The 55,819-nt window shown below is 69.5% G+C and carries 54 protein-coding genes, 1 other RNA gene and 2 riboswitches (1 of these 57 cut by a window edge); of the genes, 25 read left to right on the top strand and 30 right to left on the bottom strand.

Annotated elements, in window-relative coordinates:
- The 3 genes in view from DKG74_RS19815 to DKG74_RS19805 are tightly spaced (each overlapping or abutting the next) and all read right to left on the bottom strand, a layout consistent with a single transcriptional unit that may run on beyond the window.
- Positions 1–264 carry the 5' portion of a PP2C family protein-serine/threonine phosphatase gene (locus DKG74_RS19815; RefSeq protein ID WP_109907916.1) on the bottom strand. The gene continues 1,641 nt to the left of window position 1, outside the view, so only the first 264 of its 1,905 coding nucleotides appear in the window; it begins with the start codon at positions 262–264; its stop codon lies off the left edge, out of view.
- Complete coding sequence (locus DKG74_RS19810) at positions 261–1,415, bottom strand: ATP-binding protein (RefSeq protein WP_109907915.1); 1,155 nt, start codon at positions 1,413–1,415, stop codon at positions 261–263. The genes DKG74_RS19815 and DKG74_RS19810 overlap by 4 nt, the downstream gene beginning before the upstream one ends.
- A complete protein-coding gene (locus DKG74_RS19805) occupies positions 1,412–2,962 on the bottom strand; it encodes a transporter substrate-binding domain-containing protein (protein ID WP_165837772.1) in 1,551 nt (516 codons plus the stop codon). Before DKG74_RS19805 ends, DKG74_RS19810 begins: the two co-directional genes overlap by 4 nt.
- 111 nt (positions 2,963–3,073) lie before the next feature.
- Here DKG74_RS19805 and DKG74_RS21525 point away from each other — a divergent pair, with 111 nt between their 5' ends.
- Positions 3,074–3,940 (top strand): transporter substrate-binding domain-containing protein, encoded by an 867-nt coding sequence (locus DKG74_RS21525; RefSeq protein ID WP_165837771.1) that lies wholly within the window; start codon positions 3,074–3,076, stop codon positions 3,938–3,940.
- Here DKG74_RS21525 and DKG74_RS19800 read toward each other — a convergent pair.
- From DKG74_RS19800 to rsmI, 10 genes are all read right to left on the bottom strand, one after another.
- A complete protein-coding gene (locus DKG74_RS19800; protein ID WP_109907913.1) occupies positions 3,916–5,055 on the bottom strand; it encodes an MFS transporter in 1,140 nt (379 codons plus the stop codon). The genes DKG74_RS21525 and DKG74_RS19800 overlap by 25 nt on opposite strands.
- Positions 5,052–6,374, bottom strand: coding sequence for a protease (locus DKG74_RS19795; protein ID WP_109907912.1), 1,323 nt, complete (start codon positions 6,372–6,374; stop codon positions 5,052–5,054). Before DKG74_RS19795 ends, DKG74_RS19800 begins: the two co-directional genes overlap by 4 nt.
- A gap of 82 nt (positions 6,375–6,456) precedes the next feature.
- Positions 6,457–7,551 carry a branched-chain amino acid aminotransferase gene (locus DKG74_RS19790; RefSeq protein ID WP_109907911.1) on the bottom strand — a complete coding sequence of 365 codons (1,095 nt, stop codon included), beginning with the start codon at positions 7,549–7,551 and terminating at the stop codon, positions 6,457–6,459.
- Between the two features lie 122 nt (positions 7,552–7,673).
- Complete coding sequence (locus DKG74_RS19785) at positions 7,674–8,927, bottom strand: methyl-accepting chemotaxis protein (protein ID WP_109907910.1); 1,254 nt, start codon at positions 8,925–8,927, stop codon at positions 7,674–7,676.
- Complete coding sequence (locus DKG74_RS19780) at positions 8,902–9,426, bottom strand: PAS domain-containing protein (protein ID WP_109907909.1); 525 nt, start codon at positions 9,424–9,426, stop codon at positions 8,902–8,904. The genes DKG74_RS19785 and DKG74_RS19780 overlap by 26 nt, the downstream gene beginning before the upstream one ends.
- 61 nt (positions 9,427–9,487) lie before the next feature.
- The gene (gene gshB / locus DKG74_RS19775) at positions 9,488–10,432 is read right to left on the bottom strand and encodes a glutathione synthase (RefSeq protein WP_109907908.1); all 945 of its coding nucleotides are present in this window, start codon (positions 10,430–10,432) and stop codon (positions 9,488–9,490) included.
- 13 nt (positions 10,433–10,445) lie between these two features.
- Positions 10,446–11,291: a SirB1 family protein gene (locus DKG74_RS19770; protein ID WP_165837770.1), complete on the bottom strand. Its 846-nt coding sequence runs from the start codon at positions 11,289–11,291 to the stop codon at positions 10,446–10,448.
- Positions 11,292–11,343: 52 nt separating this feature from the next.
- Positions 11,344–11,928, bottom strand: a complete 585-nt coding sequence (locus DKG74_RS19765) for a BON domain-containing protein (protein ID WP_165837769.1) — start codon at positions 11,926–11,928, stop codon at positions 11,344–11,346.
- 16 nt (positions 11,929–11,944) lie between these two features.
- Positions 11,945–12,307, bottom strand: a complete 363-nt coding sequence (locus DKG74_RS19760) for a YraN family protein (protein ID WP_109907905.1) — start codon at positions 12,305–12,307, stop codon at positions 11,945–11,947.
- A complete protein-coding gene (gene rsmI / locus DKG74_RS19755) occupies positions 12,304–13,080 on the bottom strand; it encodes a 16S rRNA (cytidine(1402)-2'-O)-methyltransferase (protein WP_243404187.1) in 777 nt (258 codons plus the stop codon). Before rsmI ends, DKG74_RS19760 begins: the two co-directional genes overlap by 4 nt.
- 122 nt (positions 13,081–13,202) lie before the next feature.
- Between rsmI and DKG74_RS19750 the strand changes: the two genes are divergently transcribed.
- Positions 13,203–14,417, top strand: coding sequence for a penicillin-binding protein activator (locus tag DKG74_RS19750; RefSeq protein WP_109907904.1), 1,215 nt, complete (start codon positions 13,203–13,205; stop codon positions 14,415–14,417).
- Positions 14,418–14,507: 90 nt separating this feature from the next.
- Positions 14,508–16,052, top strand: a complete 1,545-nt coding sequence (locus DKG74_RS22455) for a calcium-binding protein (RefSeq protein ID WP_109907903.1) — start codon at positions 14,508–14,510, stop codon at positions 16,050–16,052.
- A 26-nt stretch (positions 16,053–16,078) separates the two neighbouring features.
- Here the strand turns inward: DKG74_RS22455 and nudC are convergent, their stop codons facing one another.
- Both nudC and DKG74_RS19735 read right to left on the bottom strand, forming a co-directional pair.
- Positions 16,079–17,017 (bottom strand): NAD(+) diphosphatase, encoded by a 939-nt coding sequence (gene nudC, locus DKG74_RS19740; protein WP_109907902.1) that lies wholly within the window; start codon positions 17,015–17,017, stop codon positions 16,079–16,081.
- Positions 17,018–17,054: 37 nt separating this feature from the next.
- A complete protein-coding gene (locus DKG74_RS19735; RefSeq protein ID WP_133251637.1) occupies positions 17,055–17,645 on the bottom strand; it encodes a hypothetical protein in 591 nt (196 codons plus the stop codon).
- A 142-nt stretch (positions 17,646–17,787) separates the two neighbouring features.
- On the opposite strand from DKG74_RS19735, the gene ffs reads away from it, so the two are divergent.
- The 5 genes from ffs to recR all read left to right on the top strand — a co-directional run bounded on the left by ffs (position 17,788) and on the right by recR (position 22,289).
- An RNA gene (gene ffs / locus DKG74_RS19730) (signal recognition particle sRNA small type) lies at positions 17,788–17,885 on the top strand.
- A gap of 329 nt (positions 17,886–18,214) precedes the next feature.
- Positions 18,215–19,360: a GSCFA domain-containing protein gene (locus tag DKG74_RS19725; protein ID WP_109907900.1), complete on the top strand. Its 1,146-nt coding sequence runs from the start codon at positions 18,215–18,217 to the stop codon at positions 19,358–19,360.
- Positions 19,361–19,480: 120 nt separating this feature from the next.
- Entirely contained in the window at positions 19,481–21,313 is a 1,833-nt protein-coding gene (locus tag DKG74_RS19720; protein WP_109907899.1) for a DNA polymerase III subunit gamma/tau, read from the top strand.
- Between the two features lie 21 nt (positions 21,314–21,334).
- Complete coding sequence (locus tag DKG74_RS19715; protein ID WP_109907898.1) at positions 21,335–21,655, top strand: YbaB/EbfC family nucleoid-associated protein; 321 nt, start codon at positions 21,335–21,337, stop codon at positions 21,653–21,655.
- A 22-nt stretch (positions 21,656–21,677) separates the two neighbouring features.
- On the top strand, positions 21,678–22,289 hold the full coding sequence (gene recR / locus DKG74_RS19710) for a recombination mediator RecR (protein ID WP_423841705.1): 612 nt from the start codon (positions 21,678–21,680) through the stop codon (positions 22,287–22,289).
- Here recR and DKG74_RS19705 read toward each other — a convergent pair.
- From DKG74_RS19705 to DKG74_RS19655, 11 genes are all read right to left on the bottom strand, one after another.
- Positions 22,286–23,842 carry an HD domain-containing phosphohydrolase gene (locus tag DKG74_RS19705; RefSeq protein WP_109907896.1) on the bottom strand — a complete coding sequence of 519 codons (1,557 nt, stop codon included), beginning with the start codon at positions 23,840–23,842 and terminating at the stop codon, positions 22,286–22,288. The two genes, recR and DKG74_RS19705, sit on opposite strands and share 4 nt — an antisense overlap.
- Positions 23,839–24,951, bottom strand: coding sequence for an HD domain-containing phosphohydrolase (locus DKG74_RS19700; RefSeq protein WP_207779434.1), 1,113 nt, complete (start codon positions 24,949–24,951; stop codon positions 23,839–23,841). Before DKG74_RS19700 ends, DKG74_RS19705 begins: the two co-directional genes overlap by 4 nt.
- A gap of 131 nt (positions 24,952–25,082) precedes the next feature.
- Entirely contained in the window at positions 25,083–25,436 is a 354-nt protein-coding gene (locus DKG74_RS19695; RefSeq protein WP_133251636.1) for a LytS/YhcK type 5TM receptor domain-containing protein, read from the bottom strand.
- Positions 25,437–25,550: 114 nt separating this feature from the next.
- Entirely contained in the window at positions 25,551–27,461 is a 1,911-nt protein-coding gene (locus tag DKG74_RS19690) for an asparaginase (RefSeq protein ID WP_109907894.1), read from the bottom strand.
- 83 nt (positions 27,462–27,544) lie between these two features.
- Positions 27,545–27,814, bottom strand: coding sequence for a hypothetical protein (locus tag DKG74_RS19685; protein ID WP_133251635.1), 270 nt, complete (start codon positions 27,812–27,814; stop codon positions 27,545–27,547).
- Between the two features lie 107 nt (positions 27,815–27,921).
- Positions 27,922–30,624, bottom strand: coding sequence for a winged helix-turn-helix domain-containing protein (locus DKG74_RS19680; RefSeq protein ID WP_109907892.1), 2,703 nt, complete (start codon positions 30,622–30,624; stop codon positions 27,922–27,924).
- Between the two features lie 73 nt (positions 30,625–30,697).
- Positions 30,698–32,257: an acyl-CoA synthetase gene (locus DKG74_RS19675; RefSeq protein WP_109907891.1), complete on the bottom strand. Its 1,560-nt coding sequence runs from the start codon at positions 32,255–32,257 to the stop codon at positions 30,698–30,700.
- 5 nt (positions 32,258–32,262) lie between these two features.
- Positions 32,263–33,096, bottom strand: coding sequence for an SDR family NAD(P)-dependent oxidoreductase (locus tag DKG74_RS19670; protein ID WP_109907890.1), 834 nt, complete (start codon positions 33,094–33,096; stop codon positions 32,263–32,265).
- Positions 33,097–33,119: 23 nt separating this feature from the next.
- Complete coding sequence (locus tag DKG74_RS19665) at positions 33,120–33,527, bottom strand: MaoC family dehydratase (RefSeq protein WP_207779433.1); 408 nt, start codon at positions 33,525–33,527, stop codon at positions 33,120–33,122.
- 14 nt (positions 33,528–33,541) lie between these two features.
- Positions 33,542–33,982, bottom strand: a complete 441-nt coding sequence (locus tag DKG74_RS19660) for a MaoC family dehydratase N-terminal domain-containing protein (RefSeq protein ID WP_109907888.1) — start codon at positions 33,980–33,982, stop codon at positions 33,542–33,544.
- Positions 33,983–33,993: 11 nt separating this feature from the next.
- Positions 33,994–35,175, bottom strand: a complete 1,182-nt coding sequence (locus DKG74_RS19655; protein WP_109907887.1) for a lipid-transfer protein — start codon at positions 35,173–35,175, stop codon at positions 33,994–33,996.
- Positions 35,176–35,349: 174 nt separating this feature from the next.
- Positions 35,350–35,490, top strand: a riboswitch (cobalamin riboswitch).
- Here DKG74_RS19655 and DKG74_RS19650 point away from each other — a divergent pair.
- The 3 genes from DKG74_RS19650 (at position 35,477) to DKG74_RS19640 (ending at position 37,401) form a co-directional block, all read left to right on the top strand.
- Positions 35,477–35,695, top strand: coding sequence for a CbtB domain-containing protein (locus DKG74_RS19650; protein ID WP_109907886.1), 219 nt, complete (start codon positions 35,477–35,479; stop codon positions 35,693–35,695). (Overlaps the previous riboswitch by 14 nt.)
- A gap of 18 nt (positions 35,696–35,713) precedes the next feature.
- Positions 35,714–36,478 carry a CbtA family protein gene (locus DKG74_RS19645; RefSeq protein ID WP_109907885.1) on the top strand — a complete coding sequence of 255 codons (765 nt, stop codon included), beginning with the start codon at positions 35,714–35,716 and terminating at the stop codon, positions 36,476–36,478.
- Positions 36,475–37,401, top strand: a complete 927-nt coding sequence (locus tag DKG74_RS19640; protein ID WP_109907884.1) for a DUF6925 family protein — start codon at positions 36,475–36,477, stop codon at positions 37,399–37,401. The genes DKG74_RS19645 and DKG74_RS19640 overlap by 4 nt, the downstream gene beginning before the upstream one ends.
- 101 nt (positions 37,402–37,502) lie before the next feature.
- On the opposite strand, the gene DKG74_RS19635 is transcribed toward DKG74_RS19640, so the two are convergent.
- From DKG74_RS19635 to DKG74_RS19625, 3 genes are all read right to left on the bottom strand, one after another.
- Positions 37,503–38,948, bottom strand: coding sequence for a cobyric acid synthase (locus tag DKG74_RS19635; protein ID WP_207779432.1), 1,446 nt, complete (start codon positions 38,946–38,948; stop codon positions 37,503–37,505).
- Positions 38,948–39,559, bottom strand: coding sequence for a cob(I)yrinic acid a,c-diamide adenosyltransferase (cobO, locus tag DKG74_RS19630; protein ID WP_109907883.1), 612 nt, complete (start codon positions 39,557–39,559; stop codon positions 38,948–38,950). Before cobO ends, DKG74_RS19635 begins: the two co-directional genes overlap by 1 nt.
- Positions 39,560–39,641: 82 nt before the next feature.
- Positions 39,642–40,727 carry an MBL fold metallo-hydrolase gene (locus tag DKG74_RS19625; RefSeq protein ID WP_109907882.1) on the bottom strand — a complete coding sequence of 362 codons (1,086 nt, stop codon included), beginning with the start codon at positions 40,725–40,727 and terminating at the stop codon, positions 39,642–39,644.
- A gap of 318 nt (positions 40,728–41,045) precedes the next feature.
- Positions 41,046–41,247: riboswitch (cobalamin riboswitch) on the top strand.
- A 92-nt stretch (positions 41,248–41,339) separates the two neighbouring features.
- Here DKG74_RS19625 and DKG74_RS19620 point away from each other — a divergent pair.
- The 7 genes from DKG74_RS19620 to cobJ are packed head-to-tail and all read left to right on the top strand — an operon-like array spanning position 41,340 to position 49,184.
- A complete protein-coding gene (locus DKG74_RS19620) occupies positions 41,340–41,696 on the top strand; it encodes a DUF1636 family protein (RefSeq protein ID WP_109907881.1) in 357 nt (118 codons plus the stop codon).
- A 3-nt stretch (positions 41,697–41,699) separates the two neighbouring features.
- Entirely contained in the window at positions 41,700–42,701 is a 1,002-nt protein-coding gene (gene cobW / locus DKG74_RS19615) for a cobalamin biosynthesis protein CobW (protein ID WP_109907880.1), read from the top strand.
- Positions 42,667–45,927: a cobaltochelatase subunit CobN gene (gene cobN / locus DKG74_RS19610; protein ID WP_243404186.1), complete on the top strand. Its 3,261-nt coding sequence runs from the start codon at positions 42,667–42,669 to the stop codon at positions 45,925–45,927. Before cobW ends, cobN begins: the two co-directional genes overlap by 35 nt.
- Positions 45,924–47,084, top strand: coding sequence for a precorrin-3B synthase (gene cobG / locus DKG74_RS19605; RefSeq protein WP_109907879.1), 1,161 nt, complete (start codon positions 45,924–45,926; stop codon positions 47,082–47,084). Before cobN ends, cobG begins: the two co-directional genes overlap by 4 nt.
- Entirely contained in the window at positions 47,081–47,713 is a 633-nt protein-coding gene (locus DKG74_RS19600; protein WP_207779431.1) for a precorrin-8X methylmutase, read from the top strand. Before cobG ends, DKG74_RS19600 begins: the two co-directional genes overlap by 4 nt.
- Positions 47,714–47,718: 5 nt before the next feature.
- Entirely contained in the window at positions 47,719–48,456 is a 738-nt protein-coding gene (locus tag DKG74_RS19595) for a precorrin-2 C(20)-methyltransferase (protein ID WP_109907878.1), read from the top strand.
- Complete coding sequence (gene cobJ, locus DKG74_RS19590; protein WP_109907877.1) at positions 48,453–49,184, top strand: precorrin-3B C(17)-methyltransferase; 732 nt, start codon at positions 48,453–48,455, stop codon at positions 49,182–49,184. The genes DKG74_RS19595 and cobJ overlap by 4 nt, the downstream gene beginning before the upstream one ends.
- Here the strand turns inward: cobJ and DKG74_RS19585 are convergent.
- Positions 49,160–49,909, bottom strand: a complete 750-nt coding sequence (locus DKG74_RS19585) for a cobalt-precorrin-6A reductase (RefSeq protein ID WP_109907876.1) — start codon at positions 49,907–49,909, stop codon at positions 49,160–49,162. The genes cobJ and DKG74_RS19585 overlap by 25 nt on opposite strands.
- Here DKG74_RS19585 and cbiE point away from each other — a divergent pair.
- From cbiE to DKG74_RS19550, 7 genes are all read left to right on the top strand, one after another.
- Positions 49,908–51,098, top strand: a complete 1,191-nt coding sequence (gene cbiE, locus DKG74_RS19580) for a precorrin-6y C5,15-methyltransferase (decarboxylating) subunit CbiE (RefSeq protein ID WP_109907875.1) — start codon at positions 49,908–49,910, stop codon at positions 51,096–51,098. The genes DKG74_RS19585 and cbiE overlap by 2 nt on opposite strands.
- Positions 51,089–51,457: a cobalamin biosynthesis protein gene (locus tag DKG74_RS19575; RefSeq protein ID WP_109907874.1), complete on the top strand. Its 369-nt coding sequence runs from the start codon at positions 51,089–51,091 to the stop codon at positions 51,455–51,457. The genes cbiE and DKG74_RS19575 overlap by 10 nt, the downstream gene beginning before the upstream one ends.
- On the top strand, positions 51,454–52,236 hold the full coding sequence (gene cobM / locus DKG74_RS19570; protein ID WP_109907873.1) for a precorrin-4 C(11)-methyltransferase: 783 nt from the start codon (positions 51,454–51,456) through the stop codon (positions 52,234–52,236). The genes DKG74_RS19575 and cobM overlap by 4 nt, the downstream gene beginning before the upstream one ends.
- Positions 52,236–53,543 carry a cobyrinic acid a,c-diamide synthase CobB gene (locus DKG74_RS19565; RefSeq protein ID WP_109907872.1) on the top strand — a complete coding sequence of 436 codons (1,308 nt, stop codon included), beginning with the start codon at positions 52,236–52,238 and terminating at the stop codon, positions 53,541–53,543. The genes cobM and DKG74_RS19565 overlap by 1 nt, the downstream gene beginning before the upstream one ends.
- On the top strand, positions 53,540–54,271 hold the full coding sequence (gene cobA / locus DKG74_RS19560; RefSeq protein ID WP_109907871.1) for a uroporphyrinogen-III C-methyltransferase: 732 nt from the start codon (positions 53,540–53,542) through the stop codon (positions 54,269–54,271). Before DKG74_RS19565 ends, cobA begins: the two co-directional genes overlap by 4 nt.
- Positions 54,264–55,031, top strand: coding sequence for a precorrin-6A synthase (deacetylating) (cobF, locus tag DKG74_RS19555; RefSeq protein WP_109907870.1), 768 nt, complete (start codon positions 54,264–54,266; stop codon positions 55,029–55,031). The genes cobA and cobF overlap by 8 nt, the downstream gene beginning before the upstream one ends.
- Before the next feature lie 419 nt (positions 55,032–55,450).
- On the top strand, positions 55,451–55,819 hold a 369-nt coding region (locus tag DKG74_RS19550), incomplete at its 3' end, for a hypothetical protein (protein WP_207779430.1).

Raw genomic sequence — 55,819 nt, 5'->3', positions numbered from 1 at the left:
GTCGCTGCCTTCCGACTCATTCGTGTTGGCGATGGCGAAGGCGAGGGTGGCGAGATCGTCGAGGAGGACATTGCGCATCTCCTCGAGCGAGATTTCGGTGAGCCGCGCGCTTTCGGCGACGATGCGCGCGACGGCCTGGGCCTGCCCTTCCGCCTGGGCGATCAGGGCCTGCCGGCCGAGCACGCCGAAGACGAGGCTGATGGCGAGAATGGCGAGGGCGATGCAGGCCGCCACCATCAGGACAAGGCGCCGGGTCAGGGTCACGGCGCGATCCCGTCGCCGCTGGCGCCCGGCCGCAGCATGACGAGACGGACATGGTTCCGCTCGCCGATGCGGTGGTAATAGGCGCGGTCGACCATGCGCCCGACGAGATGGATGCCGAGGCCGCCGATCTGCCTGTCCTCCAGCGCCGCGTCGAGGTCGGGCGGCGGTGCCTCGCGGAACGGGTCGAAGGCGGTGCCCGCGTCGCTGAGTTCCACGGTCACGCAGCGCGGATCGACCAGGATGCCGACGCCGATGGGCTGGTCGCCGCAGCCGCCGTGGACGACGGCATTGGTCACCAGTTCCTCGACCGCCATGGTCAGCTTGAAGGTAGCGGCGGGGGGCAGGACGTCTTCCGCCGCGGCTTCGATCGCGGTCTGGATGGTCGCGATGGCGGCGAGGTCGGCGGCGACCTCGAAGCGCTTTTCCAGAATGATGTCGGCGGCCATGGGCAATTCCCCGTCCGGCAGGATGATCAGATTGAGTTCGGCGAAACCGTCCCGGTCGGCCAGGGGCGCCCGGCGCCCGGCCTGCGAGCCGGCGCGGCGCCCGAGGCGGGCGCGGATCAGGCTCATCAGCCGGGCCAGCGGCCAGCAGAAGCCGAGGAACCACAGCATGGCATAGAGATAGACCCAGAGCGTCGCCGAAAGCTCACCCACGGCGGCGATCACCGTATTGGCGCGCTGGACGATCTCGGGCACGCCGATCACCGAGGCGGTGGAGGACGCCATGACGATGATCAGGAAATAGGTCGTCCAGGCCGGAATGAAATAGAGCGCCTCCACCCGCTCGCCCCGCTGGTGGTGGCGCAGCGCGGAGAGCGCATTGTCCGAGACGAAACCGGCGACCGCGACCGACAGGGCGAGGGACGCCTTCAGCCAGCCGGGCAGGCCAAGGCTGTAACCGGAAACGACCACCTCGGTCGGCAGGACATAGGCGAGATAGTAGATCAGCACGAAGGTGGGCGGCAGGCGTGCCACCGCGGTCAGCCCGGCCCCGACGCGCGAGCCCGACAGGCGCAGGCGGGCGAGACCGAAGCCCAGCGGCGTACCGATCGCCATGGACACCAGGGAAATCAGGATGTTCCACAGGAAGCCGAGGGCGAGATAGGGCGTCCAGGTCGCGAGGAGGGAGAGGATGTCGCCCGCGCTCATCGCCGCAGCACCTTCCGCTCGAACAGATTGAAGCCCTGCACCACGACGAGCACGAGCACGACATAGCAGCCGAGCAGGATGTTCATCATCACCCCGCCGTTGCCGTAATCGGTGATGATCGCGGTGCTGGCATGGACGAGTTCCGGCACGGCGATCGCGCTCGCCATCGCCGTCGCCTTCACGATGTTGATGCAGCTGCCCATGACGGCGGGATAGGCCAGCGCCGCGATGCGGCGCCGCCGGTCGCCGCCCGGCGCGATGGACGCCGCGGCCTCGCCCAGCGCCACCGCATTGGCCGCCCCGGCATAGAGCGAGAGCACGATCACCGCGGCGGTGAGGGCGCCCAGACTGAACCCTTGCGCCGCCAGCAATCCGCCAAGGCCGAAGAAGACGAGATAGAGCTGCAACAGCGGCGGCGTCATGCGCAGCACCGTCAGCAGTCCGCCGAAGACCGGCCCGATCAGGGGCAGGCGGAGGGCAGCGGCGCCGCAGATGCCGGCGATCAGGCTGCCGGCGACGACGAGCAGGGCAAGGAGGGCGGTGGTCGCCAGCGCGCCGAGGAACAGGTCGCGGCTGTAGGGATCGTAGAAGGGCGTCAGGTCGATGCCGAGATCGTCACGCAAGGACAGGATGGCGGCGCCGATGCCGCGCAGATCCTGCGCCTCGATCAAATTGAGGTCGCGGCATTCGGCCGGCCAGGGCGCCTCGCCCTCGCGCCGGCAGCGCCATTGCCCGTCCTTGTCCTTCGCGGACCACAGGCGGCCGGCATCCCGCAGATAGGCGGAAGGGGGCAGGCGCCACTTCGTCTCCAGCGCCAGCAGATGGCCATCGCGCAGCCAGCCGGCCACGGTCTCGTCGAACAGGCGGGCCAGCGGGCCTTCGCCCGCGACCGCGATCGCCCAGGGCGCGACGAAATCGGCGGGCAGCAGGCGGTAACCCGGCCAGTCGCCGCTGGCCAGCCGGTGCTGCAGGGCGGCCTCGTCGTAGAGCCAGCCGGCGCAGGCGCGGTCGCGGAGGGCAAGTTCGGCGTCGCGCGGGTTGCCGAAGGCACGGATGTCGGCCAGCAGGCGGGCGGCGGCGAGGCGGTTCCACAGCGCCCCCTGCACAGCGCAGAGGGGGACGCCGCGAAGCGAGGCCCAGTCGCGGATCGGACTGTCGCCGGGCAGCAGCACGCTGGCGCCGCCGCCGTAGTAACCGGGCTCGATCATGCGGACGAGGCGGCGGCGGTCGATGGTATCGCCCAGGGTGGCGACCACCACGTCGACTTCGCCCGCCGCCAGTTTCTGCAACCGGTTGGCGCTGGTGACCGCGACCAGCCGCACCGGCACGCCGATGACGGCGGCAAGGTCGGCCGCGACGTCGGCGTCAAAACCGATGATGTCGCCCGTGGGCCCGCGATAGCCAAAAGGCTCGTAATCCGCCTTCACCCCGGCGATCAGCTCGCCCCGGGCGCGGATTTCCGTCAGCGTGTCGGCCCGCGCCGGCGGCGCGGCGAGGCCGAACACGACGGGTAGCCAGAGAAGAAGGGCCGGAAGAAGGCGAGACAAGGCGGGGTTCCGGAAACGGCTTGGGACTGGCGAAAAGGATCGCTGTAATTTATCAACAAATATCCCCCAAATTGGCAGCAATTTCCGTCGGGCGGTAGGGAAGGTTTCAGCGTGATCAGACCCTTGGGCATAGCCCTCCTCGCCATCCTCGGCCTGACCGGTCAGGCCCGGGCCGATGTCCTGGCGCGTATCGGCGAAAGCGGCGTCATCCATGCCGGCACGCGGGCCGATGCCGTCCCCTTCGCCTATGCCGGCGACGATGGCCGTCTGGTGGGCTTTTCCGTCGACCTGATCGAGGAAATCCGCGCGGCGGCCGAAGCGCGGCTGGGCCGGCCGGTGTGGGTCGATCTGTCGGTCGTCACCCCGGCCGACCGCCTGCAGCGGGTGGCGGGCGGCGAACTTGACATCGTGTGCGAAATCACCACCCCGACCTGGGAGCGGGAAAAGATCGTCGATTTCTCGGTCCCGTTCTTTCGCGACGGCACCCGCGTCCTTGCCTTCCGCGACACGCTGCGCACGGTGCCCGAGGTGAAGGACATGCTGGTTGGCATCGCCGAAGGCACGACGACCGGCGACATCCTCGAACAGACGCTGCCCGGCATCCGCACGAAATCCTACCCGACCATGGACGCGGCCTTCGGCGCGCTGACAAGGGGCGAGGTGCAGGGGGTCGCCAATATCGGCATCATCCTGCTCGGCCTGTCGCGCAAGCTGGAGCCGGGGCGCAGCGTCGTCCTGCTGCCCCGGACCGAGCCGCTGGGCAACGAGGCCATGGCCTGCGTGCTGCCGCAGGACGACAGCGCCTGGCGCGATTTCGTCAACGCGACCATCATCGGCCTGACCAAGGGGCTCGCCGACTACCGCGGCCGTTACATGGACATCCACGACAAGTGGTTCGGCCGCGACGGCGTGATGGTCTATCCGCTCGACCGCTCGACCCGGGATTATCTGCTTCAGTCCGATATCTGGGCGCGTTGAGCGGGGCCGAAGCGGACGACGAGGAAGAAGATGCCGCAGGCCGCCGCCGCGAAATAGGCGAGCCCGTGCGTGAAATTCTCCATGGCGAAGCCGGCGAGCAGCGGCCCCGTCAGCGCGCCCACGCCCCAGACCAGCCCCATGGTCGCGTAGATGCCGACCAGTTCCGCGCCCTTGAAGCGGCTGCCGACGATGGTCAGCATCATCGTGTAGATGCCGACGAAAGTGCCGCCCCAGACGAACAGCAGGGCATAGGTCGCGATCTCGCTGGCAAGGGCGAAGGGCCACGCGAGGGCGCCGAGCATGGACAGGAAGGCGAGGGCGGCGGTGAACTTCGTCCGGTCCAGCTTGTCGCCCAGCCAGCCGATGGGCAGTTGCAGGATGATGGCGCCGATCATCATGCAGGACATCAGGCGGGTGGCGTTATCCTCCGCCCAGCCCAGCGAGACCGCATAGAGTGCGAGGAAGGACAGGCCCGCGACCTCGATCGCGGCATTGAGCACGGTCGCGGAAATGGCGACCGGCGCCAGACGGATGAAATGCAGCGGATTGCCGACGGAAGGTTCGTCGAACACGGGCGCGCTCACCTTCGGCGAGGCGACAAGGCCGGCGGCCGCGACGGCGATCAGGGCGCCGACGGCATAGGGCGCGAAACCGCCGCTGCCGATCACCGACAGGATCACGGGGCCGACGGCGAAGCCGATGGAAATCGCGGCGGTATAGCCCGCCATCCAGCGCGCCCGGCTTTCCTCGGTGCTCAGGCTGTTGGTCCAGGTCTCGGACAGGACGAACAGGATTTCCGACGAGGCGCCGAGCACGATGCGCAAGGGGAACCACAGCCAGACGAAGGGCAGGGCCGGAAAGCTCATCAACACGAGGGCGGCCAGCAGCAGCGCCCCGATGACGAGGCGGCGCGCCCCGAAACGGGCGACGATGCGCGGCAGGACGAGGGCGGTGACGAGAACACCGACCGCATGCATGGCGACATTGGCGCCGATCAGCGTCTCGCTCAGGCCCCGCGCGGCGAGATCGAGGGCGATCAGTGCCGTGCTTAAGGAGTAGGTCAGGCCGAACATCATCGCCGTCGCGATGACGGCGACGCGGGAATAGAGGTTCATTGCGGCAGGGCCTTGCGGGTATGCGATGAACGGAACAGCAGCGCCCGCAGCCGGTCGCCCCACGAAATATCGCGCCGGTCGACCACGCGTGACAGGGCGCGGGCGTAATCGAGCACGAGACCCGGCGTCCAGGTGCCGGAAATGGCGTGGCTGCGCACCCAGGAAGCGGCCCACAGATCGGGGTTCAGCAGCAGTTTCACGAGGCCCAGCCAGGGCCGCCGGCAGGCCAGCGTCGCTTCCAGCGCGGCGTCGAGGGCGGCGGCGACCACGGTCGAGCAGTTGCGGGCGGTCAGATTATAGGTGCTGTCCTGCCGGTAGCCGATCCAGAAGGCACGCAGGCGCCGGGGGCTGTAGCGGCGGATGACGACATGGGCGTCCGCCTCGCACCAGTCGGCGCATTCGGCGGCATAGGACGGCTGGAAACTGCCCTCCATGTTGTTGTGCGCGCCGGCGTGCAGCACGGCAGCCCCGGCCGAGGCCTTGAGGTCGATCGACGGGTAATGGCTGATGTAGACGTCCGGCGCGACCTCGAGGGCGGAATGCCCTGTCGAGACTTCGCCGTTGGCATCCACCGCGGCGATGTAGCGGTCGATCAGCAAGAGCCGCTCCGGCTTCTCGGCCGAGCCGATGGGGGTCCAGATATGGATGGTCATCGGCGGCTGATCGGGCGCAGGCGGCGGCTCCTCGCCCACCAGAACGGGCGCGTGCTCGTACCAGCCGCGCCCGGCGAAGATCGGCAGGTTCAGGATCGCCGCCTCGTCCTCGAGGGTGCGCAGCATCAGGCCAAGCTGGATCATCAGCCAGGCGGTCAGGCCCAGCAGCAGACCGACGCCGAGCGGGATCACCTCGGCCCGGGGCAGGGGCCAGCCGGCGACGACGGCGATGGCGAAGAGGATTTCCAGCACCCCGCAGCCGACGGCGATGGTCCAGCCGGCGAAGCGGACCAGAAAGGCCGTCGCCGCCCGCGTCAGCCCGTCGAGGGTGAAGGCGGCGCCGAACAGCAGCGCCAGCGCCAGCGGGCTCCACAGCGCGGGCAGGAGGAGGAGCGCGCCCAGCAGCAGGAACCCCCCGGCCTTGACCATGTCGAGCAACCGGCGCGAGGAAAAGCCGGCCTCGGCGATGGCCATCAGGGCCAGCAGGCCGTGGCCAAGGAAGAGCAGGCCCAGCACGATTTGCGCCGGCCCGAGCAGGCCCGACGACAGGTCGAGGAACGGCAACAGCGCCACAAGGAGGGCGAGCAGGCCGCCCGCGATCACGATGACGAACCACCGCGAACGGAAGGCCTGCGGACCGATCAGAACAAAGGCAAGTTGCAACATGAAGGCGCCGTGGGTTTATTTTTACCCAAATTGGCGCATTCTGCCTCGGTCTGCCAGTGCTTTCGCGGGAGTGGCCGCCGGTTCAGGCGATCTTGTGCAGCCAGCCGAAGCTGTCGGGCACGTCGCCGCGCTGGATGCCGACCAGCTTGCGTTTCAGCGCCAGCGAGACTTCGCCGGCATTGCCGTCGCCGATCACGATGGGCCCGTCCGTGGTCTTCAGCTTGCCGATGGGCGAGATGACGGCGGCGGTGCCGCAGGCGAAGGCTTCGCGCAACCGGCCCGAGGCGACATCGGCCTTCAGCTGGTCGAAGGCATAGGGCTCCTCGCGCACCACCCGGCCTTCCTCGCGGGCGAGGCGGATCAGGGAATCGCGGGTGATGCCGGGCAGGATGGTGCCGCCGATGGGCGGCGTCTGCAGGCTGCCGTCCTCGAACACGAGGAAGATGTTCATGCCGCCCAATTCCTCGATCCAGCGGTGTTCGGCGGAATCGAGGAACAGCACCTGGTCGCAGCCCTCGGCGCTGGCAACGGCCTGGGCGGTCAGGCTGGCGGCATAGTTGCCGCCGCATTTGGCGGCGCCGGTGCCACCCTTGGCGGCGCGGGTGTAATCTTCGGACACCCAGACCGTGATGGTCGACTTGCCGCCGCTGAAATAGGGGCCGACGGCGCTGGCGATGACGACATAGAGATATTCGGCCGCCGGACGCACGCCGAGGAAAGGCTCGGTCGCGATCATGAAGGGGCGGAGATAAAGGCTGCCCTCGCCGTCCGGGATCCAGGCCCGGTCGATCGACGTCAGCGCCTCGACCGACTCGATGAACAGATTGTCGGGCAGGGCCGGCATGGCCAGCCGCTCGGCCGAGAGGGCGAAGCGGCGCGCGTTCATGTCCGGACGGAACAGGGTGATCTCGCCCGACGAGGTGCGATAGGCCTTCAGGCCCTCGAAGATTTCCTGGGCGTAATGCAGCACGGCCGCCGCCGGGCTGAGCGACAGGGGGCCGCGCGGCCCGATGGTCATCTCATGCCAGCCGCGATCCGCCGTCCAGGTGATGGTGACCATGTGGTCGGAGAAGGCGCGACCGAAACCCGGGTTGCGTATCAGTTCGATGCGCTCGGGATCGGGCATCGGGCTCGGGTGGGCGACTTTGCGGAAACCCTGCGACCCATGATTTGTCATCTGCGATGGTCCTCGATGTCTTCGGCACGGCGAACCCCGCCAGATCCGCCGTCATCGCCTCTGGATAGGACTACGCCGCGGCGGCTGCAAGTGCAGAAGTCTTGACGGGGCGCCGGACCGGGTCAGACCGCGCGGATCGCCCCGAGGAAATCCTCGATCTCGCCCTGCAGCCGGCGCGCCATGTCGGCGAGGGCCGCCGCCGACTGGGTCATGGTCCCCGCGGCGGTCGAGGTTTCCTCGGCCGCCGCCGAAACATCGGCGATATGGCCGGTGATGTTCCGGTTGCCGGCCGCCACCTGTTCGACATTGTGGCCGATTTCCCCGGTCGCGGCGGTCTGTTCCTCGACCGCGCTGGAAATCGAGGCGGCGGCATCGCGCAACTGCTCGCTGGCGCCGGTGATGCGGCCGATGCCGGCGACCGCATTGTCGGTCAGGGCCTTCATGTCCTCGGCCTGGGCGCCGATGCGCACCGTGGCCTCCGCCGTCTGGCGCGCGAGGGTCTTCACCTCGGCGGCGACGACGGCGAAGCCCTTGCCGGCCTCGCCCGCGCGGGCCGCCTCGATCGTCGCGTTGAGGGCGAGAAGATTGGTCTGGCTGGCGATCTGCTGGATCATCTTGACGACGCCGTCGATCGACTGGGCCGCCGCCGCCAGCTCGTTCATGTTGCGGGCGGCCGACTCGGCCTCGCCCGCGACATTGCCGGAAAGGTCGGAGGTCAGGTGGACCTGTCGGCTGATCTCGCTGATCGAGGCGGCCAGTTCGTTGGTGGCGGCGGCGACGGCCTCGCTGCCGGCCGCGGTCTCTTCCGCCGCGGCGGCGACGGCGGCGGCGCGCGACTGGGTCGAGGTCGCGATGTCGGCGACGCCCCCGGCGGTGCCGGTCATGCGCGAGGCGGCGGCGGCCATGGTCGAGACAACTTCGCCGACGCTCGCCTCGAAGTCGCCGGCAAGGCGCAGGCGCTGGGCCTTCGCTTCGTCCTGCATCGTCTTCATGCGGTTGCGCGTCTCGTTCATGGTGCGCGCGCCCAGCCGGAAGGCGCCGGTCATGCCGGTTTCGAGGAAGGGCCGGTAGTAATGGCCCTGGGCCGCCTGTTCGAGGCAGGCGACGCTTTCGCGGATGAAGACGTCGGTCAGGTCGAAGGCGCGGTTCAGGTGATTGAGGAAGGGCACGGCGTCGCCCAGATGCTCGATCAATGTCACCCGCGCCTCGAAATCGCCCCCGGCGATGCGGCGGCAGGCTTCGCTCGCCTTGTCCATGGCTTCGCGCAGGCGGGCATTGTCGGCTTCGAGGCGGGCGATGGTCTCGTCGCGGGCGTCGGCCTGCGCGGCGGTCTCGCGGCGGCGATGGAAATTAAAGAGAGAAGATGAATTCGCCATAGCTCACCCCCAGGCGGGACAGATGCTGCTCGATCGCGCCAAGGCCGGCGGCGAGGCCGTCCTTCGGGCTGGCCTCTGCCTGTTCGAGCTTGCGGATGGTGTCGTAGAGCGGGGCGACGGCGGCCACCGCCTGGCGCTCGGGCGTGCGGCGGTTGGAGTGGTAGCCCACCACCTTGCCCGTGGCATCGCGGCTCGGCGTGACATGGGCCAGCACCCAGTAATAGTCGCCGGACTTCGCCATGTTCTTCACATAGGCGAAGATTTCGCGGCCGGCCTGCACCTCCTGCCAGAGCAGGGCGAAGACGGCGCGCGGCATGTCGGGGTGGCGGATCAGGTTGTGGGGCTGGCCCAGAACTTCCGTTTCCCGATAGCCGGCGATGCCCAGGAAGACGTCATTGGCATAGGTGATGATGCCCTTGAGGTCCGTCTTGCTGACGATGACGTCGTCGGCAGCGAAAAAGATTTCACGGTCGGTCGGCCGTATGGTCGGGCGCGACATGGTCTCTCCATACCCATAGACAATTTACGGGTATGGGGCGCCTTCCCGGGTGAACAGCGGGTTAACTTTTCCGGCGATTCTCGATCGCGTCCCAGATCAGGGCTGCGACATTTGTGCCGTCGAAGGCTTCGATCTGCTGGATGCCGGTCGGGCTGGTCACGTTGATTTCGGTCAGATAGTCGCCGATCACGTCGATGCCGACGAAAATCTGGCCCTTTTTCGCCAGCACCGGGCCGATGGTGTCGCAGATCTCGATCTCGCGCGGGGTCAGGGTGCTGCGCACCGCAGTGCCGCCGACATGGAGGTTGGAGCGGGCCTCGCCATCCGCCGGCACCCGGTTGATGGCGCCGACCGGCTTGCCGTCGACCAGGATGATGCGCTTGTCGCCGAGGCGGACTTCCGGCAGGTAGCGCTGAACGATGATCGGCTCGCGGTAGAGCTGGGTGAAGGTCTCGAGCAGGCTGCCCAGATTCTCGTCGCCCGGCTTCAGGTGGAAGACGCCGGCTCCGCCATTGCCGAACAGCGGCTTCACGATGATGTCCTTGTGGACTTCGCGGAAGGCCTCGACCTCGGCCTTGCGCGAGGTGATCAGGGTCGGCGGCATCAGCTGCGGGAAATGGGTGACGAACAGCTTCTCGGGCGCGTTGCGCACCTCCACCGGGTCGTTGACGACGAGGGTCTTCGGGTGAATGTGCTCGAGGATGTGGGTCGCCGTGATATAGGCCATGTCGAAGGGCGGATCCTGGCGCATCAGAACGACGTCCTGGCTCGACAGGTCGATTTCCCGGCCCGGCCCGGCGGTAAAATGATCGCCCTTCACCCGGCGCAGTTCGAGATCGCGGGCGAAGGCGACGACCTTGCCGTTCTTCAGCGACAGGTCGCGCGGCAGGTAATAGCAGAGCCTGTGCCCACGGGCCTGCGCCTCGAGGCCGAGGCGGAAGGTCGAATCGACGGCGATGTCGAAGGACTCGACCGGGTCCATCTGGATGGCGACGGAAAGGGACATCGGGGGGGCCTTGTCAGTTCAGGCTGCGGCGCAGTTCTTCCAGCAGCCGCTGGGCCTCGATGGTCTCGAAACCGTCGAGGGAATGTTCGATGCAGTTGCGCAGGGCGCCGGTGGCGGCGCCCAGCCGGCCCAGCTGATGCTCGGCCTTGCCATATTCGAGCCACAGGCCGGCGTGTTCCGGCGCAAGCCGCAGCATGGAACGCGCGATCTGCGCCACCCGCTCCACCTTGCCCTCGGATTCGGCCCGGGACTTCAGATTGTTCTGCAGGCGCAGCAGGACGGCGCGATTGCCGACCGTGTCGGTCAGCGCGGGGGTCAGTTCCTGTTCCGGCCCCATCAGCTGCTTGGCGAGGCGGCGAAGTTCCATGGCATCGAGCACGCGGCCGCCATTGAAGGGGTCGAGGATCAGATGCTCGCCCTTCACCGACAGGCGCATCAGGAAATGGCCGGGGAAGGCGATCCCGTCGAGGGTGAAGCCGGCGCCGCGCGCGGCATGGGCGAACAGGACGCCAAGGGCGACCGGCAGGCCCTTCCGGCGGTCGATCACGCGGATCAGATTGGCGTTCTGCGGATCGTCATAGGTCAGGCGGTCGCCGTCATAACCGAAACGCTCGAAGAACAGGCGCTGCAGCGCGCCCGCGACCTCGATCGCCGTCGTCGCCGAAGCGTCGCGCAGGGCCGCCACCAGATCGTCGAGATGGCCGCGATAGGGTGCCAGCGACAGCCCGGGCCGGTCCAGCGCGGCCAGCAGCAGCGCGGTCCCCGCGAGGTCGATGGCACGGTCGTCGAGGCGGCCGACGGCGTCGAGGGCTTCCTCGATCTCTTCCGGGCGAAGCGGCACGGGTTCCAGCTTGGACATGGCCTTCATTACGTAAGCGGCCGGTGTCCCGGCCCCGATCTGCGCGACACCCTCATTCCGGCGAAATCTGGATCGCCGAGACGACCTTCTGCACGCCGGAGATCGAACGGGCGATTTCCACCGCCTTGTCGCGCTGGGCATCGCTGCGCACGACGCCTGAAAGATAGACGATGCCGTTAACGGTTTCGACTCCGATCGAGAAGCCGTTCAGCGAGAAATCGGTGACCAGGTTGGATTTCACCTTGGTGGTGATCCAGCTGTCGCCGGCATAGCCGCCGATGCCGCCGTCGTCGGCCAGCTGGATCTGGTTGTCGACTTCCTTCACGCCCTCGCAGGCCCTGGCGATATTGCCCGCTTCTTCCTTGTCGGCGGAACTGGCGACCGTGCCGACCAGCAGCACCCGGCCGCGCACCACCTCGACGCTGACATTGGAGAACAGGCTGGTGGAGCGTTTCAGCAGCTTGTCGTTGATGTCGATGCGGATCGCGGAATCGTCGGCCACCTGACCGGGGGCGCGGTTCTGGGCCGCGACATAGCCGGCGGTGCCGACCGCGCCGACGGCGGCGGCGACGCAGCCGCCCATCAGGGGCATTGCGATCACGAGGGCGGTCAGGGCTGCGGCATTCTTTCCGTTCATTACTCTTCCCGTTGCGTCAGTCGATTCGCCACGCGCCCCTAATATGGGCGGGCAGGCGCCAGGGCACCACAAGGATCGCATCGAAGCGCAGGTCGAGGCCGGCCAGCGCCGGCCGCTGCCGCAGATAGACGGTGGCTGCCCGGGCGATGCGCGCCTGCTGGCGGACCCCGATCGAATCGCCTGCGGCGTCGATGCTGGGGCGATGCTTGACCTCGATGAAGGCGAGGATGTGGCGCCGGCGCGCGATCAGGTCGATCTCCCCCGCCTTGCAGCGCCAGTCCCGCTCGAGGATGCGATAGCCCTTGGCGAGCAGCAGCAGGCCGGCCGCGGTCTCGGCCCAGCGGCCGTGGCGCTGGGCCCGGCGCTTCGCCTCGCTCAAGGCGCCTCCTTCAGGGCGAGGGCGCGGGCATAGACGTCGCGCCTGGGCAGGCCGAAGGCGGCGGCGACCTTGGCGGCGGCGGCCGATGGCCCGGCATGGGCGAGTTCGGCGCGCAGCGCGGTGTCGAGGTCGGCGGCATCGGGCGTCGCGGTCTCAAGCGGCGGTCCGATCACCACGACGACCTCGCCCTTGGGCGGGCCGGCCTCGCGGTAATGGGCGGCGAGCGTGTCGAGCGTGTCGCGTCGCACCTCCTCGAACAATTTGGTCAGCTCGCGGGCGACCGCGGCGGGCCGGGGACCGAGCACGGCGGCGGCATCCGCCAGCATGTCGTCGAGGCGCTGCGCCGATTCGAGAAAGACGAGGCTGCTGCGCACCCCGGCCAGTTCCTGCAGGGTCTCGCGCCGGGCGGCGCTTTTCGGCGGCAGGAAACCGGCGAAGAGGAAACGGTCGGTCGGCAGCGCGGCGAGGGTCAGGGCCGCCAGCACCGACGAGGCGCCGGGCAGGGTGGTGACAGGGATGCCGGCCGCCACCGCGTCGACGACGAGGCGATAACCCGGATCGGAGACAAGGGGAGTGCCGGCGTCGGAAACGAGGGCGATCACCGCGCCCTGCGCCAGCCGCGCCATCACCTCGGGCCGCACTTTCGCCGCGTTGTGGTCGTGATATGGCATCAGCGGCTTGTGCAGGCCATGGATCTGCATCAGGCGGCTGGTGACGCGCGTATCCTCGCACAGCACGAGATCGGCGCCCCGCAGGGTATCGAGCGCGCGCAAGGTGATGTCGCGGGCGTTGCCGATGGGGGTCGCGACCAGATGCAGGCCGGGGCGCGGTTTACTTGGCCGCCCGCCGCCGCTACCTTGGCCGCCGTCTGGCTCGAACGCGGGAGTAAGGTCCGGTGCATCCTCTGGCAAAGACGGCTGCGGGGTTCCGCTGGCCTCTGTTCCGTTCATCCGTCTTCGCCCTCGCCGGCCTCGTCCTGGCCGCATGTACCGGTTCCGGCGGCAATAGTAGCGCGGGCGCGCCGCCGCCGTCACCCATCACGGCCGCCCCCATCGCGCCCGTGCAGCCGCGCGGCATTCAGATCGGCGTCGTGCTGCCGGCCACCGGGCAGGCCGCCGCGGTCGGTCAGGCCCTGCAGAACGCCGCCCAGCTGGCGCTGTTCGACCTGAACGCGCCCGATATCGAATTGCTGCAGGCCGATGCCGGCGCCTCGGCGGCGACGGCGGTCGGCGCGACGCAGAATGTCCTCGGCAATGGCGCCGGCCTCGTCATCGGGCCGCTCGGCGCGACCTCGGTCAAGGCGGCGGCGGGCGAGGCGCGGCGCCGGGGCGTGACCATGCTCGGCTTTTCCACCGACCGCAGCGCGGCGGGCAATGGCGTCTATCTGATGGGCTTCATGCCCGAGGAACAGGTCGCGGCCGTCGTCTCCTATGCTGCCGGCGCGGGCATGACCCGCTTCGCCGCCCTGCTGCCGACGGGGGCTTACGGCGATGTCGCCGCCGCCGCCTTCGATCTCGCGGTCGGCGCCAATGGCGGCACCGTCGTCTATACCGAACGCTATCGCTCGGGCAGCCTGCAGCCGAGCGAGATGCTGCGCGCCCTGGTCACCCCCGGGCCGGACGGGCGGATGCCGGTCGACGCCATCCTGGTGCCCGAGGGCGGCGCCGCGCTCCGTCAGGTGACGGCGACCCTCGCCGGGCTCGGCTTCGATGGCCGCTCGGTCCGGCTGCTTGGCACCGACCAGTGGTCGGGCTCCGACCTCGGCAGCGATCCCCTGACCCTCGGCGGCTGGTTCGCCGGTCCGGCACCCGACCGGTTCGAGCGTTTCGCCGCTCATTATCAGGGCACCTTCGGCGACCGCCCGCCGCGCATCGCGGCCCAGGCCTATGACGCCATGACCCTTGCCGTGCTGCTGGCGCGCCAGCCGGGCGGATTCACCGATTCGGCGCGCGGTCTTGCCTCGCCCGACGGTTTCGCCGGGGTCGACGGCCTGTTCCGCTTCCGCGCCGACGGCACGCCCCAGCACGGTCTCGCCATCATGGAAGTGACCGGCAGCGGCCCCCGGGTGATTCGCCCCGCCCCCGATACCTTCGCCGGCCAGGGCTTCTGATTTTTGTGACTTCACCCGTTCGGGGGACGGCAACGGCGTCCCCCGCAGCTACCATCGCCGTATTGTTCGGGGCGAGAGGGGGCTGGTTACATGGCGGCGGTGAACGGGACGACAGGCAACGATACCCTGACCGGGACGAGCGCGGATGACGTGATCGACGGCAAGACCGGCAAGGACACGATGAGCGGTCTCGCCGGCAACGATGTCTATATCGTCGATTCCACCGGCGACGTCGTGATCGAAGAGCCGGGCGCGGGCACCGACAGGGTGAAGTCCTCGGTCACCTACAAGCTGCCCGCGGATGTGGAGTTCCTTGAATTGACGGGGACCGCCGCGATCAACGGCACGGGCAACGACGGCAACAACACGATCTTCGGCAACAGCGGGGTCAACAGTCTGAGCGGCGGGCGCGGTGACGACTGGCTGATCGGCGGGGATGGCAACGACAAGCTCTATGGTGGCTCCGGCCGCGACATCCTCGACGGCGGCACCGGCGACGACGTGATGGAAGGGGGCAACGGCAACGACGTCTATTACGTCGATTCGACCAACGACAAGATCGTCGAGGCCGAGGGGGCGTCCAATCGTGACGTGGTCTATGCCACGGCCACCTACACGCTGTCGGCCAATGTCGAGCATCTCTTCCTGATGGGCACGGCCAAGATCAACGGCACGGGCAATGCGCTGAACAACCAGATCGTCGGCAACGACGGCGCCAATGTGATCAATGGCGGGGACGGCAATGACCTGCTGGTGGGCGGCCTCGGCAAGGATTCGCTGAAAGGCGGCAATGGCGACGACGAGTTGCGCATCATCCTGCCGACCGAGGTCGTGGCCGGGGAAACCTACGATGGGGGCGCGGGTTACGATGTGCTGCTCCTCGATTCGCCGCTTCGTGGCGGCTATAACGACGTCAAGATGGGCGGTCCCATCGACATCAGCGGCGTGACGCTGAAAGGCATCGAGTCTCTCGATTCCCGCTTCTACGATGCCTATGTGAAGGGCGCGCAGCTCGTCGGCCTCGACTATATCGGCGGGTTCCAGATTCATATCGTCGACGGCGGCACGGTCGACGTCACGGCCGCGTCGGCCCTCGACGCGGATTTCGTGCTTTCCGACCTCGGCAATACCTTCAATGCCACGGGCGTGAAGTCCTATTACTTCTGGGTTCAGGGCGGCAATGGCAACGACACCATCCGTTTCGCCGATTACACGCCCGATGCCAGCATCGACTATGGTTATAGCTATGGCGAGGGCGGCGCCGGCAAGGACACGCTGATCGGCGGCACCGGGGCCGACGACATCCGGGGCGGCGCCGGTGCCGACACGCTGACGGGCGGCGCCGGGGCGGATTTGTTCCACTACTGGTGGTACGACGAAAGCACGGCCAAGGCGACCGACACGATCACCGATTTCAGCAAGAGCCAGGGCGACAAGATCTGGCTGGACTTCGAGGACGTGCACAGTTTCATCGGCACCGCGGCCTTCACCGGCGTGGCGGGCGAAATCCGCTATGTCCGGGCCAGCACGACGACCACGATCTATGCCGACGAGGACGGCGACAAGGCCGCCGACATGGTGATCACCCTCGCCGGCAAGATCACCCTCGCCGCCAGCGACTTCATCCTGACGTGACGGTGCCGGAAGACACGCGCGCGGCCTCAGCCCGCCGCGCGCGAAACCCAGGCCTTCACCAGGTGATGGGCGATCGCCAGCGGCGGCGGCATGACGAGGTCGGGTACCCGGCCGTCCAGCGCGGCGGCGATGGTCGATCGGTCGAACCAGCGGGCGTCGTCCAGTTCGTCGCCGTCGATGGTGATCGACTCGCTCGTCGCCTCGGCGAAGCAGCCGATCATCAGGGACGAGGGAAAGGGCCAGGGCTGGGCCGCGAAATAGGTGACGGTGCCGACCGTCACGCCGGCTTCCTCCATCACCTCGCGGCGCACGGCCTCCTCGATGGATTCGCCCGGTTCGACGAAGCCGGCGAGGGCGGAATAGAAACCGGACGGGAATTTGGGCTGGCGGCCGAGCAGGCAGCGGTCGCCTCGTGTCGCCAGCATGATCACCACGGGATCGGTCCGCGGGAAATGTTCCGCCCCGCAATCCGCATTGGCGCAGCGGCGCGACCAGCCGGCGCTTTCCGGCCGGGACGGGGCGCCGCATTGGGCGCAGAAACGATGGCGGTCGTGCCAGTCGAGAATCGCCTTGGCCTGGGCTGCGATCGCGCAATCACCGTGAGGCAGGCTCATGGCCGCCGCGCGTAAGTCCTGGAAGCGGCCAAAACCGGCCAGCACGCCGCCCCGCGCCGGGTCCGGCCCGGCCGACAGGTCGACGGCGAAGACCGCGGCGTCCCGCTCCATGCCAAGGAAAACCGGCGGTGGCGCGGCGGCCACCAGCGCGTCGATCATGCCCGGTCGCAACAGGCCGAGCAGGCTCTGTCCGCCCTCCTCGACGACGAAGGGGCGGGTGCGCCACAGCGGCAGGATCAGGCTGTCGTCGGCCTTCAGCCGGGCGGCCAGCCAGGCCTCGTCCTTGCGCCGATGCGAGGCGCGATCGAGCGGGCTGCCGGCGAAGGTGGTCGCGGCACTCGGTTCCAACATGATGCAAACGCTCCCCGCCGCCTTGCCGGCGTCTTCGTCAGTTCTGCGACGTCGATACATTACCCGGCGGCAGACGCAAGCGGCGTTCGCATTCGGAAGCCTTGAACTGCAGGTCGCGCAGGGAAGCGCCCTCGTCGGGCAGGGCGGGTTCGCAGCGCCGGGCGAGGGCCAGCCACATGCGATAGCGCGCCGCCGAGGCCGCGTCGGCGGTGGTGCCCGAGGCTGCCTCGGCGGGGGCCGGGGTCTCGGGCGCGAGGGGCGGCGGATCGCTGGGCGCGAAGGTCAGGGCGGCGCGGGTGACATCCGCTGGCTGACGCGCCACGGACCACGACAGGCCGGCATCGGCCGACTGGTAAAGCGCGGTGCCGTCGGTCGCCAGCAGCACGTCGCCCCACAGCGCCAGCTTGTAGCCGTTCGGATCGTAAGGCGAGGGCGAGCCGGCCAGCCGGTCGAGGCATCCCTCGAGGTCGAGCGGGCGGGACATCTCCCATTTTTCCTTGATCAGGCGGCGGCAGGGGGCGGGATCGCCCGGGTCGGCGGCAAAGGCGGCGGCAGGCAAGAATCCGCCAAGGGCGAGGGCCAATGCCACCGCCGTTCGGAGTCCGAGCGGGCCGCGCTTCCGTTTCATGGCGCAACTGTCACCAATAGAGCCGCCGCCGTCCATCGGGAACCCAACCAAATGCACTGCGGAATCAAGGGCGTGAGCGTGGCGTGGGGGAATTTCGCGCAAACCTCTTGCCGAACGGTCGCAACTGGACGATATAGGGGCCGGGAGGTTGGCGGTGGACAGGTCCCTCGCCAACCCGGTCAGGTCCGGAAGGAAGCAGCCGTAACGAATTCGATCTGGGTCGTTGTCCAGCCTCCCACCCTGCCCCGGCGTCGTTCGCCGTGGCTCCGCCGCCGATGTCGCGCCGCCTCCGCTTTTCCGACCAGTTTCGCGCGTGGCAGGACGCGGCTTTGTCGCTGTCGCGACGACGGCAGTATTCGGCAGCGGTTTCCCGCGTATTCGATCGGGATGCGACGATACCGTGATGGCGGTTTCATGATCCGGACCATTGAAACGTCGGCGAATTATGGAATAGCCTTGTCGGGACAGCCGACGATGTGATGCCATGGCCGTATCGGGCCAGCGCGCGCGCGTCTGTCGACGGGTTGGTTAGGCATATTTACTGCAGTTAACTCTATTTGGGGGATATCATGTCGGTCAGTCCTGCAGCGCCGTCGGGCAGTTCTTTCTTTCGCGGCGACGTGATGAACCTGATGCCCAAGGCCGGTCCCTTGCGGGAGCCCAGCGCCGTCGAGGAGTTCATCCTCAAGGGCTGGATGCCGAAGGAGCGGTTCATCGGCGCCGATGCCAATATCGTCGCTTTCGGTTCGTGCTTTGCCGCCAACATCGGTCGCTATCTGAACAACCTCGGCTTCGCCATCGCCACCCAGCGCGAAGGCAAGGCGCATATCCAGAAGATCAGCGACGGTCTGGTCAATGTCTACGCCATCGCGCAGCAGTTCGAATGGGCCTGGGAAAACCGCGTGCCCGACATTCAGCTGTGGCACGGCTGGAAGGCCGAGGATTACGGCTACGACGAGGATGTCCGGCTCGAGACCAAGCGTCTGTTCGATGAAGCGGATGTCTTCATCCTGACCTTCGGCCTGTCGGAAATCTGGTACGACGAGCCGACCGGCGAAGTGTTCTGGCGCGCCGTGCCCGAAGACAAGTTCGATGCCAGCCGCCACAAGTTCCGCGTCGCCACCCACGCGGAGACGGTGGAGCGCCTGCAGCGGATCTACAGCCTGATCCGCCAGCATCGCCCGAACGCGGCCATTATTTTCACCCTCTCGCCCGTCGGTCTCGCGGCGACCTTCCGCCCGGTTTCCTGCATCACCGCCAACGCGGTCTCGAAGGCGAAGCTGCGCAGCGCGATCGACGAAGTGCATTCGGCGGCCAAGGACCCGAAGTTCTTCTACTTCCCGGCCTATGAAGTGGTGATGCAGGGCTTCCGCACCCCCTTCATGATGGACATGCGGCATCCGCACGCCCATGTCATCGACACCAACATGAAGGCCTTCGAGCGTTATTTCTGCACCACCGACTTCGATGAAGCCGGCCTGCGCGAGGTCATCACCGACGCGCTGTCGACCGACGAGAAGCTGACCAAGGGCACCGACAGCGAAGCCCGCGCCTTCGCCCATGCCCAGAAGGGCAAGGTCAAGGAACTGAAGCCCGCCGAGCAGGTGGAGAAGCAGGTCTTGAAGGCGAAACGCATCGCCGAGCGCGACGCCCGCATCAAGGAGCGGGAAGAAAAGGCGGAAAGGCGCGCCCTCAAGGCCGCGAAGGCGAAATAGTCCCGCGCCCCCATCGGGGCCGGTTCGAGAGAGGCATCGTTCGACACGGGCGATGCCTTTTTCTTTTTTCCGTCGCGCCTCTGTTGCCCTGATCGCGCCCGGCGGCCACAATCGCGCCCGATGACGGACCCTGTGATTCCGGCCGATACTCCGGCCGAGCCCTACCGCGTATTGGCCCGGAAATACCGGCCCTCCAACTTCGCCGAGCTGATCGGTCAGGAGGCGATGGTTCGTACCCTGACCAACGCCATCGCCGCCGGCCGTCTCGCCCATGCCTTCATGCTGACCGGCGTGCGCGGCGTCGGCAAGACGACGACGGCGCGCATCATCGCCAAGGGCCTGAACTGCATCGGCCCCGACGGCAAGGGCGGCCCCACGGTCGAGCCCTGCGGGGTATGCGTGAACTGCGTCGCCATCGCCGAAAGCCGGCATATCGACGTCCAGGAAATGGACGCCGCCAGTCGCACCGGCGTCAACGATATCCGCGAGATCATCGAGGGCGTGCGCTTCGCCGCCGTCCAGGCGCGCTTCAAGGTCTATATCATCGACGAAGTGCACATGCTGTCGACGAGTGCCTTCAACGCCCTGCTGAAGACGCTGGAAGAGCCGCCGGCCCATGTGAAATTCATCTTCGCGACGACCGAAATCCGCAAGGTGCCGGTCACCGTCCTGTCGCGCTGCCAGCGTTTCGACCTGCGCCGCATCGAACAGGACCGGCTGGTCGCCCATCTCGACGGCATCGCCCGCAAGGAAGGCGCGAGCGTCGCCCATGCCGCCCTCGCCCTCATCGCCCGCGCCGCCGAAGGCTCGGTGCGCGACGCGCTGTCCCTGCTCGATCAGGCGATCGCCCATGCCGCGGGCCAGGTCGACGAGATGGCGGTGCGCGACATGCTCGGCCTCGCCGACCGGGCCCGGGTCTTCGATCTGTTCGAGATGGTGATGCGGGGCGACGCCAAGGCGGCGCTGGCTGAACTCGGCGACCAGTATGATACCGGCGCCGATCCCGCCGTCGTGCTGCAGGATCTGCTCGAACTCGCCCATTGGCTGACCCGGCTGAAGATCGTGCCCGAGGCGGCGGCCGAGGCGACGGCTTCGGAACATGACCGGACCCGTGGTCTCGACCTTGCCCGCGCCCTGTCGATGCCGGTGCTGGCGCGGGCCTGGCAGATGCTGCTCAAGGGCCTCGGCGAGGTGCGGCAGGCGCCCAGCCCGCTTTCGGCCGCCGAGATGATCCTGATCCGCCTCGCCTATGCCGCCGATCTGCCGACGCCGGGCGATCTCGTGAAGCAATATCAGGAGGAGCGGGCCGGCGGTGCCCCCGCGCCTCGCGCGCCCATGGGGGGCGGTAACGGGGGTGGTGGTAACGGAGGGGGCGGCGCGACGGCGCTGGCGGTCTCGACCGTTGCGGTTTCCGCCCCGCCCGGGCGGGCCCCCGTCGCCAGCGCGGAAGGCAATGTCGTCTATCTGAACAAGGTGGATAGTCCGGACGCGCGGCCCCAGCCCGAGACTTTCGAGGCGCTGGTGGCGCTGTTCGGCCAGCGCCGCGAGATCATGCTGCACGCCCTGCTGATGAACGACGTGCATCCGGTCAGTTTCGCGCCGGGCAAGGTCGTGGTGCGACTGTCGCCCAACGCCCAGAAGCACCGCCTGCGCGAGATTGCCGACAAGCTGAAGGACTGGACCGGCCGGCCCTGGATCATCGAAACCTCCTTCGACGAGGGCGGCGAGACCCTGGGCGACCGTGCCCGGGCGGAGAAGAACGCCCTCGCAGAGCGGCTGAAGGGATCGGCGCCGGTGCGCGCGCTCGAGGCCGCCTTTCCCGGCATCCGCCTCGTCGACATCCGCGAACGAAAGGCCGCCGGGCCGGTCGACGATGTGCCCGAGATCGAGGAGGTCCACGACGAGGATGCCCCCATTCTCGACATCTTCGACCTCGAGAATGAAGACGACTGAGGACGAGAAGGAGCCCGCCCCATGAACTTCGACGAAATCATGAAGCAGGCCCAGGCCATGCAGGCCCGGATGACCGAGATGCAGAGCGGTCTCGACAATGTCGAGATCGAGGGCCGCGCCGGCGGCGGCCTGCTGAAGGTGGTGATGAACGGCAAGGGCGACGTGAAGCGGGTGAAGATCGACCCCAGCCTGATCGTCGCCGACGAGGCCGAGGTGCTGGAAGACCTGATCGTCGCCGCCCATCGCGACGCCAAGGCCAAGATCGAGGTCCGCATGGCCGAGGAAATGCAGAAGGCCACGGCCGGCCTTGGCCTGCCCGGCGGCTTCAAGCTGCCGTTCTGATGACGGTTGTCGTCTGATGGCGGTGGCGGGGCCGGAGCCCGGCGGCGCGCTCGACCGGCTGATCCAGCTGCTGTCCCGGCTGCCCGGGCTCGGTCCCCGGTCGGCGCGGCGGGTCGCGCTGCATCTCCTCGCCCGGCGCGAGGCGCTGATGGCCCCCCTCGCCGCGGCGATGGCCGAGACGCTGGACAAGGTCCGGCCCTGCTCGGTCTGCGGCAATCTCGACACCGCCGACCCTTGCGCGATCTGCCGCGACGGCACGCGCGATCCGGCCATCCTCTGCGTCGTCGAGGATGTCGGCGATCTCTGGGCGGTCGAACGCTCGGGCGCGTTTCGCGGGCGCTATCATGTGCTGGGCGGTCATCTGTCGGCGATCGCGGGGGTCGGGCCTGACGATCTGCACATCGGCCAGCTGGTGGCCCGGCTCGGCGACGGGGCGGTCAGCGAAATCGTGCTCGCCCTCAACGCGACGGTGGAGGGTCAGACCACGGCCCATTATGTCGCCGGTCTGATCGCGCCCTTCGGGATCGCGATCACGCGTCTTGCCCACGGCGTGCCGGTCGGCGGCGAGCTGGATTATCTCGACGACGGCACGCTGGCGGCGGCCCTGCGCGCCCGCCGCCCGGCCGAAGCCTAAAGCGTGTTGGGGGTGAATTCGCCCCGGGACAGCACGCGCAGGCAGGCATCGACCACCACGGGATCGAGTTTGGTGCCGCGCATCTTCACGATTTCCGTGATCGCCTGATCGAGACCGAGGGCCGGGCGGTAGGGCCGGTCGGAGGAAATGGATTCGACGATGTCAGCGACGCTCAGGATTTTCGCCTCGATCAGGATCTGGTCGCCCTTCAGGCCCTGCGGATAGCCGTTGCCGTCGATGGTCTCGTGATGCTGGCGGATGATGTCGGCGATGGGCCAGGGGAACTCGATCCGCTTCAGCAATTGGTAGCCGACTTCGGGGTGCCGCTTCACGAGGGCGAATTCGGCGGGGTTTAGGCGGGCGGGCTTGGTCAGGATTTCGACCGGCACCTCGATCTTGCCGAGGTCGTGGACCGTCGCGGCCAGAAGGAGTGCGTGCAGCCGTTCGGCATCGAGACCCAGTTCGCGGCCGATGGCGATGGCAAGGTCGGCGACATGTTTCTGATGGCCGGCGGTATAGGGGTCGCGCTGTTCGAGCACACCGGCGATGGCGGCGAGCGCATCCTCGAGGGCGCCGCGCAGCTTCTCGTCCTGGCGGACCCGGCTTTGCCGCGCCGCTTCGAGGGCGGCGGCATTGCGCCGGGCTTCGATGCCGAACATCAGCGTGCCGGCGAATTCCTGGAACAGGCCGATTTCGCGCTCGCCGAAGCTGTCCTCGTTGCGGGCGTAGACGGTCAGGGCGCCGATGGCATGGTCGCCCGCCTGCAAGGGAACGGCGATCGAGGCGGCGATACCGTGCTTTAGCGCGCGTTCCTTCCACGGGTTGAAGCTGCTTTGCGAGGCGGCGCGATTGTTGACCATCACCTTGTTCTCGCGAATGGCGCGGCCGGTCGGCCCCTGCCCCAGCGGACCGTCGCCCCAGGAGATGTGCAGTCCGTCGGCATAGGCGGTGGCGCGGCCGGCGGTCGAGGTGACCTCGACCGTGCGGGCTTCATCGTCACGCGCCCAGCCGATCCAGCACAGCGGATATTCATCGTCATGGGTCAGGGCGGCGCAGACGTCGGCGATCAGCTCTTCCTCGCTGCCGGCGCGGATCAGGGCCTCGCCCGCGCGGTGCAGCGCGGTCAGGGCCCAGTCGTGGCGGCGCAGCGATTCGGTCAGTTCGTGCTGCTCGGTGACGTCCTCGAAGATCACCAGGACGCCGACCACCTCGCCCTTGTCGTCATGCAGCGGCTTCTTCGAGGTGCGCAGCCAGGAATGGCGGTCGCCGATGACGAAAGGCTCTTCCAGCGTCAGGGCCTCGCCCGTCCGCATCACCCGCTGGTCGGCCTGGACATAGGTGGCGGCAAGCTCGGGGGCGAAGAAATCGGCGTCGGTCCTGCCGACGATCTCGGCGACGGGCCGACCCAGATCGCGGGCATAGGCTTCGTTGCAGGCGATATAGACCGATTGGCGATCCTTGATCATCAGGCGCTGGGGCAATTCGTCGATGACCGAGACGATACCGCCGCCTTCGCCCAGCCAGGCCGCCATCAGCTCCTTTTCCCGGGTCATGACGCAGGCCTTTTCGGTATCGGGGGAAATTCGTAGCGCTCTTCGATCAGCAGGTTCAGGCAGGCGACGACCACCAGCGGATCGTACCAGTCGCCCGCGTGGCGGCGCAGTTCGGCGATGGCGTAATCGCGGTCATGGGCGCGGCGGAATGGCCGATGCGCCATCATGGCGGCGACACTGTCGGCAACCCGGATGATCCGCGCGTCGAGCAGGATGGCATCGCCCGAAAGACCGGCGGGATAGCCGCTGCCGTCGAAATTTTCGTGGTGCTGCAGGGTGATGTCGGCGATGGGCCAGGGAAAGCGGATGTCGCGCAGGATGGCGTGGCCCGCCGCCGGGTGCAGGCGGATCAGGTCCATTTCCTCGCGGCCGAGGACGCGGGGCCGATTCAGGATTTCCGCCGGGGTCTGGATCTGGCCGATGTTGTGCACGGTCGCCGCCAGCCGCAGGCCCTCCAGCCGGTCGGGGCGGAGGCCCATGCGCTCGCCGATTCGTCCCGCGAGATCGCGCACCCGATGCGCATGGCCCCCCGACGACAGATCGCGATAGACGAGGGCGGAGGCCAGCGCGTCGATGGTCTGTTCGAGAGCCTGGCGCAGGTCGGCGCTTTTTTCCGCCAGATGGCGTTCCGCCTCCTTGCGTTCGGTGATGTCGCGCAGGAAAGCCAGCACATAGTCGCCGGCATCGTCGTAGACGGCGGTGACCTCGGCGGGCCAGATCTGGCCCGCGCGGGTGCGGTGGCGCGTCTCGTAGGTGGTCCGGCCGGCGGCGCGGATGCGCGTGAACAGGGCGCGCACATCGTCGCCCGGCTCCAGCAGCTTGAGATCGGCCAGATTCATCTGCGACAGCTCGCGCAAGGGATAGCCGCTGCGCCGGGCATAGGCCTGATTGGCATCGAGAATGCTGCCATCGAGGGCGAATTTCAGGGTGAATTCGACCTGGGTGGAAACGAGGCCGTGGTTGAGCGCCAGTTCCTCGAGGTCGATCATCGCCTGTGCCCGCCGTCCGGCCCGGCGTTCCAGCTGCAGGCTCAGCAGCCAGCCGAACAGGCAGGCCGACACGACCTGGATGCCGAACAGGGCAGGGCCGAACAGCAGGAACAATCCCACGGGGTCGGTTTCGTCCGGCGCGAACAGGATCGACAGGGCTTCGGTCGCGCCAGCGGCGATGCCGAGCAGAAGGATGCGGCCGAAGGAGGCGGCGGCATTGTTCGCCGGCCCGCCGGTCAGCCGGACGGCGATCAGGCAGACCAGGAAATCGGCGCCGATCCCGGCGAGGCCGGTATAGACGAGGGCGCCGCCAGCAGAATCCGGATGGCCCCGATGACGAGCATGGCGAGAAAGCCGGTCACCGGCCCGCCGAACAGGGTGGCGATGGCGATGGCCGAGCCCCGCTGGTCGAGAACGACGCCTTCCGCCTCGTGGACATGGAAGAACATGACCGTCGCCGACAGGGCGACGATGGCGATATCGCGCGAGATCTTCTGGCGCTCGGGCGGCAGGTGCTCGGCGATCAGCGTGTCGATGGCGAGAAAGGCGACGAAGAGGATGAGGGTGATGCCCCCCGCCGACAGGATGGCGGAATAACCGTTCATGAATGACCCGTTGTCCACCAGGCGATTTATCGTGAAAGGGAGCGTGGTGCCACGCGGCCAAAGGATGAACCCGACCGCGCCATGGCCCCGGAGAAAATGCTCCAAAGCTACAGCCTAGGCGGAAGTCCCTAACGAATCCCTGACGGCGGTGCATTCCCCGGCCAGATCGGTGCCGAGGGCGCGGGCGAGGCCGTCGCCACGATGGCCCGCGGCCAGCAGGCAGTGCAGTTTGGCGATCGCCGCCTCGACCGTCATGTCGTGGCCGTCGATCGCGCCTTCGCGCAGCAGGACCGAGCCGGCGGCATAGGTGCCGAGGCGGGTGCCGCCATGGGGCGCCTGGCTCAAGACCAGAACGGCGACGCCGGCCCGCCGCGCCCGCTGAAGGAAATCCTGCATCCGGCCATCGAGCGACGGCACGGTGCCGCTGCCATAGCATTCCAGCACCAGGGCATCGGGCCGCACCGCCAGCGCGGCATCGAGCACGGCGGGCGGAAAGCCGGGGACAAGGCGCAGGCTGAACACCGTCGCCCGGCCGAGGCCGGCCGGTATGTCCAGCGGCATGGTCGTGGCCGGCCGGTCGAGCGCGGCGGGATCGAGCATCGGCCCGGGCGAGAGCCGGGCCAGCGGCGGATGATTGGGGCTGTCGAAGGCGGCGAAATCGTGGGACGAGACCTTGGTCGCCCGGTTGCCGCGCAGCAGGACGCCGTCGAAGGCGAGGCAGACCTCGTCGACATCGGTCGCCGCGAAGCGCAGCGCGGCGACGACATTGCCGAGCGCGTCGCTCCCCTCCGCCTCCAGCGGCAACTGGGCGCCGGTGACGATCGCCGGCCGCTCCAGCCCGCGCAGCAGGAACGACAGGGCCGAGGCGGTATAGGCCATGGTGTCGGTGCCGTGCAGGACAACGAAGCCGTCGTAATTGTCGCGATGGGCGGCGATGACATGGGCGATGGTGCCCCAGTCGGCCGGGCTCGCTTCGGCGCTGTCGATGGTGCGGGGCAGGGCGGTGAAACTATAGGCCGGCAATTCGGCGGCGAGCGGCGCCAGCCGCTGGGCGAGCACGGCGGGCAGGTCGTCCTGTGGCACGAGGCCATCGGGCGAGGGGCGCATCCCGATGGTGCCGCCGGTATAAACGATCAGGATGTGACGGTCGAGATGGAGGGCGGCAGGGGTCCGGGCGGCCGGCGCCAGTGTCGGCGCGGGGGGCAGGAAGGCTTCGGCCAGGGCGGGCGGCGGCCGGCGGGCGCTGCCCTCCTCGTCACGGTAATGCTGGTCGAGGAAGTCGTCGAACTGGTCGAAGCCCGGTCCGACGTCGATGCGCCACCAGTCCGCCGGCACGATCCCGGCATAGCGCAGCTGGTACCAGCGCGGCTGGCCCGGCAGATGGACGAAGGCGACGGCGCAGGGGCCCTGCCGGATCACCGTCGCCAGCGTTTCGGCCGGTGCCGGCTCGCCCCGGCCGGGCGGCAATTCGTCGGCGAGGTCGAAGGCGCGCGCCGGGTCGAGGGCGGGCAGGGCGCTGCCCGGCACCTCGATCACGCCATCGTCGTTCAGCACCAGCCAATGGCGGGACAACAGGCGGGGGGCCCGATACCAGATGAACAGCACATGGCCGACCACCAGCGTAACGGCGAGCGCCAGCCACAGCAGGCGAAACCAGCCGGGGATCGCGGCCCGCGCCTCCGCCGGAACCAGGCCGCCCCACAGCAGCGGCTCGGACAGAATCGGGTCGATCAGCAGAAGGAACGCGGGCACGCCGACAAGAAGCGCCGCGATCAGCGGCAGGGCGCGCGGCTGGTCGAGCACGAGGCCCGACAGGCCCGACCACAGCACGCGCCATTCGTCGACCAGGCCGGCGCCCCGCCCGCTATGCGGGGCATGGACGTGGATCGGGATGCGCAGGCCAAGACCCTGCCGCCGCCGCCGCCGCGCGGAAGCGGCGGCGCGGTAGAAGGCGGAGATGTACAGCAGGGCGATGAGGACAATGCCGCCGGCAACGCCGATCAGAATACGCCAACCGTCCGACATGCCTCACCCCGGCCCCCGCCCCATGAAGGCCCATGACAGACGGGTTCGGGCGCGGCGTCAATTTCTCTGAAGGGCCGGCGCGGTCAGGCCGTGCGCGAACGGCCCTGCCGGACATAGAGCAGGGTGCCGTCGACCAGCCCCTGATCGGGTCCGATCGCCGCGGTATCGACCCGCCCGTCGGGCAGGACCGGGGCGAGGCCGAAGAAGGCGAAACGCACCCCCGCCCTGTCCCTGATCTGCTCGTAGATGGCGCGGCCGTGGAAGTGGCCGAGAATGTCACCCTCGCGTCGGCCGACGTCGATGTCGAAGAAGGCGCGTGGGGAGACGATCTGATGGGGCATGGAACCCGGCATGATCATTCCTTCGATCGTTGCTGCCGGATCGAAGCCTAGGTTCGCCTTGCCTAAAGGCGCGCTGTGAATCGCCTTCCGTGTCGCGCGCGTCGAAGCCGGCGGCGCGCTCAGGTCAGCAGCCTCGCCGCCCGGGCCCGGGCCACCGCATCCTCGCGCGAGACGGCGTCGAGCTTGGCGTAGACATTCTTCAGGTGCCATTTGATCGTGCCGGGCGAGACGTTCAGCGCCCGGGCGATGGTCTTGATCGACAGTGCCCTGTCGAGCAGCTGGACGATTTCCCGCTCCTTGGGCGAAAGCGTGCCGCCTTCGCGCGGCGCGGCCGGGGAAGCCGCCGGCTGCCGCGCGGTGCCGAGGGAGGCATCGAGCAGGCGCCGCTCCTCCGGTCGGAGGGCCGCGTTCTCGCGCAGCCGGCGGCAGAGCGTCAGCGCGCCGGCCCCGCCGTCGAGGAACAGTCGGTACATGCCGCAATGTTCCGCCGTCATCAGAAGGCCGCGGGCGATATCGTCCGCGGCCGCCTCGCGCCCCTGATCCTGCAGGGCGAGGGCGACGCACAGGGTCTGGCGGGCGGCGAGGAACATGCGGCCCCCGTCGCGCAATTGCCCGGCGAGCGGCGTCGAAAGCTCGATCACCCGCTGCCAGTCGCATTCGGCGGCGGCGGCATCCGCTTCGGCGATGGCGGCGGCGAGGCCGATTTCCGCCAGGGTGCCGGTCGCCCCGGCGTGTCGCGCCGCCATGCGCCGCAGCCGCCGCAGCGCCTCGCGCATCGCCGTGATCGTCTGGCTGCGCTGGCCAAGCAGGCGCACCCGTTCGGCGAGGCTCCAGGCGGCGAGCCGGTCCCAGCCCTCGTCCTGGGCCAGACGCTCCATCTCGTCGAGGGCATCGAGCGCACGGGCGCCGTCGCCGCGCCTCGCGTGCAGCCGCGCCCGCGTGCGCAGGGCGTGCAGCCGGGCATCGAGGCCGCCCGCGACGTCGCCCGCCTCCAGATAGATATCGAGATGGTCTTCCGCCGCCTCGAAATCGTTCAGCTGGTAGCTGACCTCGGCCAGATAGCCGGCGAGATGGCCGGCCGAATGTTCCGCCAGCAGCTCGTCCCGGCCAAGGTCGCGCAAGGTACGGCTCAGCACGTCACGCGCCTGGATGAAGTCGCCCTGGACCAGGAAACTGTGGCCGATCACGCCTTCCAGCCAGGGCCGGGCGCGGGCGCCGTGGCGGGACCGCAGTCGGGCCTGACAATCGGCGGCGAAATCGCGCGCCCTTTCGTGCTGGCCGGCGCCGATCAGCGCCATGCCGCCGACCGCGCCCAGCATCAGCAGGTTGAAGCCGTCGGTCGGCGGCGGATCGTCGAGCGCGGGCGCGAGCAGGGCCATGGCCGCCGCCGAATCGTCGCGGGTGAAGAGGTCGAGGGCACGCATCAGGCGCAGCTCGAAATCGACCTCCGGCCGCATCGCCGCCGGATGGGCCCCGATCGCCGCCATGGTCGCCGCCAGCTCGCCGCGGCGGCGGACGCCGACCTGCGACCAGCCGATGCTGAGCAGGGTGTCGATGCGCTCGGCCTTGGCATCGGCAGGCAGGTCCGCCGCCCAGCGCAGCAGCTGCGAGAATTGCCCGGCATAGAGCAGGGGCCGGGCGGCATCGCCGATCAGCGCCGCCATGCGCGAGGTATCGCCGGCGTGGCGGGCATGGCGCAGCGCCTCGGTGGTCAGGCCCTGGCGCTCGAACCACAGGCTGGCCCGGCGATTGATCTCGGCCAGCTGCGCCGCCGGCAGGGCGAGCAGGCGGCGCTTCAGGAAGGCGGCGAAGATGCGGTGGAAACGGTACCAGACCAGCGGTTCGTCGCTGTCGATGGGCGAGACGAAATAATGCTGGGCCGCCAGTGTCGCCAGCAGCGCGCCGGCCCCGGCATCGTCGCAAAGCTCGGCGCAGAGCGCGGCGGTGAAGCGCCGGCAGGCCGCGACCTTGACCAGCAGCGCCAGCTGTTCCGGCTCGAGCACGGCGCCGATGGCATCCTCGACATAGGACGTCAGGCCATCGTCGGCGACCGGGGCCGCCAGCCGGTCCAGCCGCGCCAGCACGGCGTCGGCATCGCCCTGCTTCCTGATCGCGAGGGCCAGCAACTGGGTGCCGGCGATCCAGCCTTCGGTCAGGGCGAACAGGCGCCACGTCTGTCCCGCCGTCGGTCGGGGCAGGCCCAGAGCCTCGATGAAGGCCCCCTGTTCCTCGGGCGAGAGGCGCAGTTCGTCGAAATTGACCTCGGTCATCTGGTCCTTGAGCCGGAAATCGCCGAGGTCGAGCGGCGGCGGCGTGCGCGCGGTGATCGCCAGATGGAAATTGGCCGGCAGCAGGTGCAGCAGTTGCTGCAACAGGGCAAAGGGTTGCCGGGCCTTCAGGATATGCAGGTCCTCGAGCACCATGACCACCGGCCGGGCATGGGCAACCAGCGCGTTGGCGGTCTGGGCGACGAAACGCCCCGCTGTCTCGAAGCCCTCGCATTGCAGGGCCTGGGCCAGCGCCGGCCCGACATCGACCCCGGCTTCCGCGAGGGCGGCGAACCAGTAGGCGGCCCATTGCACCTCGTCGTCGTCCTCGCCGACGTTATACCAGGCGACGGCGATGCCATCGGCGATCAGGCGCTGGCGCCACAGCGCGGCGAGGGTGGTCTTGCCGCTGCCGGCGGGGCCGAGGATCAGGGTGAGCGCGCGGTCCCGCCGTGCCTGCAGATGGTCGAGAATACGCTCCCGCCCGATGGCCGGGCCGCCGACCCGGGGCGGGGCGAGCTTGGTGCGGATGAGCGAGACGGGCGGCGTGGTCATGGCAAGTCGGGCGCGCGGGCCGTGTCATCCTTCTTCGCATCGTCGGTATCGCCCATGATACAGGGGGGCAGGCTCAGGCCACCTGGTTTTTGCGATCGCCCCAATAGGGCGCGCGCAGAGCGGTTTTCAGCACCTTGCCGGCGCCGGACACGGGCAGTTCTGCAACGAAGTCGACGCTGCGCGGGCATTTGTAGCCGGCGATCCGCTCCCGGCAGAAGGCCGTCACCTCCTCGGCCGAGAGGGCGGCGCCCGGCTTCGGCACGACGACGGCATGGACGCTCTCGCCCCAGTCCGCGCTCGGGATGCCGATCACGGCGCAGGTCGCGACCAGCGGATGCTGGGCGATGACATTCTCGACCTCGGCCGAATAGACGTTCTCCCCGCCCGAGATGATCATGTCCTTCACCCGGTCGACGATGAAGATGAAGCCGTCGTCGTCCATATAGGCGCCGTCGCCGGTGTGCATCCAGCCGTCGCGGACCGTCTGTGCCGTCAGCTCGGGCTTGTTCCAGTAGCCCCGCATGACATTGGGGCCGCGCACCACGACTTCGCCCACGGTGCCGCGCGGCACCTCGCGGCCGTCCGCCTTGACGATGCGGACCTCGGTGCAGAAGCTGGCCCGCCCGGCCGAGCGCAGCTTGCCCAGCTTGCGCCCCTCGGGCCGGTGATATTCGGCCGGGCACAGGGTGGCGAGGGGGGAGAGTTCGGTCATGCCATAGGCCTGCATGAAATCGACCCCGGGCAGCACCGCCATGGCGCGGTCGAGCAGCGCCTCCGACATCGGCGAGGCGCCGTAGACAATGCATTTCAGGCTGGACAGGTCGCGGCCCTCGCGCATCACCGGATGGTCGACCAGCATCTGGATCATGGTCGGCACCAGCAGGACATGGCTCACCCGGTCGCGCTCGATCGCCTCGACCACGGCGGTCGGCGAGAAGGCGCCGATGAAACTCTGGGTGTTGCCGCGCACCCACTGGACGCCGGACATGCCGATATCGGCGACATGGAACATGGGCGCGGCATGAAGGTAGACGCCGCCCTCGGGCGCCATGCCCTCGGCGAGGAGGGACAGCAGCGAGGCATACATGCCGCCGTGGCTGATCATCACGCCCTTGGGGTTGCCCGTGGTGCCGCCGGTATAGAACAGGCCCAGCAGATCGTCGCCCCGGCGGACGGCATCGGGCACCGGCTGCGCCCCGGCGATCAGCTTCTCGTAAGCCGCCATGCCGGCGGGCGTCTCGCCGTCGCCGCAGTGGACGAGGGTCAGCGGCCAGGGGCAATCGGCCTGTAGCCGCGTCGCGAGGGCAGCGAAGGCATCGTCGACGAGGAGAATGCGCGAGCCTGAATCCTCGAGCGCGTAAAGCAGCTCGGCCGCCGACCAGCGGATGTTGCAGGGGTTGATGACGCCGCCGCCATAGGGGACGGCGATCATCGCCTCGAAGTAACGGTCCGAGTTCAGGGACAGGATGGCCACCCGGTCGCCGGTCGCCATGCCAAGGCCCTGCAGGGCACCGGCCAGCCGGGCGACCCGGTCCGCCAGCGTGCGGAAGGTCTGACTCCGCCGGCCGCAGCGCAGGGCGATCCGGTCCGGATGCTGCTGCACGGCGCGGTGAAGCGGCTGGGTGATATACATCGCCGTCAGATCCCGGTCAGCCCGCCGGAGCAGATCAGTGTCTGGCCGCTGACATAATCGCTTTCCGGGATGCAGAACAGATAGACCGCATTGGCCGCCTCCTCGGGCGTGCCGCCCCGGCCGAGCGGGATCGAGCGTTCCATCATGGCAAGCAGGTCGGGATTGACGCCAACCTTGATCTCGCGCCCCTCGATATTGGCCGTCGCGTTGGCGCCGGCGGCGGCCTCGGTCAGGCGGGTCTTGATGAAACCATAGGCGACGCAATTCACCGTGGTGTTCATGCGGCCCCATTCCTTGGCCAGGGTCATGGTCATGCCGGTGATGCCCGCCTTGGCCGCCGAATAATTGGTCTGGCCGGCATTGCCGAACAGGCCGGCGACCGACGAGATGTTCACGACCTTGCGCACGATCCGGCGGCCGGCCTCGGCATCGGCCCTGGCCTGGTCCCGGATCACCGGCTGGGCGGCGCGCAGGATGCGGAAGGGCGCGGTCAGATGCACGTCGATCATCGCGTACCATTGCTCGTCGGTCATCTTCTGGACGACGCTGTCCCAGGTGTAACCGGCATTGTTCACGATGATGTCGAGTGCCCGGTAGGTCTCGACCGCGGTGCCGACGAAGCGTTCGGCGAAATCGGGCGCGGTCACGCTGCCGATGCAGGCGACGGCATCGCCGCCCGCGTCGCGGATCGCCTCCACCACTTCGGCGGCGGGGCCGGGGTCGAGATCGTTGACGACGACCCGCGCCCCTTCGGACGCCAGTTTCAGCGCGATCGCCCGGCCGATGCCGCGGCCCGAGCCGGTGACGAGGGCGACCTTGCCCTCGAGCTTGTTCGACATGTTCTCTCTCCTCACCGTGACCGTCAGCCGAGCGCGATCAGGGCTTCGCCGGCGATTTTCACCTGGCCGTATTGATTGGAATTGCTGACCTCGACGCGGGCGCAGCGCTCGCCATTCAGCTCGACGATCCCGGTCACGCGGCCGCGCACGGTGATCGCGTTGCCCAGATGGGTGATGCCCTGGAAGCGCACGTCGAAACGGCGCAGCCGGCTCTGCGGTGCCCAGCGGGTCAGCAGCCGGCCCATCCAGGCCATGCCCAGCATCCCGTGGGCGAAAACATCGGGCATTCCGGCCTTGCGGGCGAAGTCGATGTCGATATGGATCGGGTTGTGATCGCCCGACGCGCCGCAAAACAGGGCGAGGGTGGTGCGGTCCACCGGCTTCAGGGTCAGGGGCGGCAGCTCCTGCCCGGTTTCCACGGTTTCGATCATGGCGGGGTTCCTCATCAATTCCGGCAGACGAAGGAGGTGCGCAGCTCGGCCACCAGCTCGCCCGCCTGATTGCGCGCCTCGGCCTGTTTCACGACGAATTCGAGGGCCCCGCCCTTCTTGTCGTAGATGTCGGCGATGCGGGAGACGACGGTGATCACATCGCCCGCGCAGGCCGGCTTGTGATAGGTGAAGCCCTGTTCGCCATGCAGCAGCCGGGCGAGCGGGATGCCGAGGTCGGTCAGGGTCTGCATCACCGCGCCACTGTCCATTTCCGCGGCGAAGAGGAAGGTGGGCGGGGCCGGCAGGTCGGCGTAGCCTGCGGCCTGCGCCACCTCGACATCGGTATAGACGGGGTCGGTCTCGCCGATCGCCTCGGCGAAGAAGCGCAGGCGCCCACGGTCGAGGGCCAGCTCCGACGGGGCGGAGACATGGCCGATCCACTTGCGATCAATCACGGCGGCCCCCTTTAGTGCTTTTCATAGAGGGTGACGACGCAGGCGCCGCCAAGGCCGAGATTGTGCTGAAGCGCGAGGCTCGCCCCCTCGACCTGGCGCCTGTCGGCGGTGCCGCGCAGCTGCTGGACCAGCTCGGTGCATTGCGCAAGGCCGGTGGCGCCCAGCGGATGGCCCTTGGACAGCAGCCCGCCCGACGGGTTGGTGACGAATTTTCCGCCATAGGTATTGTCGCCGTCGTCGACGAATTTCTGCGCGCCGCCGTCGGGGCAGAGGCCGAGGGCCTCGTAGGTGATCAGCTCGTTATGGGCGAAGCAGTCGTGCAGCTCGACGACGTCGATATCCTCGGGGCCGATGCCCGCCGCTTCATAGACCTGGCGGGCGGCGGATTTGGTCATGCTGGCGCCCACCACCTCGCGCATGTCGCGCGCCTCGAAGCTGACCGGCGTGTCCGTCGTCATGGCCTGGGCGCGGATGCGCACCGAGGCATCGAGGCCGTGGCGGGCGGCGAAACTCTCGGAGCACAGGATGGCGGCGGCGGCGCCGCAGGTCGGCGGGCAGGCCATCAGCCGGGTCATCACCCCCGGCCACATCACGGGCGAGGCGAGCACGTCGTCCGCCGTCAGCACGCTGCGGAACAGGGCGACCGGATTGTTGGCGGCATGGCGGCTGGCCTTGGCCCTGATCTTGGCGAAGGTCTCGAGCGGCGTGCCGTATTGCTGCATGTGGGCAAGGCCGGCGCCGCCGAAATAGCGCAGGGCGAGCGGGATTTCGGCATGGCCGACCAGTTCGGCGGTGGCGTCGTCGAAGCGCTGGAACGGGCTCGGCCGGTCGCCGAAGACCGAGCCGAGGGCGCCGGGGTTCATCTGCTCGAAGCCGAGGGCGAGGGCGCAGTCGACGACGCCGCTTTCGACCGCCTGGCGGGCGAGGAACAGGGCGGACGAGCCGGTCGAGCAATTGTTGTTCACATTGAAGACCGGAATGCCGGTCATGCCGAAGTCGTAGAGCGCGCATTGGCCGGCGGTCGAATCGCCATAGACATAGCCGACATAGGCCTGCTGGACCGCGCCATAGTCGAGGCCGGCATCGGCGAAGGCGGCGCGCAGGGCTTCGGTCGCCATTTCGGGATAGGGCTTGTTGGCCCCCGGCTTCACGAAGGGAATCATGCCGACGCCAGCGACCACGACCTTGCTCATCTTCTCGCTCCTCGATGGGGACAGGGCGCCGGCTCGGCGCTTCGGCGGCCACTGTAGGCGGACGGGGGCCGGCCGACCCCCTCCCCGATGGGGAGGGGCGGGGAGGCCTTCCTTTCGCACCCGCATTGACATCGGCGCGACCACGGCCCACTCTGTCGGCGTTTGTCGGGGACTGGAAGCCGGTGCAATTCCGGCGCGGTCGCGCCACTGTAATCGCCAAGGTCATATGACCGGGGCGTAAGCCAGACCCGCCCCCGGCACGCACACTCTAACGGGACGCGCAATCCCAAAGGACAGACAGATGAGCCACGCGACCATCGCGCCGGTGACCCGGGCGATTTCACCTTCCGCCATTCCGCTGCATGACATCCTGCCCTGGGCGATTTTCGCCGGGCTGCTGTCGCTGGTGGCGATCTATTTCGTCGGCGCCGAACAGGGCGCCACCTCGATCTTCGAGGGCATGTATGTGCATGAATTCGTGCACGACGCCCGCCATCTGCTCGGCTTTCCCTGCCACTGAGATCGAAGGCGTTTCATCATGGTTCCTGCCCTGCTGATGCGGGGGATGCTGATCGGCATCCTCGCGGGTCTGCTCGCCTTCGGTTTCGCCCGGGTCTTCGGCGAACCGCCGGTCGAGCGCGCCATCGCCCTCGAGGGCGCGCCCTCCCATAGCCATGGCGGTGGCGACACCGCCGACACCCATGGCGCCGCCGACGAGCCCGAGCTGGTCAGCCGCGACGTGCAGCGCGGTCTCGGCCTGCTGACCGGCACCGTCGTCTATGGCGCCGCCCTCGGCGGTATCCTCGCCCTCGTCTTCGCCTATGCGCAAGGCAGGCTCGGCGCCATCGGGCCGCGGGCCACGGCGGCGCTGCTCGCCCTCGCCGGTTTCGCCGTGATCTATCTGGTGCCGCAGATCAAATATCCGGCCAGCCCGCCGGTGGTCAGCAGCCCCGAGACCATCGGGCCGCGCACCGCGCTCTATCTCTCCATGGTGTTGTTCTCGCTGGCGGCGGCCGTGGCCGCGCTGGCCGGCGGACGCCGGGCGGCCCGCGCGCTCGGGCTCTGGAACGGCGCCATCCTGGGGGGCGCGCTCTATCTCGGCGCGGTGACCGCCGCCATGCTGGCGCTGCCGGCGGTGACCGAGATGCCCGCGGAATTTCCGGCCGCGCTGCTGTGGGATTTCCGTCTGGCTGCCGTCGGTACCCAGGCGGTGCTGTGGGCCGCGCTCGGTCTCGGCTTCGGCCTTGTCGCCGAACGCCGGCTCGAGGCCGCGCGGGGAAGCGGGCTGTTGCGGGCGGCGTGACCGCGCTGGTTCCGGGCTGGCGGCGGGATCGCCCCTTCGACGCGCTCGCCGCCCTGCTCGCCGATCCCGCGATGGTCTGGAGCATGGGCTTTGGACATGCCGTCGGTCGCTTCGCCGCCGACGGCATACCGATGGCGGTCACCGCCCTGCCCTCCACGGTGACCGCCATCGGGGCCCATGGTGCGCTCCGCCTCGTTCGGCGCGGGGGTTTTCGCCTCCTCGCCTACGAGAGCCTGAGCGCCGATCCGGTCTCGTGGAATCATGGCATCGCGCTTTGCGTGCCGCCCCTTCCGACACCGCGTGGGCTTGTCCGCCTCGGTACGGACCGGGGGGCGATTCTCGGCCCCGGCGTGCTCTATGATCTCGGCCTCGGCGATTGTCGGGGGCGGCTGTGCCTGCGCGCGACCACGGCCGAGCAGGCGCGGTCGCTCGATCGCCTGATCGGGCAACAGGTCGATCCCGCCGCGCTGACCGGGCTGGGCGCGACCTGGCTGTTCAAGAGCCGCGCCGGCCGGCTGGAGCTGGCGGTGGGGCAGGTTCCGCTGCTGCTGCCCGCGGGCTTTGGCGCCGGTCGGCGTCATGCCGCCACCCTGCCGTTGCCCCGTCATCTGGTGCCCTGCGGCTTCCTGTTCCCGCCTCCTGGCGCGGGCCGGACCAAGCCCTTCGATCCGGCGGAACACCAGCGGTTTCAGGACTTGTATGCGGTCTTTGGCCCGAGGCGGCTGGTCCGCCTGAAGCACGCCGTTCTCGCGGCACTGGCGGCGGGACAGGGGCCGGATGCAGTTTCGGTGCCGCGCGACCGCTTCGCCCGCGCCTGCCTGCGGGTCACCCTGCGCCAGCAACGCCGGCTTGCCCCGTCGCCCCGGCTGGACGACTGGCTGGTGTTTCACGACCGCGCCGCGGCCGCCTCCATGATCGCATAGAAAGCATCGCCGTCCCGGCGCAGGGCGGAACCTTGGGACGGAAGGGCGCCCCATGCGTCAAAAGATGCCGGCCTGCGCCGGCATGACGAGGCGGGAGTCTGCTAACGGGCGAGGGCGAGCAGGCCGTCGACGTCGAGATGTCGCTCCAGATGATCGGCGAGCCCGTCCAGCGTCGCCTCGACCAGGGCGCCATAGGCGGTGGCGGGCGCCGCCGCGCCCAGCCCTTCGAGGAAGGCGGCGCGAAAATCGTCGGCGGCAAAGAGACCGTGCAGGTAACTGCCCATGATCCGGCCGTCGGGCGAAATCGCGCCTTCCGCCGCGCCGTCGATGCGGGCGAAGGGCCGGGCGCGGTCGGCTCCCTCGGTCCGGCCGAGGTGGATTTCGTAACCTTCGACCGGCTGGCCGCTGGCGACATGGGTCCCCGCGACCCGGGTCAGGCGCTTGTCCGCCGTCATCACCGTCTCGACGTCGAGCAGGCCAAGGCCCGTATCCTCGCCCGGCGGGCCTTCGACTCCGTTGGGATCGGCGATGCGCTGGCCCAGCATCTGATAGCCGCCGCAGATGCCGAGCACGCGGCCGCCACGTCGGACATGACCGGCGAGGTCGATGTCCCAACCCTGTTGCCGCAGAAAGGCGAGATCGCCCCGGGTCGACTTGCTGCCGGGCAGGATGACCAGCGCGCAATCGCCCGGGATCGCCTGCCCGGCCTCGATCATGACGAGGTCGACGCCGGGGCTGAGACGCAACGGGTCCAGATCGTCGAAATTGGCGATGCGCGAGAAGGCGAGGCAGGCGATGCGCAAGGGGCCGCCGCTACCCGCCCGGCCGAGGTCGAGGGCATCTTCCGCCGGCAGGCGGGCGGCCCCGGCGAAATAGGGCAGCACGCCGTAACCGCGCCAGCCCGTCCGCGCCGCGATCTCGCGGTAGCCGCCCTCGAACAGGGTGGGATCGCCGCGGAACTTGTTGATCAGGAAGCCTTCGATCATGGCGGCGTCGGCCGGGTCTAGCACCGCTTTGGTGCCGACCAATTGGGCGATCACGCCGCCCCGGTCGATGTCGCCGGCCAGGATCACGGGAACGCCCGCCGCCCGGGCGAAGCCCATGTTGGCAATGTCGTTCGCGCGCAGGTTCACCTCCGCCGGGCTGCCCGCGCCTTCGACGATGACGAGGTCGGCGATGGTGCCGAGGTGGCGGAAACTGTCGAGCACGCTGGCCATCAGGCCGGCCTTCAGCGCGGCGTAATCGGCGGCGCGGGTGGTGGTGCGGCGCCGGCCCTGCACGATCACCTGGGCGCCCGTCTCGCTTTCGGGTTTCAGCAGCACGGGGTTCATGTGAACGAGGGGATCGAGCCCGCAGGCCAGCGCCTGCAGGGCCTGCGCCCGGCCGATCTCGCCGCCGTCGGCGGTCACGGCGGCATTATTCGACATGTTCTGCGGCTTGAACGGCGCGACCGCGATGCCCCGGTGCCGCGCCGCCCGGCACAGGCCGGCGACCAGCAGCGACTTGCCGACGTTGGAGCCGGTGCCCTGGATCATCAGGGCGCGCATCAGAACTCCACCCCGGCCTGCGCCTTGATGCCGGACCGGAAGGGATGTTTCACCAGCGTCATCTCGGTGACGAGGTCGGCGAAGTCGATCAGCTCGGGCTTCGCGTTCCGGCCGGTCAGCACGACATGGGTCATGGGGGGTTTCTCGTCGCGCAGGAATGCCAGCACCTCGGCGATATCGAGATAGTCGTAGCGCAGCGCGATATTGATCTCGTCGAGGAGCACCATGCGAAGGGCGGGATCGCGGATCAGGCCCTTCGCCTTGTCCCAGCCGGCGCGGGCGGCGGCGATGTCGCGCGCCTTGTCCTGCGTCTCCCAGGTGAAGCCTTCGCCCATGGTGTGGAAGCGGCACAGATGGGGAAAATGCGCCTCGATCAGGCGCCGCTCGCCGGTGTCGCGCGCGCCCTTGATGAACTGCACGACGGCGCATCTCATGCCATGGGCGATGGCGCGGAAGATCATGCCGAAACCGGCGGAACTCTTGCCTTTGCCGCTGCCGGTATGAACGATGACGAGGCCCTTTTCGTCCTGCCGCTGCGCCATCATGCGCTCGCGCGCGGCTTTGATGCGGGCCATTTTCGCGGCGTGTTCGGCGGCGTCTTCCCCGGTCATCGGCAGCTCCCGTTCCTCGATTCGTCCTGCTCTGTTTACGACAGGGCGGGGGGGATGCGAAGATGGGTGCTGTGGCCGGCCGCTAGAACAGATGCTCGAGGGTGATGGCCTCACCCCCGGCCGGCAGGGAATAGAGATCGCCATCCCTCGCGATGTCGGCCGGGCCGCCAAAGGCGTCGTCGACACCTTCGAGGAACAGCCGGCTCAGCAGCGGATTGGGCAGGGGCGGGGTCACATGGGTGAAGACGAGATGCTTCACCCCCGCCCGCGCCGCCAGCTGGGCCGCCTGCGCGGGCGACGTGTGGTAATTCGGAATGTCATGCATGATCTTGACGAGATTGTCCCGGCCCGCCGCCCGGGCGGCGTCGCCCAGCACCGCGATCAGCTTCGGCGCCAGCGCCTCATGGGCGAGAAGATCGGCGCCCCGGGCGAAAGTCTCGACCGTCGGGCTCGGGCCTGTATCGCCACTGATCACCAGGCTGCGGCCCTTGTAATCGAACCGGTAGCCGACGGCGGGCGAGGCGGGCTCATGCGGGACGGAAAAGGCGGTGATCCTGACGCCGTCCCGGTCCCAGACGGTGACGCCTTCGCCCGGGGGCGGCGTGTCGAAAGTCTCGGCCCGGCCGCCGGCGCCGCCGGGTGGCATCACGGCGGGGCTGTGATGGGCGGTGCGATAGCCGCTGTCGAGGGCATAGGCCGCGTTGAAGCCGTCGACCACGCCCGCCACGCCCGGCGGGCCGAGGACCGGGGTCGGCGCCGTATGGGCGTTGCCCGCCCAGCGCAGCATCAACGCCTCGCCCAGGCCGTCGATATGGTCGGAATGGAAATGGGTCAGCAGGATCGCGGTGATTGATCCGGTGCGAAAGCCCATGCGCGTCAGGTTGCGGGCGCCGAGGCTGCCGGCGTCGACCAGGAATTGCTGGTCGCCGGCGATGACCAGCTGACAGGGGCCGGAGCGGGCGGGATCGGGCATCGGTCCGCCCGCGCCGCAGATCGCCAGGTGGAGACCGTCGGGCAGGCTGGCGGCGCGGTCCGCCGCGAGATTGGCGGCGGCGATCCGCCCGGCCAGCGCCAGGACGATGCGGTCGCCGGCGTAGGCCCACAGACCGGCCGCCACGGCACCGGCGACGGCAAGCGAAAGGAGGAGGATGCGTAGCCAGCGGATCATGCCTGCCCACCTGTGTCAGGGTAAATTTAATGTATGACATTAATATCATCGCCCGTTCGGCGCAAGCCCGCAACCGTCCGGCGATTTATCGAAACCCTTGCGTAGAATAATGCCGGTCATTATCCGGGCTGCGGCGTGATGAGGGGCGGCGCGGAAACCGTTCCGCCCGGCGCGGCTTCGCCACCAGCCTGTCGCTCCAGGTCTCGGTCACGATGATGGCGAGCTGGAAGCTCGACCACCCGGGCCGCTTCGCCCCCGCCCCGGACTGAGGCGCCCCGCCCTTTTCAGCGCGGGGCTTGACAATCGGGCGCGCGCCCCTTCTGTTGGGGCCGCGCTGGTTCCTGTCGTAAGACAGGCGAAGAGGGAATGCGACAGGGGAAACCCGAAGCGCAGCCGCCCCCGCGACCGTGACCGGAGAGGTCGTCCAAGCCACTGGCCGCAAGGCCGGGAAGGCGGGCGACCGTTGGAAGAAATTCCTGAATCCGCAAGCCGGGAGACCTGCCAGCGCATGTTTCTGATCGGGCGAACGGGGTGTTCGCGACCGGCAGGTGGACGCTTGCCCGCATCCTCCTTCGGCCTTGCCCCCTTCGCCTCTTGCGCGAAGGACCGGGGATGGCCGTAACGCTTCATGTCTGTATCACCTGCCGTGCCAACCGCCGGCTGGCCGAGGGTGAAATCTGTCCGGGCTCGCGCCTGCTCGAGGCCGCGCGGCGCGCCGCGCCGGACGGGATCGCGGTCGCGCCCGTGACCTGCCTGTCCGCCTGTTCGCGCGGCTGCGCCGTCGCCTTCGCCGGGCCGGGGCGCTGGACCTATGTCTATGGCGGCATCGCGCCCGAGACCGATCTCGGCGCCCTGCTCGAAGGGGCGGCGCTCTATGCCCGCGCAGCCGACGGCATCGTGCCCTGGCGCGAGCGCCCCGAGCTGCTGCGCCGAAGCGTGATCGCCCGCATTCCGCCGCGGGAGGCCTGAGCCATGGCCGATCTCGCCAAGACCCCCGTCACCATCGTCACCGGCTTTCTCGGTGCCGGCAAGACCACGCTGATCCGCCATCTGATGGCCCATGCCGGCGGGCGGCGCCTCGCCGTGCTCGTCAATGAATTCGGCACCCTCGGGGTCGACGGCGATCTGCTGAAAGCCTGCGCCGACGAGAATTGTCCGGCGGAAAACATCGTCGAACTGGCCAATGGCTGCATCTGCTGTACCGTCGCCGACGACTTCCTGCCGACGGTCGAGAGGTTGCTGGCCCTGCCCCGGCGGCCCGATCACATCCTGATCGAAACCTCCGGCCTTGCCCTGCCCAAGCCGCTTCTGAAGGCTTTCGACTGGCCGGACATCCGCAGCCGCGTGACCATCGACGGCGTGATCGCCCTCGCCGATGCCGAGGCGCTGGCCCAGGGGCGCTTCGCCGATGCCCCGGCCGACAGTGGGCACGAGGCGCCGCTGTCGGAAGTGTTCGGGGATCAGATCGCCTGCGCCGATCTCGTCCTCCTCTCCAAGCCCGACCTCGCAGGGGAAGGGGGGATCGCCGCCGCCCGCGCCCTGATTGCGGCCGGAGCCCCGCGCGAATTGCCCGTGTTGACGCTGGCCGACGGGGTGATCGACCCCCGTGTGGTGCTCGGCCTCGACGCCGCGGCGGAAGACGATATCGCCGCCCGTCCCTCCCATCACGATGGCGAGGAGGGGCACGAACACGACGACTTCGCCTCGACCGTGATCGAGCTGGGCGAGGTGGCGGACCCGGCGGTGCTGGCCGATGCCATCGCCGGCCTCGCGCGGGAGCAGGGCATCCTGCGGGTGAAGGGCCATGTCGCCGTCGCCGGCAAGCCGATGCGGCTGCTCGTCCAGGCGGTGGGGGCGCGGGTGCGGATGCAGTTCGACCGGCCCTGGAACGGTCCTCGTCTCTCCCGCCTCGTCGTCATCGCCGAGCGGGGCGATCTCGATGAGGCCGCCCTTCGCCGCGGGCTGGGCGTCTGAACCCGCCATGCATGTCGTCTTCCGCGAAAGCCATGGTCTCGACGAGGCCGCCCGTCCGGCCGATCTCGGCCAGGATCCGGCGGATCTCGTCGTCCTGTCCTTCTCGGACAGCGATCTCGGCGCCTTCGCGGCGGGCTGGCACCGGGGGCAATTGCCTGCGCTGCGCCTTGCCAATCTGGCGGCGCTGCGCCACCCGCTCTCGGTCGATACCTATATCGAGCGGACGCTGTCGGGCGCGAAGGCGATCCTGATCCGCCTGATCGGCGGCGAGGCCTATTGGCCCTATGGCCTGATGCAGGTCCATGATCTCGCGAAGCGAAAGGGCATCGCCCTCGCCGTTTTGCCTGGCGACGGCCGGCCGGATGCTCGGCTCGACGAGGTCTCGACCCTGCCGGTCTCGACCCTGCGCCGGCTCGCCGCCCTGTGCGAGGCGGGCGGCGCGGTGGCGGCGCAGGCCGCGCTGGCCCAGCTCGCCCTTGCCGCCGGGCTCTATGCCGCGCCGGTCGCGGGCGACAAGACGGTGCCCGCCATGGGCTTTCACGATCCCGCCCGGGGTGTCGTCGCCGAACCCGCGCCGGGCGACAGGCCGGCGGTGCCGGTGGTCTTCTACCGCGCCTATCTCGCCTCGGGCGATACCGCCCCGGTCGATGCTCTGATCGGGGCGCTGCGCGCGCGCGGCTTCGATGCCTATGGGCTGTTCGTGCCCTCGCTGAAGGCGCCGGGTGTCGCCGGCTGGCTTGCCGCGCATGTCGACGGGCGGGGCCTTGCCGCCATCGTCAACGCGACCGCCTTTTCGGCCAAGGGGGACGAGGGCGCCTCCCCGCTCGATGCGGCGGGATGCCCGGTGTTTCAGGTCGCGCTGTCGACGGCGCGGCGCCAAGACTGGGTGGATGCCGCGCGCGGCCTTTCACCCGCCGATCTCGCCATGCATGTCGTGCTGCCCGAGGTGGACGGCCGCCTGTTCGCCGGGGTGATCAGCTTCAAGTCGGCGGGCGCGCGGGACGAGCCATTGCAATTCGCCCGCAGCCATCATGCTGCCGACGAAGAGCGTATCGCCGCCGTCGCCGACCGCATCGCGCGCTGGCACGCGCTGGCCGCGACGCCAGCGGCCGAACGGCGGCTGGCGGTGATTCTCTCGACCTATCCCGGGCGGGCGGATCAGATGGCCCATGCGGTCGGGCTCGACACGCTGGCCTCCGTCGCCGCGTTGCTCGACGATCTGGATGCCGAAGGTTACGACGTCTCACCAGCCGGCGATCTCGCCCACGACCTTGTCGGCGACACGGAGGGCTGGCCGCTGGCCGATTATCGCGCCGCCCTTGCCGAACAGCCGGCGGTGCTGCGCGATGCGCTCGACGTCGCCTGGGGACCGGCGGAAGACGATGCCGCCGTCCGCGACGGCGCCTTTCGCTTCCGCTTCGTGCGGCGCGGCAAGATGGTGATCGCGCTTCAGCCCGAGCGAGGCGAGGTCGAGGCGCGGGACTCGCTCTATCACGACCAGTCGCGTGTGCCCCGCCATGGTTACGTCGCCTTCTATCTGTGGCTGCAGCGGCAGGGGATCCATGGCCTGATCCACATGGGGGCCCATGGCACGCTGGAATGGCTGCCGGGCAAGGCGGTGGCACTCTCCGCCGCCTGCTGGCCCGAGGCGCTGGCGGGTGGCCTGCCCGTCGTCTATCCCTTCATCGTCAACGATCCGGGGGAGGCCGCGCAGGCCAAAAGGCGCATCGGCGCGCTCACCCTCGGCCATCTGCCGCCGCCGCAGATCGCGGGCGCGGTGCCGGAGGGGCTGCGCCGGCTGGAGCGCCTGCTCGACGAATATTCGACCGCTGACGGCCTGCACCCGGCGCGGCGCGACCGTCTGATCGCCGACATCCGGCAGGAAGCCCGGGTCAGCGGGGTGGAGGAGGATCTGGCCCTGTCCCCCGATGCCTCCCCGGCGGAGGCGCTGACAAGGCTCGACCGCTTCGTCTGCGATCTGAAGGACAGCCGCTTCGGCGACGGGCTGCATGTCTATGGCCGGGGCGAATGCGGCGCGGCGGAACGCGCCGGGTTGCGCAGCGCGCTCGCCGGGCGTTTCGTCGCCCCCGGTCCCGCCGGCTCGCCCAGGCGGGGACGGGGCGATGTGCTGCCGACCGGGCGCAATCTCTTCGCCGTCGATCCAAGGGCCGTGCCCAGCCGCGCCGCCCATGCGCAAGGGGTGAAGCTGGCGGAGGAAGTGCTGCGCCGTCACCTGCAGGATCGGGGCGAATGGCCGCGCGATCTGGTGATCGACCTCTGGGGTTCCGCCACCATGCGGACGGCGGGGGAGGAATTCGCCATGGCCCTGCATCTCGCCGGCCTCGCCCCCCGCTGGGACGAAGGCAGCGGCAGGATTTCGGGTTTCGAGGTGATCCCGCTCGCCCTGCTGGCGCGGCCGCGCATCGGCGTGACCTTGCGCATCTCGGGGCTTTTCCGTGACGTTTTTCCCGATCTGGTCACCCTGTTCGGCCAGGGCGCGGCCGCCCTCGCCGCGCGGGCGGAGCCCGCCGACCAGAACCCTTATGCGACCGGCGGCCCCCGGGTGTTCGGCCCGGCGCCGGGGCGATATGGCGCGGGCCTTGGCGCCGCGATCGAGGATTATGGCGCCGATGGCCGCGCGGCCGCGGGGGAAGCCTGGCTGTCGGCCTCGGGCTTTGCCTTCGACGGCGTGGGGGCGGCGCGGGACGGCCTTGCCGCGCGGGTGGGGGCGGCGGATGGTTTCGTCCATGTCCATGACCTCGGCGAAAGCGATATTCTGCTCGCCCTCGATCATGCCGCGCATATTGGCGGCTTCGCGGCCGCACGGGAAACCCCGGTGCCGCTCTATCACCTCGACACGACCGAGCCGGCGCGGCCCCGTGCCCGCCTGCTGACCGAGGAAATCGCCCGCATCACGCGCGCCCGCGCGGCCAGCCCGGCCTGGGCCGCGGGCATGATGCGCCACGGCTTTCGCGGCGCCGCCGAAATCGCCGCCACCCTCGACCACATGGCCGCCTTCGCCCATCTGGCCGGGGCGGTGCCGGCCCATCTGTTCGATCTCTATCACGACGCCACCCTCGGCCGGGCGGAGGTGGCGGATTTCATGGCCGCGGCCAATCCCGCCGCCCTCGCCGCGCTGCGCGACCGCTTCCGCCGCCTGCACGAGGCGGGCCTGTGGCGCAGCCGGCGCAACGCCATCGTCGCCGGGCTGGAGGGCACATCGTGACCGGTTACGAGGTGAAGGGCTGGTGCCCCGGCGCCCTGCGCCCCATGGCCTCGGGCGACGGGCTGGTGGCACGCATCCGCCCTCATGGCGGGCGCCTGAGCGCGGCGCAGGTCGCCGGCATCGCCCGGGCGGCGCTGGCTCACGGCAACGGCGAAATCGACCTCTCGGCCCGGGCCAATCTGCAACTGCGCGGCATCGCCCCCACGTCCCACGCGGCGCTGATCGCCGACCTCGCCCCCCTCGGCCTGATCGACGACGGGATCGAGCAGGAAGGCCGGCGCAATCTGGTGGTGACACCCCTGTGGTCGCCCGGCGACGGCACCATGGCGTTGGCCGGCGCCATCGAAGACGCGCTGACCCGGGCACCCGCCTTGCCAGGCAAATTCGGCATTGCCCTCGATACCGGCGCGGGGCCGGTGCTGAGCGATGTTTCCGCCGACATCAGGGTGGAGCGGGCGGCGGGCGGCAGCCTGATCGTCCGCGCCGACGGCGCCCCGACCGGCCGGGCCGTGACCGAGGGGGAAGTGCCCGGGGCCATCCTCGACCTCGCCCGCTGGTTCGGCGAAGCTGGCGGCATCGAGGACGGCAGGGGGCGCATGGCCCCGCTGCTGGCGCGCGGGGTTGCGCTGCCCCGGCACCTTGCCGGCGATGTCGCGCCCGCCGCGCCGCTGCCGCCACCGGGACCGGGACGCCATGCCCTCGGCATGGTCGTCGGCTTTGCCTTTGGCCGCCTGCGCGCGGAGGTGCTGGACAGCCTCGGCCGGGCTGGTGCTGTCCTGCGTCTCACGCCATGGCGGATGCTGCTTGTCGAGGGGGTCGGGGCGCTGCCCGATCTGCCGGGGGCGATCCTCGACCCCGCCGATCCGCGCCGCCGCGTCGACGCCTGCACCGGCGCGCCCGATTGCCCGCAGGCGCAGGCGCCGGTGCGGGCCCTGGCCCTGGCCCTCGCGCCGCATGTGCCGGCGGGCGAGCGTCTTCACGTCTCGGCCTGCGCCAAGGGCTGCGCCCATCCGGCCCCGGCCGCGACCACGCTGGTCGCGGAGGCCGGGGGATTCGCCCTGATCCGCGACGGCCGCGCGGGCGATAGCCCGCATCGCCATGGCCTCGACACCGACAGCCTGATCCGCCACCCCGAGGGGATATTCACCCGATCATGATCGCCAGACGTTACGAGACCGATGGCGCCGCCATCTACGCCCGCTCTTTCGCCATCATCCGGGCGGAGGCGGCGCTCGCCCGCTTCGGCGAAGGGGAAGAGGCGGTGGCGGTGCGCATGATCCATGCCGCCGGCTTCGTCGGGCTGGAACACTTCATCCGCTTCAGCCCCGGCATGGCGGCGGCGGCACGGGCGGCGTTGCAAGCGGGGGCGCCCATCCTGTGCGATGCCCGCATGGTCGCGGAAGGCATTACCCGCGCCCGCCTGCCGGCCAGCAATCCGGTGATCTGCACCCTGAACGACGCTGCCGTTCCCGCGCTTGCCCGCGCGATAGGCAATACCCGCTCCGCCGCCGCGCTGGAGCTGTGGCGGCCGCATCTCTCCGGCGCGCTGGTCGCCATCGGCAATGCGCCGACCGCGTTGTTTCACCTGATGGACATGCTGAAGGACCCGGCCTGTCCGCGTCCGGCGGCGATCATCGGCTGCCCGGTGGGCTTTGTCGGCGCCGCCGAATCCAAGGCGGAGTTGCTGGCGAGCGCGCCGGTGCCCTGCCTCGTGGTCGAGGGACGGCTGGGCGGCTCGGCCATCACGGCGGCGGCGGTAAACGCCCTCGCCAGCGACAGGGAATAGGCGCCATGGCGAGGGTGATCTGCGCCGGCCTCGGCCCCGGCGATCCCGATCTGATCAGCCTGCGGGCCGACCGGCTGATCCGTTCCGCCCGGCACATCGCCTATTTCCGCAAGAAGGGCCGCGCCGGTCAGGCCCGCCGCATCGTTGAGGGAATGCTGGCGCCGGACGCGATCGAGCACGCGATGGAATATCCGGTGACGACCGAACTGCCCTTCGACAGCCCGGCCTATAATGCTCTCCTCACCCGCTTCTACGACGAGTGGTCGACCCGCCTCGCCGAGATCGCGCGGAGCGAGGATGTCGTCGTGCTGTGCGAAGGCGATCCGTTCTTCTACGGCTCCTTCATGCATCTGCATGTCCGCCTGCGGGACCGCGCCACGGTCGAGGTCGTCCCGGGCATTCCCGGCATGGCCGGCTGCTGGCACGCCAGCGGTCAGCCCATCACCTGGGGCGACGATGTCCTGTCCGTGCTGACCGGCACCCTGGCCGAAGACGACCTGATCCGTCACATGGCGGCGGCGGATGCCATCGTCGTCATGAAGACCGGACGCAACCTGCCGAAAATCCGCCGTGCCCTGGTGGCGGCCGGGCGCATCGGCGATGCCGTGCTGATCGAACACGGCACCATGCCGGGCGAGCGGGTGCGCCCCCTCGCGGACGTCGAGACGGCGGAATGTCCCTATTTCGCCATTGTCCTCGCCCATGGCCGGGGCCGGCGGCCCGGCGCGGGAGACGAGGCATGAAGGGCAATCTGACCATCGTCGGCCTCGGCCCCGGACCGTCGAGCCAGATCACGCAGGAGGTCGAGTTCGCGCTGATGCAGGCGACCGATATCGTCGGCTACGGCCCCTATGTCGCGCGCGCGGCCACGGCGGACGCGGTGCTTCATGCCAGCGACAACCGGGTAGAACTCGAGCGGGCGCATCACGCCCTCGACCTCGCCGCCGCCGGAAGGCGCGTCGTCGTTGCCTCCTCCGGCGATCCCGGCGTCTTCGCCATGGCCGCCGCCGTTTTCGAGGCACTGGAGCACCGGCCGGCGGATCACGGCCTCGACATTCATGTCCTGCCCGGGGTTACCGCCATGCTGGCGGCGGCGGCGCGGGTCGGCGCCCCGCTCGGCCATGATTTCTGCGCCATCAACCTGTCGGACAATCTGAAGCCCTGGGCCTTGATCGAAAAGCGACTGCGCCTCGCCGCCGAGGCGGATTTCGCGATGGCCTTCTACAATCCGCGCTCCGCCGCCCGGCCGCATCAGTTCGCCGCCGCGCTCGACATTTTGCGCGACGTCTGCGGTGTCGCGCGTTTCATTGTCTTCGCCCGGGCCGTCGGCAGCGCGGAGGAGCGGATCGAGGTGAGCACCCTCGGCGCGGCGACGGCGGAGATGGCCGACATGCGCACCCTCGTCATTCTGGGCAGCAGCACGACACGGCGGGCCGGCCGCTTCCTCTATACCCCGCGGTCGGCGCCGTGACCGAGCCAGGCCAGGACCTCGTCCACGCTTTCGGTCAGGCGGCGGGGCGGCAAGGCCGGGCGGTCGATCATGATCACCGGCAGGCCCAGCGCCCGCGCGGCGTCCAACTTGGCCCTTGCGCCATCGCCGCCCGCGTTCTTGGCGACGACGATGTCGATGCCGTGTTCGACCATCAGGGCGCGGTCGTCCTCAACCGTGAAGGGCCCACGCCCGAGGATGACGGTGGCATCGGGCAGGGGCAGGGGGCCGTCCGGGGCATCGACCAGCCGCAGCAGGTAGTGATGCCGGGGGGCGACCGCGAAATCCGCCACATGCTGGCGCCCGATGGCCAGAAACACCCGGCGACCCTCAAGCCCGAGCGCCCGCGCCGCGCCCGCCATGTCGGGGACGGACTGCCAGCGGTCGCCCCGTCCCGGGGTCCAGGGCGCCCGTTCGAGCGCGATCAGCGGAACCCTTGCGATCTCGGCGGCGGCGGCGGCATGGGCGCTCATGCTGGCGGCGAAGGGATGGGTGGCGTCGATCAGATGGCTGATCCCCTCGCGTTCCAGATAGTCGACGAGCCCCGCCACGCCGCCGAAGCCGCCGATGCGCGTGGGCAGGGGCTGGGCTGCCGGCGCCTGGGTCCGCCCGGCATAGGAATAGCGGCCGTCGATCCCCGCCGCCGCCAGCGCCCGGGCGAGGCGGCCGGCATCGAGCGTGCCGCCGAGAATGAGGGGACGGATCATGACTGAGCCCTGGCTGTCGATCATCGGCATCGGGGAAGATGGAATGGCCGGCCTGTCGGAGGCAAGCCGGAACGCGCTGTCGCTCGCGGAATTCGTCTTCGGGGGTCTGCGCCACCTTGCCCTCGCCGAGGTCGGCGGGCGAGGGCGCCCGTGGCCGGTGCCCTTCTCGGTCGATCCCGTGCTGGCTTTGCGCGGCCGGCGGGTGGCCGTGCTCGCGTCCGGCGATCCGTTCTGGCATGGCGCAGGCAGGGTGCTGGCGGACCGTCTGGCGCCCGGCGAATGGCGGGCGCATCCCGCGCCTTCGACCTTTTCCCTCGCCGCCGCGCGTCTCGGCTGGCCGGTCGAGACGACCGCCTGCCTCGGCCTTCATGCCATGCCTGTCGAGAGCCTGCGGCCCCGGTTGCGAGATGGCGCACGCCTGATTTGCCTGCTGCGGGATGGCGCGGCCTGCGGTGAACTCGCTGCTTATCTCGCCGCGCAGGGCTTCGGCGCCAGCCGCCTCCATGTCCTCGAGGCGCTGGGCGGCCCCCGGGAGCGGAGACGCACCTGTATCGCATGCGATTACGATCTTGCCGATGTCGCCGCCCCGGTTGCCCTCGGCATCGAGATGGCGGGCCGGCTCGGCCTGCCGCTGACCCCGGGTCTGCCGGACGATCTGTTTGCTCACGACGGCCAGATCACCAAGCGGCCCGTGCGCGCCCTGACCCTCGCCACCCTCGGGCCCCGCCCGGGGGAAGTGCTGTGGGACCTCGGTGCCGCCTCCGGCTCAGTCGCCATCGAATGGTGTCTGGCCGGTGGGGGCGCTGCCATCGCCGCCGAATGCCGGGCGGATCGCATCGCGGGCTTGCGCGCCAATATCGCCGCCTTCGGCCTCGGCCCTCGCATCGCCATCGCGGAAGGCCATTGGCCGGCGCTGCTCGCCGATCTGCCGCCCGCCGACGCCGTCTTCGTCGGCGGCGGGCTGTCGGCGGCCTCTCTCGATCTGCTGTGGGCGCGGTTGCGGCCCGGCGCGCGCCTCGTCGCCAATGCGGTGACGCTGGAGACCGAGGCCCTGCTGATCCTCGCCGCCGGTCGCCACGGCGGTGAGCTGCTGCGGATCGAGCTTGCGGGCGCGGCACCGCTTGGCGCCTTCCGCGGCTGGGTGCCGGCGCGGCCCCTGGTGCAATGGAGCGTGACGCGATGCGTGTAGCGGGTTTCGGCTTCCGGTCGGCGGCGACGCTGCACGCCCTTCTGGCGGCCATCGAGGCGGCGGGCGGGATCGCCGGCGTTACCCATCTCGCCACCGGCGCGGACAAGGCGGGGGCGCCGGTCGCGCTCGCGCTGTCGCGCCACCTCGGCCTGCCGCTCGTCCCCGTGCCCCGCGCCGTGTTGACCACGCAGGGCACCGCCACCTGTTCCCTGCGCAGTGTCGAGGCAACCGGCGCCGGCAGTCTGGCGGAGGCGGCCGCCCTCGCCGTCGCCGGGCCGGGCGCCCGTTTGCTGCGCCCCCGCGCCACCAGCCCCGATGGCATGGCGACGGCGGCCCTCGCCGAAAGGCCCAGATCATGACCGTGCATTTCATCGGCGCCGGCCCCGGCGCGCCCGACCTGATCACCCTGCGCGGCCGCGACCTGATCGCGCGCTGCCCGGTCTGCCTCTATGCCGGCTCGCTGGTGCCTGCGGCCTTGCTCGACCATTGCCCGCCGGGCGCGCGCATCGTCAACACCGCCGCCCTCGATCTCGACGCCATCATCGGCGAAATCGCCGCTGCCCATGCGGCGGGCCATGATGTTGCCCGGCTGCATTCGGGCGACCTTTCGATCTGGTCGGCGATGGGGGAGCAATTGCGCCGGCTGCGGGCTCTCGGCATTCCCTATGACATAACGCCGGGGGTTCCGGCCTTCGCCGCCGCCGCCGCCAGCATTGGTGCCGAGTTGACCCTGCCGGGCCTTGCCCAGTCGGTCGTGCTGACCAGAACCTCCGGCCGGGCGACGGGTATGCCCAAGGGCGAGAGCCTCGCCGCCTTCGCGGCGACGGGCGCGACCATCGCCGTCCATCTTTCGATCCATGTGCTCGACCGGGTGGTCGCCGAGCTTCTGCCCTTTTATGGCGCCGACTGTCCGGCCGCCGTGGTCTTCCGCGCTTCCTGGCCGGAGGAGCGGGTGGTCCACGCCCCGTTGGGCAGGCTGGCGAGCGCGGTCGACGGCGCGGGCGAGCGGACCGCGCTGATCCTGGTCGGGCCGGTGCTGGGGGCGGAGGATTTCGGCGAAAGCCGGCTTTACGCCGCCGATTACGACCGGCGCTTCCGCCCACAGGGCGACACGCCCCGCTTTCCGGAGGGGCGGTGATGCCGCCCGGCCTGATGATCGCCGCCCCCGCCTCGGGCAGCGGCAAGACCACGGTCATGCTCGGCCTTGCCCGGGCCTTCCGCGACCGGGGCGTGATCGTGCAGCCCTACAAGAGCGGCCCGGATTACATCGACCCGGGCTTTCACGCCGCCGCGGCCGGGCGACCGTCTTGGAACCTCGACAGCTGGGCCATGCCGGCGGCGATGATCGACGCCCTCGGGGCCGAGGCATCGGGGGCCGATCTCGTGCTGGCGGAAGGCTCCATGGGGCTTTACGACGGTGTTGCATTGCCGGGGGTGAGTGGCAGCGGTGCCAGCGCGGACATCGCCCGGCGCAGGGGCTGGCCGGTGGTCCTCGTGCTCGATGTCTCGGGTCAGGCGCAGACGGCGGCGGCGGTCGCGCTGGGCCTTGCGAGGTTCCAGCCCGATGTTCGCATCGCCGGGGCGATCCTGAACCGCGTCGCCAGCCCCCGGCACGAGGCGCTGGTCCGCGCCGGCATGGCGCAGGCGGGCATCGCTGTCCTCGGCGCCCTGCCGCGCCGGGCGAAGATCGAAATGCCGGAACGTCACCTCGGCCTCGTCCAGGCCGAGGAACATGGCGCCCTCGAAGCGATGATCGCCGAGGCGGCGGATTTCGTCGCGGATAACGTCGACCTGGACGCCCTGCGGCGCGCGGCAGTCGGCGGCGAAGGCGGGGCGGACGGGGCCCTGAAGATCGCGCCGCCCGGCCAGCGCATCGCCCTTGCCCGCGACGCCGCCTTTTCCTTCGTCTACCCTCATATGCTGGCGGGCTGGCGCCGGGCCGGGGCTGAAATCCTGCCCTTCTCGCCGCTCGCCGATCAGGCGCCGGACGGGACGGCGGATGTCTGCTGGCTGCCCGGCGGCTATCCCGAACTGCACGCCGGCCGGCTCGCCGCCGCGCCGAATTTCCGCGCCGGGCTTCGGCGTTTCGCCGCGACGCGGCCGGTGCATGGTGAATGCGGCGGTTACATGGTGATGGGCAGCGCGCTGATCGACGCGGAGGGCGTGTCCCACGAAATGGCCCGCCTGCTTGGCCTCGTCACCAGTTACGCGGCGCGGCGAATGCATCTCGGCTACCGGCGGGCGCAATTGCTGGCGGCCATGCCGGGCTTCCCGACCGGTGGGGCCTTGCGTGGCCACGAATTCCATTATTCCAGCGTGGTCGCCCTCAACGATCCGCCGCTGGCCCAGGTGGTCGACGCGGCCGGCGCGCCGGTCACGGAAACGGGTTCGCGCCGGGGCCTTGCCACCGGCACCTTCTTTCATCTGATCGCGGGGGCGGCATGACCGGCTTCGTCTCCTTCGTCTCGGCGGGGCCGGGCGATCCCGAGCTTCTCACCCTGAAGGCGGTCGACCGGCTGCGCCGGGCCGATGCCGTGCTCTACGACGATCTCGCCGCGGGCGATATCCTCGGCCATGTCCGCGACGGCGCCGATCTCGTCGGCGTCGGCAAGCGGGCCGGGCGGGCCTCGCCCCGGCAGGACCACATCAATCGCCTGCTGGTCGATTACGCCGCGGGCGGCGCCCGGGTCGTGCGACTGAAGTCCGGCGATGCCGGCATCTTCGGCCGGCTGGAGGAGGAGATCGAAGCCTTGCGCGCCGCCGACATCGCCTTCGAGATCGTGCCCGGCGTGCCGTCGCCCTGCGCCGCCGCCGCCGGGGCGGGATTGCCGCTGACCCGGCGCCAGGCCGCGCGGCGCCTGCAATTCATCACCGGCCATGATGCCACGGGCCGTCTGCCGGACGACCTGAACCTCGCCGCCCTGGCCGACGCGCAGGCGGTCACCGCCGTCTTCATGGGCCGGCGCACTTTCCCCGAGCTGGCCGCCCGGCTGATCGCCGCCGGTCTGCCTGCCGAGACCCCGGCCCTGCTGGTCGAGGACGCCAGCCTGCCCGGCGCGATCCGTCGGCGCGACACGCTGGCGGGCCTTGCCGCGCATCTGGCGGGTGCGGCGAAGGGGGCGGCCCCGGCGATGATCCTGTTCGGTCCCCTGGGGGAGAGCGGCGATGCCTGAAGCCGGCATTCACCTCTCGCTCATCGGTATCGGCAGCGGCAATCCGGACCATGTGACCCTGCAGGCGATCAAGGCGATCAACCGCGCCGATCTTGTGCTGATCCCGCGAAAAGGTGCCGACAAGGCCGATCTCGCCGACCTGCGCCGGGACATCCTGGTCAATGTGCTGACCAATCCCGCGACGCGGATCGCCGATTTCGACCTGCCGGTGCGCGATGCCGGCAATCCCGATTACCGCGCCGGCGTGGACGACTGGCACGATGCCATCGCCGAGGTCTGGTCAGGCACCATCGCCGCGCATCTGCCAGCGGGACGAGGGCGCGTCGTGCTGCTGATCTGGGGCGATCCCGGGCTCTATGACAGCAGCCTGCGCATCGCCGCCCGCCTGAGACCGGCGCCCGCCCTCGAGGTCATTCCCGGCATTACCGCTGTTCAGGCGCTCACGGCCGCGCATCGCATTCCCGTGAATGACATCGGGGCGCCATTCGTCGTCACCACCGGCCGGCACCTGCGCGATCTTGGCTGGCCACCCGGAGTCGACACGGTGGTGGTCATGCTGGATGGCGACTGTGCCTTCCGCCACATCGCTCAGGAGGGGATCCACATATGGTGGGGCGCCTATGTCGGCATGGCGGCGGAGACGATTCTTTCCGGTCCCCTGTTCACGATGGCGCCCGCGATCGCGGAAGCCCGGACCGCCGCCCGCCGCCGTCACGGCTGGATCATGGATATTTATATACTGCGCAGGGCGCGGGCCTGACGGCCGCCCACCGTTCTTCTAATTCCCGGTCGACCGGAGCCGGGTGGCGCCGAGCAGCGCCCCCGGTATCGGGTGCCGCTCTCGCTGACGCTGTGTCGCCAATTTGGTTTGTTCAAATTAGTCGATCTTCCCTTCCGACTTCCTGATATCGCAAAGGTGCAATGCGGCAATCGCGGGGCATGTTTTTTCGCATCGCCTGAAGCGAGATAAAAATAATACGGAAAAACAAAGCCTTACAAGATTTGCGCTGCAGCGGACGGCCGGTTGGCAACGATCTTGCAGAACGTGATCCAAAGCCGCCGGCTACGACCGAGGCAAGGACAGGGAGGCGAGGTTTGCAGAGGAAAACGGAGTCGGCCGTATTGCGTCGACACGCGGGGCATCCACCCACGCGGATTCCATTCGTAACCGAAAACGTTATGAACATCGCCCGGGGCGCGATCCATGCGGCGGCGGTCGTGACCGTCCTGGCGGCTTCGTCGCTGATGCCCGTGACGGCGCGCGCGGACGCTACCGGTTACCGCGTATACCCGGACAATTTGTTTGGGATTGGGCTTGGTTCGTCGGCTTCGGTGGCGAGCGGGTATCATGGTTCGGTTGTTGTGGCGGGCGTGGATGGCCGGGCGTGGAGCACGGTGGACAGTGGCTCGAGCGATCTGCTGCGGCGGGTTGTGGCGGTTCCGGGTCATGGTTTCGCGGCGGTGGGCAATCGCGGCCGCATTCTGGCTGGCGATGCGACGGGCCGGGCCTGGCATGAGGTCTTCGCCGAAGAGGGCCAGAACCTGCGC

It is taken from the genome of Zavarzinia aquatilis (assembly GCF_003173035.1).
GTDB classification, from domain to species: Bacteria; Pseudomonadota; Alphaproteobacteria; order Zavarziniales; family Zavarziniaceae; genus Zavarzinia; species Zavarzinia aquatilis.
Note: the sequence above shows the minus strand (reverse complement) of the source record. Positions and strands in the feature narration are given on the sequence as shown.

What these genes read in the sequence shown, in the direction of transcription:
- DKG74_RS19810 (WP_109907915.1), bottom strand. Translation starts at nt 1,415, where the DNA reads ATGAGCGCGGGCGACATCCTCTCCCTCCTCGCGACCTGGACGCCCTAT.
- DKG74_RS19800 (WP_109907913.1), bottom strand. Translation starts at nt 5,055, where the DNA reads ATGAACCTCTATTCCCGCGTCGCCGTCATCGCGACGGCGATGATGTTC.
- DKG74_RS19795 (WP_109907912.1), bottom strand. Translation starts at nt 6,374, where the DNA reads ATGTTGCAACTTGCCTTTGTTCTGATCGGTCCGCAGGCCTTCCGTTCG.
- DKG74_RS19790 (WP_109907911.1), bottom strand. Translation starts at nt 7,551, where the DNA reads ATGACAAATCATGGGTCGCAGGGTTTCCGCAAAGTCGCCCACCCGAGC.
- DKG74_RS19785 (WP_109907910.1), bottom strand. Translation starts at nt 8,927, where the DNA reads ATGGCGAATTCATCTTCTCTCTTTAATTTCCATCGCCGCCGCGAGACC.
- DKG74_RS19780 (WP_109907909.1), bottom strand. Translation starts at nt 9,426, where the DNA reads ATGTCGCGCCCGACCATACGGCCGACCGACCGTGAAATCTTTTTCGCT.
- gshB (WP_109907908.1), bottom strand. Translation starts at nt 10,432, where the DNA reads ATGTCCCTTTCCGTCGCCATCCAGATGGACCCGGTCGAGTCCTTCGAC.
- DKG74_RS19770 (WP_165837770.1), bottom strand. Translation starts at nt 11,291, where the DNA reads ATGTCCAAGCTGGAACCCGTGCCGCTTCGCCCGGAAGAGATCGAGGAA.
- DKG74_RS19765 (WP_165837769.1), bottom strand. Translation starts at nt 11,928, where the DNA reads ATGAACGGAAAGAATGCCGCAGCCCTGACCGCCCTCGTGATCGCAATG.
- DKG74_RS22455 (WP_109907903.1), top strand. Translation starts at nt 14,508, where the DNA reads ATGGCGGCGGTGAACGGGACGACAGGCAACGATACCCTGACCGGGACG.
- nudC (WP_109907902.1), bottom strand. Translation starts at nt 17,017, where the DNA reads ATGTTGGAACCGAGTGCCGCGACCACCTTCGCCGGCAGCCCGCTCGAT.
- DKG74_RS19735 (WP_133251637.1), bottom strand. Translation starts at nt 17,645, where the DNA reads ATGAAACGGAAGCGCGGCCCGCTCGGACTCCGAACGGCGGTGGCATTG.
- DKG74_RS19725 (WP_109907900.1), top strand. Translation starts at nt 18,215, where the DNA reads ATGTCGGTCAGTCCTGCAGCGCCGTCGGGCAGTTCTTTCTTTCGCGGC.
- DKG74_RS19720 (WP_109907899.1), top strand. Translation starts at nt 19,481, where the DNA reads ATGACGGACCCTGTGATTCCGGCCGATACTCCGGCCGAGCCCTACCGC.
- DKG74_RS19715 (WP_109907898.1), top strand. Translation starts at nt 21,335, where the DNA reads ATGAACTTCGACGAAATCATGAAGCAGGCCCAGGCCATGCAGGCCCGG.
- DKG74_RS19705 (WP_109907896.1), bottom strand. Translation starts at nt 23,842, where the DNA reads ATGACCCGGGAAAAGGAGCTGATGGCGGCCTGGCTGGGCGAAGGCGGC.
- DKG74_RS19695 (WP_133251636.1), bottom strand. Translation starts at nt 25,436, where the DNA reads ATGAACGGTTATTCCGCCATCCTGTCGGCGGGGGGCATCACCCTCATC.
- DKG74_RS19690 (WP_109907894.1), bottom strand. Translation starts at nt 27,461, where the DNA reads ATGTCGGACGGTTGGCGTATTCTGATCGGCGTTGCCGGCGGCATTGTC.
- DKG74_RS19685 (WP_133251635.1), bottom strand. Translation starts at nt 27,814, where the DNA reads ATGCCGGGTTCCATGCCCCATCAGATCGTCTCCCCACGCGCCTTCTTC.
- DKG74_RS19680 (WP_109907892.1), bottom strand. Translation starts at nt 30,624, where the DNA reads ATGACCACGCCGCCCGTCTCGCTCATCCGCACCAAGCTCGCCCCGCCC.
- DKG74_RS19675 (WP_109907891.1), bottom strand. Translation starts at nt 32,257, where the DNA reads ATGTATATCACCCAGCCGCTTCACCGCGCCGTGCAGCAGCATCCGGAC.
- DKG74_RS19670 (WP_109907890.1), bottom strand. Translation starts at nt 33,096, where the DNA reads ATGTCGAACAAGCTCGAGGGCAAGGTCGCCCTCGTCACCGGCTCGGGC.
- DKG74_RS19665 (WP_207779433.1), bottom strand. Translation starts at nt 33,527, where the DNA reads ATGATCGAAACCGTGGAAACCGGGCAGGAGCTGCCGCCCCTGACCCTG.
- DKG74_RS19655 (WP_109907887.1), bottom strand. Translation starts at nt 35,175, where the DNA reads ATGAGCAAGGTCGTGGTCGCTGGCGTCGGCATGATTCCCTTCGTGAAG.
- DKG74_RS19650 (WP_109907886.1), top strand. Translation starts at nt 35,477, where the DNA reads ATGAGCCACGCGACCATCGCGCCGGTGACCCGGGCGATTTCACCTTCC.
- DKG74_RS19645 (WP_109907885.1), top strand. Translation starts at nt 35,714, where the DNA reads ATGGTTCCTGCCCTGCTGATGCGGGGGATGCTGATCGGCATCCTCGCG.
- DKG74_RS19635 (WP_207779432.1), bottom strand. Translation starts at nt 38,948, where the DNA reads ATGCGCGCCCTGATGATCCAGGGCACCGGCTCCAACGTCGGCAAGTCG.
- cobO (WP_109907883.1), bottom strand. Translation starts at nt 39,559, where the DNA reads ATGACCGGGGAAGACGCCGCCGAACACGCCGCGAAAATGGCCCGCATC.
- DKG74_RS19625 (WP_109907882.1), bottom strand. Translation starts at nt 40,727, where the DNA reads ATGATCCGCTGGCTACGCATCCTCCTCCTTTCGCTTGCCGTCGCCGGT.
- DKG74_RS19620 (WP_109907881.1), top strand. Translation starts at nt 41,340, where the DNA reads ATGGCCGTAACGCTTCATGTCTGTATCACCTGCCGTGCCAACCGCCGG.
- cobW (WP_109907880.1), top strand. Translation starts at nt 41,700, where the DNA reads ATGGCCGATCTCGCCAAGACCCCCGTCACCATCGTCACCGGCTTTCTC.
- cobN (WP_243404186.1), top strand. Translation starts at nt 42,667, where the DNA reads ATGAGGCCGCCCTTCGCCGCGGGCTGGGCGTCTGAACCCGCCATGCAT.
- DKG74_RS19600 (WP_207779431.1), top strand. Translation starts at nt 47,081, where the DNA reads ATGATCGCCAGACGTTACGAGACCGATGGCGCCGCCATCTACGCCCGC.
- DKG74_RS19595 (WP_109907878.1), top strand. Translation starts at nt 47,719, where the DNA reads ATGGCGAGGGTGATCTGCGCCGGCCTCGGCCCCGGCGATCCCGATCTG.
- cobJ (WP_109907877.1), top strand. Translation starts at nt 48,453, where the DNA reads ATGAAGGGCAATCTGACCATCGTCGGCCTCGGCCCCGGACCGTCGAGC.
- cbiE (WP_109907875.1), top strand. Translation starts at nt 49,908, where the DNA reads ATGACTGAGCCCTGGCTGTCGATCATCGGCATCGGGGAAGATGGAATG.
- DKG74_RS19585 (WP_109907876.1), bottom strand. Translation starts at nt 49,909, where the DNA reads ATGATCCGTCCCCTCATTCTCGGCGGCACGCTCGATGCCGGCCGCCTC.
- DKG74_RS19575 (WP_109907874.1), top strand. Translation starts at nt 51,089, where the DNA reads ATGCGTGTAGCGGGTTTCGGCTTCCGGTCGGCGGCGACGCTGCACGCC.
- cobM (WP_109907873.1), top strand. Translation starts at nt 51,454, where the DNA reads ATGACCGTGCATTTCATCGGCGCCGGCCCCGGCGCGCCCGACCTGATC.
- DKG74_RS19565 (WP_109907872.1), top strand. Translation starts at nt 52,236, where the DNA reads ATGCCGCCCGGCCTGATGATCGCCGCCCCCGCCTCGGGCAGCGGCAAG.
- cobA (WP_109907871.1), top strand. Translation starts at nt 53,540, where the DNA reads ATGACCGGCTTCGTCTCCTTCGTCTCGGCGGGGCCGGGCGATCCCGAG.
- cobF (WP_109907870.1), top strand. Translation starts at nt 54,264, where the DNA reads ATGCCTGAAGCCGGCATTCACCTCTCGCTCATCGGTATCGGCAGCGGC.